Raw genomic sequence first — 57671 nt, 5'->3', positions numbered from 1 at the left:
AAAAAGCGTTAACTTGTCTTTAGCGACTTTAAAATTCTTCACCTGTGAAAGCAAATTCACAATTTGTCCTTCCGCATTTTCTCCTCCACAGGCCTTTTTTGTCATCGCTCCAGGGTCTAAGTTCAAAGAAGTCCCTTCTAATTGAAAACTTCCTGAAAAATTGTTACAACCAGCAAACCCGGATAGTTTTCCTCCATCCATAAAATTCAAAAATGGAAGTCCTGAAGCGAATTTATTAGCATCCAAACCACCCCCTAGCAAAGAGGATAGTACCCAATTATTCCCTGTAAGTAAACTCAGAGGATTCAATTTACTTACAGAATCACAAGAAGAAAAAGTCAAAAAGACTAGAATGAATGATAGGTTTATTAATTTTTTCATAATCAATGAGCTAAAGTTGAACATGAACAAATTTAACAGATAATTTTAAAAATAGAAAGCTGCCTTGACTTTTATGACATAAATTTCAAAATAAAAAGATAAAATTCAACTTTGTTAATAATTAATTGTTAAGTTTCAAACTTTAGATAAATCGAAATTGAGTTGAAAACATCCCTGATTTTAGAATAATTATAAAAATATGGCTCGCTTTTCAGAATAATAAATTGAAATCAAATGATATTTAATCAATAAATCTTTAAATAATTTATAAATTCAATAATAAATAAAGCTTTTAATTAAAAAAACAACAAAAAATTTTTTGGTTTTTGAAAAAATGTAAGTAGAATTGTGAAGTCAAAAATAACTCATGCAATTATCCGCTAAAAATATCTTAACTCCAAAACAAACCGCAGAGCATGCAGTATGTGTCGGGTTTTTTGGCATGGGGACAGCTTCTTTTTCAACTACCATTACGGGGTAATCCCGTGACTTCTACTATACAGCCCTTTAGATTAAGATCCAGGTTTTGGATCAAAAATTCATTATATACATCCCATTCAAACATAACTAATTTTTATGAAAGTCTTAAAGTTCGGAGGTTCATCAATCGCCAATCATGAAAATATCAAAAAAGTTTTTGAGATTATTAAGGAAAGTAAACATTCACAAGATATTGCGGTGGTATTTTCAGCTTTTGGAGGCGTCACGGAAATTTTGCTCCAAAGCGCCTTTGCCGCCAAAAATGGTGATAAATCTTATGTTCAGGAAATCAAGAAACTTGAAGATAGACATATTGAACTTGTCCGACAGCTATTTCCTATCCACCTTCAATCACCAGTTTTGACCTATGTCAAAGTGCGGTTCAATGAACTGGAAGATCTGTTTCATGGAATCTATTTGATCAAAGAATGCTCGCCAAGGACTTTGGATTATGTCGCTAGCTTTGGTGAAAGACTGTCTGCATTCATTTTAGCAGAAGCTTTGAAAGTTTCCGGATTGTCGGCTAAATATCTCGATGCGAGAGATGTGATCAGAACAAATGACCGCTTTGGTAATGCAAAAGTTGACTTTCCTATCACAAATGATCTCATCCAGGATTATTTCCACAACCACCAAGAAATTCAAGTCATAACAGGTTTTGTCGCCTCCACTTCAAAAGGGGAAACAACCACTTTGGGAAGAAGTGGCTCTGACTACACCGCATCAATATTTGCCTCAGCGCTTCACGCTGATAGTTTAGAAATTTGGACAGATGTATCAGGTGTAATGACCTCAGACCCTCGATTGGTATATTCTGCTTTCACCATTCCTCAATTGAGTTATAGCGAAGCGATGGAGCTATCTCACTTTGGCGCTAAAGTGATCTTCCCTTCTACAATGATGCCTGCGATGAAAAAGGGAATTCCCATTTACATCAAGAATACTTTTGAGCCATCAAATCCAGGTACCTTAATCAATGGTGATGCCCCTGCTGGAAAGCTAATTAAAGGAATTTCGTCCATGTCTGACATCGCTGTGCTTAATATTCAGGGAGCAGGAATCTTGGATGTCATTGATGTGAACAGAAGGATTTTCACAGCCTTAGCTAGTGCAAATGTAAATGTCCTTCTGATTTCTCAAGCATCTTCGGAGCAAATCACTTGTCTCGCCATAAAAGCAAACGAGATTTCCCTTGCCAAAGAAGCAATTGAAAAAGAATTTTTCCATGAAATTAGAAATGGAGAAATCGACGTAGTTCATGTTATTTCTGATTTGGCCATTGTAGCGGTTGTGGGTGAAAATATGAAGCAAAATCCTGGAGCAAGTGGAAGGATGTTTCAAGCTTTAGGTAGAAACAATGTAAACGTTTATGCCATAGCACAAGGAAGCTCCGAGTTGAACATTTCCGCTGTCGTATCGAAAACCGACCTTCAGAAAGCGCTCAATGCCTTGCACGAGGCTTTCTTCTTATCCGATAACAAAGTGTTGCACGTTTTCTTAGTCGGCGTAGGTTTGATCGGACAGGCATTGATCAAGATGATTGCGAATCAGCAAGAAAAGTTGCAAAAAGAAAACTTACTTGATATTCAAATCCACGGTATCGCCAATTCGAGATTTATGGCATTTCATGAAGACGGCTTTGAGCTAAAAAACTGTCCGCTTCCTGAAAATGCAGAAGGAGCTTTGCCAATGAATCTAGACCAATTTATCTCTCAAATGGAATCCATGAACTTCTCCAACTCTGTTTTTGTGGATTGCACGGCAAGCCAAGATGTGGCTGACTTTTATGAAAGAGTATTGGATGCTAAAGTGGCCATCGTCACTCCAAACAAAAAAGCGAACTCGGGTTCTTTAGAAAAATACAAAAACCTGAAAAAACTCGCAGGTAAACGAAGCGTCAAATTTCTCTATGAAACCAATGTTGCAGCAGGACTTCCAGTTATCAATACCTTACAGGATTTGATGCTGAGTGGAGACAAAGTGATCAAAATAGAAGCTGTTCTTAGTGGATCCATGAATTATATTTTCAGTGAATTGGAAAAAGGAGCTCCATTTAGTGATGTAGTCAAACTAGCTAAGGAAAAAGGCTACACTGAACCTGATCCAAGAGATGATTTGAGCGGAATGGATGTGGCTAGGAAAATTCTAATTTTGGGTAGAGAAGCGGAGCAAGACTTACATTTCGAAGATATCAGCATTCAAAGCATGGTTCCCGAAGATTGTGTAGATCCAAAAACGGTTGATGAATTTTTCGGAAAACTGAAAGGTCATGACCAAGAGTTTGCAAAACTTCTTTTTGAAGCATCAGACAGAGGAGAAAAGCTTCGCTTTATGGCAACGCTTGAAAATGGAAAAGCAAAAGTTGGACTGAAATCACTTGATAATTCACATCCGTTCAGCACCTTGAAGGGAAGTGACAATATGATCTTGTTTACAACAGAAAGATACCATGATTTTCCTATGATTATCAGAGGACCTGGAGCGGGGGCGGATGTGACTGCGGCAGGTGTTTTTGCGGATGTTATTCGTCTTGGAAATTATACAAGATCATGAAGAAAACTATAAGAGCATTTGCCCCAGCTACTGTAGCCAACGTGTCATGTGGCTTTGACATCTTAGGTTTTGCCATAGATGAATTGGGTGATCAGGTGGAGGTAAGCTTGAGCGAAACTCCCGGACTCAAAGTCGTAAAAATAGAAGGTGATGGAGGAAGATTGCCTTATGAAGCAGAGAAAAACACGTGCACAGTAGCAATTCAAGCGATGTTGGATCACCTTGGATTTACTAAGGGGATGGAGATCTCTTTGTACAAAGGGCTTCCTTTAGGTTCTGGAATGGGCTCCTCTGCCGCAAGTGCAGCTGCTGCATTAGTTGCTGCAAATGCTTTGCTTGGATATCCATTTGACAAAAAACAACTTGTGAATTTCGCTATAGAAGCTGAAAGGATCGCTTGTGGCGCTGCCCATGCTGATAATGTAGCCCCTTCCCTACTTGGTGGATTCGTTTTGATCAGAGATTATGAACCATTAGATGTAATCAAGCTTCCAGTTCCAAAAGGACTTTATTGTACACTATTGCATCCTCATTTAGAGCTAAATACTTCTGATTCAAGATCAGTTTTGAGAACACAGATATCTTTGAAAGATTCTACTATTCAGTCTGGAAATATTGCAGGATTAATTGCGGGTTTATTTCAAGAGGATTATAATTTGATCAGCAGGTCTTTGAAAGATGTCATAGCCGAACCAACAAGAGCACTATTGATCCCAGGGTTCTACGAATTGCGTGAAGCTATTCAAACGATTGGCGCATTAGGGTCGGGGATTTCGGGTTCTGGCCCTACCATATTTACCTTGTCTCCATCGCAAGCCATCGCAAAAGAAGTGGGGTCTGCGGGAAAAGAAGTCTTCAAAAAAATCGGTCTTGACGTTGATGTCTATATATCTGAAGTCAATGACAGAGGCGCTTATGTGATTTAAAGCGTTGTGTTTATACGCTATGATCTCAGAAAGTAAACACCTGAATTATTTATCATCAGTCCTCTGTCGATTGTCAACAGCTGATTAAAGAAACTTTAAACACTGTTATAAGTGAAAAAATAATGAAGAGGTGATTTTATATAATATTTTATACTAAGTTATAATTCTTATGAACTTTTATAGTACCAATAATCCAAAACATTCGGTCAGTCTCAAAGAGGCTGTGATCAGAGGTCTTGCGCCTGATCAAGGTTTATACATGCCTGAAAAAATCCCAGTTTTATCTAAAGACTTTATTCAAGATTTACCAAACTTAAGTTTCCTTGAGATTGGTTACCATGTAATTACCGAACTTTTTGGTGAGGATTTGACAAAAGAGCAAATCAAAGAGCTTGTAGATCATACGTTGACTTTTGATGCACCTTTGGTCAAGGTTGAAGAGGATGTTTATAGCCTTGAACTTTTTCATGGACCAACATTGGCTTTCAAGGATTTTGGTGCTCGTTTTTGCTCCAAATTGATGTCGATCTTGATGAAAGGCGAAGAAAGAAATGTTCGTGTGCTTGTAGCAACTTCAGGAGACACAGGAAGTGCTGTAGCGAATGGGTTTTATAAAGTTCCAAACGTAGAAGTGATCATTCTTTACCCAAAAGGAAAAGTCAGTGAGCTTCAAGAAAAGCAATTCACCACATTAGGAGAGAATATTACCACGCTTGAAGTAGATGGAGTTTTTGACGATTGTCAAAAAATGGTTAAAGAAGCATTTTTGGATAAAGAACTCAATGAAAAAATGCTTCTAACGTCTGCGAATTCCATAAATATTGCGCGATGGATTCCACAATGTTTGTACTATTTCTATGCCTATTCAAGACTACCTCAAACAGATAAAAAAATAGCTGTATCTGTTCCTAGTGGAAATTTTGGAAATCTAGGAGCAGGAATTTTGGCAGAAAGAATGGGCTTACCCATTGATGTATTCATAGCCTCTACCAATGTTAACAAAGTCGTTCCAAATTACTTGGCTGGAAATCCATTTATCACAAAATCTTCAATGCAAACCATCAGCAACAGCATGGACGTGGGAAATCCAAGTAATTTTTTCAGACTCCTCGCCTTGTATGACAATGATGAAAAGCTATTTAGAGAAAAGGTGAAAGGCTTCTACTTTGAAGATCAAGATACCAAATATGGAATGTTGAAAGTCAAAGAAAACAGCAACTATATCATGGATCCCCATGGTGCGGTGGGCTATTTGGGTTTAAGGAACTTTAGAAAGCAGAATCCTGATCAATTTGTGGGTATATTTTTAGAAACTGCCCACCCTGGAAAGTTTAGAAATGTGGTAGAAGAAACCTTAGGGCTGAAGCTTGAACTTCCCGAGAGATTAGAAAAATTTATGAAAGGAGAAAAGAAAACTACTCCATTGAAAAATGATTTTCAAGAGTTTAAAAAGTATTTGCTTATCAGTATATAAGGTCTCACGAAATTTAAACACTAAGGGACAATACGGTTTCACGAAGGTAAATAGGGACGTATCTAGTAGTGAATTTTAAGAAGTAGTTAGCAAAACCCTTGTGCTCTGTGTATGATTTGTGATGCTTTTGATTTTATTCTTTAAACTGGACCCAATAAAAGGTTAATCCAAATTTTCTTGAAGCGAAGTCCAATCATCTGTACTGAACTTTTGAGATTTGTCCGATTTTAAGAGAATTAACTCGTCCGATACATCAAATAATCCGTCAGTAATCAAGAATCTTTTAGTATCAAATAAAATGGGAATGTCTAATTGGGAAAGATGTGGGTTGCTGAGATAGGTCTTAGAACTAGGACTGATAATAAGTAAAGCACCTCTACTTAAATTTGCTTCATAAATTTGGCTGAACAAATTGTCCAAACATCCTTTACATGCTGATGGATTTATCACCAAAACCCAATCTACCGATTCAGGAATATCGAATTGCGTATGGATGAAATCGTAATCATTGCTTCCTTGCTTACAACCTAACAAAAAAAATAGGATCATACCCAACAATGCCATTGCATTAGTCTTCATAATTTAATCCTTCAAATCTGATAATATCATAAATCAAATAATTCTCATTAAAATTCTGATTGTATTGATGGTTAGAAGAAATATATAAGCCCTTCTTTCCAAAAAATATTTCATTTGGATTTGCGGCAAAACCTTTGAATAAAATTTCACCTTGATAGTCAAAATTAGAATCCAAAAGAAAAATTTTAAATTCAGGCCTGTTCGTATATAACTGCAATAAACTTAATGAATACAACTCTGGATTTATAGGTAGCTCATAGATTACGTAGTAAACATCTCTAAAATTATCATACAGTGCCCCTTTTATAACTCCATTTTCTAACTCCTTTATTACTCCTTCATCTCCGTAAGGTCTATCTTTGAATTTGGCAAATTCTATTCTATTGGGTGTTTTCAGCTCTTTAGTATCTATAATTTTATTTTGAGATTTAGAAAAAACATTTAATCTCAAATCTCTACTAAAAAAAGTAATTATAGAATCTCCTTTCGATACATAACTAAATTCAGGAGAAAAAATTCCTTGATCCCAAAAACCTTCTGGTAAAGAATAATTTAACCACTTTATATCGGATTTCTCTAGGTTATACTTAAATAAATGTTTGAATTTAGAAACATCTTTCAAAGCCGTTTCCCAATGTTTGGTGATAAATGGATAGGCACCATAAAAACTTTTTTGCTCTATAATCAATGGCCTATAATTCTTAGATGAAATGGTTTGCACATATTGATCTGTCCCTTCTATTTTTATATCCTTTGATTTCTTACCATTTATATCAAAAATTGATATAGTCGCAGGAACTGATGTGATAAATATGGAGTCGTTACTGTGAAAATGAAAGCCATTGGATACACCAACCTTGTCAATCCCATCTGATGAAAGATAAATTTGATGAATTTTACTTTTTGTTTCAAGATTATAAAAGTTTATTCCAAAAGGAAACCTACCCATTGTGGCCAACACTCTTCCTGAGTCTGTTTCTAACAGTTGTACCCGATAGTTCAGGGGACTTGAAATGCTATCTAAAAGAATTTCTATACGCTCTTCGACGGTGTATTTTAAATCGATTACGCTTATTTCAGATCGAATACTACAAGATGTAATTAAGAATACAGTAAAAATAAAAATTACTTTTTTTGACATTATTTTTTTCTAAATATTTTTTTTCGACGAAATCGTAAGGGTATTGATAAATAATGGATTCAGAAACGTAAAAATATATCATCATAAAACATATTTATTTTATAAATAAATATATAAATAATGGTAGATAATTTATACCCACCATTATTTATTTTAATGATTGATTTCACAACTTGATTTCTCTTTCTTTAATTTATTATCACAGTTTCATCTTCGCATGGACAAGTTGTTACAGTCGAAGGTTCTTCACAAGGTCCTGTCTCAGAATAGTTGCAAACTGGATAAGAACTTTGCGCATCTGCTGTTTGGCTACCCATAAAGGTAAATCCAACAATTAAAATCCCAAATAAGGATGTTGCTACTGTAAATAATTTCAATTTTTTCATCTTTTCAAAAATTTTAGGTTAAAATAATATTTATAAAAGCAATATATATATATATATATACTTAAAGCAAATTTTTCTAGACAAAAATTTAAAATAGCCCTCTGAAATGAAGGTTTTTAGGTAAAAAAGTTAAATCTAAAACACAAAAACCCTTTAAGATAAATCTCAAAGGGTTTCTTAATTTTATATTTATTTCCGTCTATGGTGTAGACAGAACTTTTAGAAGATATTAGAGAAATATAGATTTTCTTTCTCCAGCGTCCTCTGCACCTTTGCTACCTTAGCGAGATGCCTCCCACTGCTAAATATGCAATGCCCTATTATCCGTAGCAGCCAAACAAGCTTCTTTGAAAGCTTCCGTGTAAGTTGGATGTGCATGTGACATTCTAGCGATGTCTTCAGCAGATGCACGGAATTCCATGGCAACAACCGCTTCAGCAATCATATCAGCTGTTCTTGGACCGATCATGTGAACTCCTAAGATCTCATCTGTCTCGGCATCAGCAAGTACCTTCACCAAACCATCTGTATCCATTGATGCCCTTGCTCTACCTGATGCCATGAATGGGAACTTGCCAGCTTTGTATTTGATCCCTTTCTCCTTCAATTGCTCTTCAGTATATCCTACTGCCGCTACTTCCGGCCAAGTGTAAACTACTCCAGGAATCAGCAGATAATTGATATGCGGCTTTTGACCTGCAATCACTTCTGCTACGAAAGTTCCTTCTTCCTCAGCCTTGTGCGCAAGCATTGCGCCTTTGACTACATCACCGATAGCGTAGATGTTTGGCACATTTGTTCTCAAATGATTATCTACTTCTACTTGTCCACGATCGGTGATTTTTACTCCAGCAGCTTCAGCATTCAATCCCTCAGTGTAAGGTTTTCTGCCAATAGATACCAGCACATAATCACCTTTCAATTCTACGGTTTCTCCTTTAGAATTCTCAGCTTTTACTGTTACCTCTTTACCTTTGCTTTCTACTGCTACCACTTTATGTTTCAAGAAAAACTCAAAGCCCAATTTTTTCAAAGACTTTTGCAATTCCTTGCCCATCGTTCTGTCCATAGTTGGAATTAAAGAATCCATGTACTCAACAACAGAAACTTTCGCTCCCATTCTACCATAAACAGAACCCAATTCCATTCCGATCACACCACCACCGATTACGATCAGGTGCTTAGGAATTTCTTTCATTTTCAAGGCTTCCGTAGAAGTAATCACTCGGTCTTTATCTAGTTTGATAAAAGGAAGTGACGCAGGCTTTGAACCTGTGGCGATGATGATGTTTTTGCCTTGGATATTTTCTGAAGAACCGTCATCCTTGGTCACCTTCACAGTTGTTTTATCGACAAAAGAACCCAAACCTTGATGAACATCAATTTTATTTTTCTTCATCAAGTAATCAATTCCATCCACATTCTGCTTGACAACATCATCTTTTCTAGCGATCATCTGCTTCAAATCAACTTTCAAGCTGCTCAAGTTGATCCCATGCGTTTTGAAAGTGTGAGCAGCATTGTGGTAATGTTCAGATGAATCCAAAAGTGCCTTTGAAGGAATACAGCCAACATTCAAGCATGTTCCGCCAAGTGTTGGATATTTTTCAATGATGGCAGTTTTCATTCCCAATTGAGCTGCTCTGATAGCTGCCACATACCCTCCAGGTCCGGAGCCAATTACGATTACGTCGTACATATTTTTTTATTTGTACCAAGTACCATGTACAATGTACAAAGCACCTAGTTGGTTATTGAAGATTCAAACTCATCTTCAGCTTGGTTATCATATTCTGAAGATGTTCTAATTCATTTTCTAAATACTCAAAATCTTGCTGTTTAATGTACTCCAACCTATTTGAAATAATTACCTGAGTGTCCAACTCAAAGGAAGACCCCAAGGCAATTCCCAGAAAATTGTTAAAATCTTTTTCTAAATTTCTACCTGCTCCTTTAGCAATATTGGATGGAATAGAAACAGCCGATCTATTCATTTGACTAATTAAGCCATACCTCTCCTCTTTAGGAAGTTTTTCAGTAATTCTGTAAACTTCTACAGCCAAATCTATGGCCTTTTGCCATACTCGTAGTTCTTTGTATCTATGCATATTAGATAGGTTTAAGTGTAAAGAAATTAAACTATAATTTAAAACTTTACAGATAAACCTATCTGATTTTAGCTGTAATTAAACGATTATAAGGGTTTAAAATGCTTTCCAGCAGCTGTGATGCCAATCATTGTACATCGTACTTGGTACTTTGTACTAAGGACATTAGACTCCAAACAACAGCCTCGTCGGGTCTTCAAGAAGCTGCTTCACTCGTACCAGGAAGCTTACGGATTCTCTGCCGTCAATGATTCTGTGGTCATAAGAAAGTGCCAAGTACATCATTGGAAGGATTTTTACTTCTCCGTTAACTGCCATTGGTCTTTCTACAATATTGTGCATTCCAAGAATCGCTGACTGAGGGGCGTTGATGATCGGAGTTGACATCATGGAACCGAAGATTCCACCATTAGTCAAAGTGAATGTACCACCTGTCATTTCCTCAATAGACAATTTATTGTCTCTCGCTTTGGTAGCCAATCTCACTACTTCTTTTTCGATTTCTTCAAAGCTCATGGCCTCAGCATTTCTGATGACAGGAACTACAAGTCCTTTTGGCGCAGAAACAGCAATAGAAATATCACAGAAATCATTATAAACGATTTCGTTTCCATCAATTTGAGCATTCACAGCAGGCCATTCTTGCAATGCCACGCATACTGCTTTGGTGAAGAAAGACATGAAACCAAGGTTCACACCATGCTTCTCCTTGAATTGATCTTTGAATTTCTTTCTCATTTCCATGATTGGACCCATGTTCACTTCATTGAACGTGGTCAACATGGCTGTTTCGTTTTTCACAGAAACCAATCTTCTGGAAACAGTTTTTCGAAGAGAAGTCATTTTCTCTCTTCTACTATCTCTTGATCCAGCTACCTTTGGAGCAGCTTCAGATTTTTCTTCTTTTTTGGATTCAGCTGGTTTTGATGCTGCTGGTTTAGGAGCAGATTTTTCAGCTTTTTCAGCATCTTCTTTCGTGATTCTACCATCCTTGCCAGTTCCTTTCACGTCATTGGCACTGATTCCTTTTTCTGCAAGAATCTTCGTAGCTGCGGGAGAAGCATGACCTGTGGCATAAGTTTCTTTATCAGATGTAGATGTACCTGAAGATTTATCAGAGACCTCTTCCTTAGAATCGTCTGATGCTGGTGCTCCACCTTCCATCACTTCAATCTTACAGATCAATCCTCCGATTTCTAACGTATCGCCTTCCTGTGCAACATGTCTCAAAATTCCATTTGCCTCCGCAGGAAGTTCAAAAGTTGCTTTGTCAGAATCTACTTCAGCGATGATTTCGTCCAATTCCACATAATCTCCATCAGCTTTTAGCCAGTTGGCCAAAGTAACTTCAGTGATCGACTCACCTACTGTTGGAACGATCATATCTTTCACCTCGCCAGTTTTTCCTCCTGCAGATGAAGAAGAAGATTCAGCAGGTTTTTCTGATTTTTCAATTTTTCCTCCAGCTTGACCATCAGTATTGATTTCACAGATCACAGCACCGATTTCTAAGATATCTCCTTCAGCTGCCATGGTTTTCAAAATACCTGCAGCCTCTGCTGCCAATTCAAAAGTTGCTTTATCGGATTCCAATTCACAGATCACTTCATCCATTTCTACGAAGTCGCCGTCTTTTTTGAACCACTGTCCAATGGTCACTTCACTGATAGATTCCCCTACGGTAGGGACTTTGATTTCTAGGCTCATTGTTTTTTCTTTTTTACCCCCAAATTCATTTGCAGAATCTAAGGTTAATTTAACATGAATAAATTTAAATTAAACCTAAGCCAGCTATTTAGTAAAAGCTGGCTAGGGGTTTTTATGAAAGTTTTAATGCTTTTTTAACAATATTTAATTGCTCTTCTACATGGACTTTGTTGTAGCCTGTAGCTGGGGAAGCACTCATTTTTCGTGCAATAACATCCATTGGAAGCTCTTTATATAGCATCCTTAAAATGTAATTCCAATATCCCATATTTTCTGGCTCTTCCTGAACCCATACGATCTCGGCATCTTTGTAAGCTTTCAAGGCTTCGGTCATTTGCTTTTTAGGAAGCGGATGGAGTTGCTCAATTCTAATGATGGCTACGTCTTTTACTTTTTCCTTTTCTCTCATTTCTTCAAGATCATAGTAGATTTTCCCAGAACAAAGAAGGACGCGCCTCACATCTTTAGCCTTGACAGTATTGTCTAAAATTATTTCTCTAAAACTACCTGAGGTGAATTCTTCAATTGGAGAAACAACCTTCGGATGTCTCAAAAGTGATTTTGGTGACATCACGATACATGGCTTTCTAAATTCCCATGCCATTTGTCTTCTCAATAAGTGGAAGAAATTGGAAGGCTCGGTAATGTTTGCTACAACCATATTATACTCCGCAGAAAGCTGCAAAAATCTCTCCGGGCGAGCATTAGAGTGTTCCGGTCCTTGACCTTCGTATCCGTGAGGAAGAAGCATGACCAAACCATTCATTTTTTGCCACTTAGATTCTCCAGAAGAGATAAACTGATCAATCATAGTCTGTGCACCATTAGCGAAATCTCCAAATTGCGCTTCCCATATCGCTAGCGAATTTGGGCTTGCCATTGCATAGCCATATTCGAATCCTAATACTGCATATTCTGATAGGAGTGAATTGTAGATGGAAAATTGACCCTTGCTATCCTTCATTTCCTTGAGGAAATTGTAAGGCTTGTTGGTCGTAGAGTCATGTACTACTGCATGTCTGTGAGAAAATGTACCTCTCTGAACATCCTGACCAGTCAACCTAACAGTCTTCCCTTCCAAAAGCAAAGAACCATAAGCCAGTAACTCAGCAGAAGCCCAGTTCAATGATTTAGCATTGAAAAACATGTCTTTTCTTTGTTTCAGCTGAATATCAATTTGCTTGATAGGCTTGAAACCTTTTGGGACGTGTGTGATCGCATCAGCTACTTTTTCGATAAAATCTTGAGAAATGGAAGTGTCCGGAGATTGCTCAAAATCCTCAGGTGTTGATCTTCTAAGTGATTGCCACTCCTTCTCAAACTTGGTAAATTGATACGGAAGAGGTTTTTCCTTCACCATATTCAATCTATCCTGAAGCAATTGCCTAAACTCAGCATCCATCTGCTTGGCAATTTTTGCATCAAGATCCCCTCTTTCAGAAAGTCTCTTTACATAAATCTCTCTTGGGTTTGAATGCTTAGAAATGATATTATAAAGCTCTGGCTGCGTAAATTTCGGTTCGTCAGATTCATTATGACCATGACGACGGTAGCAGACCATGTCAATAAAAATATCCTTTCTGAATTTTTGACGGAATTCTGCTGCCAATCTTGCTGCAAAAACTACTGCTTCTGCATCATCTCCATTCACGTGAATCACAGGTGCGTCAATGATTTTGGCTACATCTGTACAGTAAATGGATGATCTGGCATCATCAAAATCAGTCGTAAAACCAACTTGGTTGTTGATCACAAAATGAATAGTCCCACCAGTATTGTAGCCTTTCAAGCCTGCCATTTGGGTAACTTCATATACTATCCCTTGACCGGCAACAGCCGCATCACCATGAATAAGAATTGGAAGTGCTTTGGTAGAATCTCCTTGATGTTGGGAATCAATTTTTGCTCTTATAAAACCTTCTACAACAGGATTAACCGCCTCTAAGTGAGACGGGTTTGGAGCTAGCTTTAAGTTGACCTTCTTATCATCTTGGGTGGTGATATCACTAGAATAGCCCATGTGATACTTCACATCACCATCACCCATGGTCAGGTCAGGCTTCGCCGTTCCTTCAAATTCTGAGAAAATTTGTTCGTATGTTTTTCCCATGATGTTGGCAAGGACATTTAATCTTCCTCTGTGTGCCATACCAATCATGACTTCCTCTACTCCTAATTGGGCACCTTTATTGATGACTGCATCCAAAAATGGAATTGTGCTTTCACCACCTTCAAGGGAAAATCTTTTCTGTCCAAGATATTTGGTATGTAAGAAGTTTTCGAAAACAACTGCTTCGTTGAGTTTAGAAAGTATTCTTTTCTTTTCTTCTGTTGGAGGATTGAAAGAAAGTGCTTCTTTTTCAATTTTAGTCTTCAACCAATCCAACATCTCAGGATCTCTGATATAGAGATACTCAAATCCCATTGGGCCTTCATAGATCGTTTTAAGAGATTCAATGATTTTAGAAAGCTTAGCTGCCCCTATTCCAATCTCATTTCCTGCCTGAAATTCCGTGTTCAAATCATTTTGATCCAAACCAAAATCTTCCAAATCAATCAATGCTTTCCTATCTCTTCTTTCCCTTACAGGGTTTGTTTTTGAACGAAGATGGGCTCTAGATCTGTGAGCGTGAATCAAGGCCCTTACTTTGATTTCCTTCGGCAGTTGCTCCATATCCATGATGGTACCGCGTGTAGCAAGTGAGCCATTGGCTGCAGGTTGGCTGCTCGAAATATTGGTAACTTGCGCTCCACCGTTTTCATCCTCTCCATATTGAGTGATGGCAAATTCAAAACCATCAAAAAATGTCTTCCAACTTGGATCAACAGACTCGGGATTGTTCTTGTATTCTGCATATAGCTCATCTATGTAGGCTACATGTGCATTGGCGATATAGGAATATTTATCCATGATTGAGTTTTTGCTAATGACACAAATGTACTGAGGATTGTTTTTAATTGAAAACTGTTTATTCGTTTATCCAAATATTATTGATTATCTTATCAATAGACACTCAAAACATGATTCAGAATTTTCTCGAGAATCAAATAAACAGTATGCCGATAAGTAAAATTTTCTATGGATTGGTAGGATAAAACAAATTAAAATAAGGAAAAAGAGTAACTATAATGATTAGCGAGATATAGCTCATTGTGTGAATGAAAAATAAAAAAGGCGCCGATTGGCGCCTTTTTAAAGTGTAAAATCAAAGATTAGTATCCATCATTTTGGACAAGGTTATCATTCACCTCAATCTCTTGAAGTGGTATTGGCCAAATCACTCTAAATTGTTCATTGGCAGGGAAAAGGTTCCCTATGATGCCAAATCTTTGCATATCAGTGTATCTATGACCTTCAAAAGCAAACTCAAGTCTTCTTTGCTGAAGAATTTCAGTCAAAGCTGCTTCATTCGTCAATAAATCAGTAAGCAAAAGACTGGATAGACCTGCTCTATTTCTGATGACATTAATATCGTCTATGATCTGCGTGTTGGTCAACAAGCCAGTACCAGCAGCTCTAGCATTTGCTTCCGCTCTGATCATAAACATCTCTGCAAGTCTGATCAAAGGAACATTGTCATCATTGGTAGCCGATCGGAAGTATTTTACTACTCTCAATCTATTACTAGCGGATAATACAGAAGCTGCAAATCTTACATCTCCATTATTGCCTGAAGCTTGGAAAAGGCTGAAGAAATCAGGTCTTAAATAAAACTTCTGTCCACCAGTAGCTGGATCTGAAGAAATAGCCAAAGTATTTTGATCTCCTGATACATTGGTGAAATTCAACTCAAGGATCATTTCATTGTTTCCCTTGATTCTGAAGATGTCTGCGTAAGAAGACTGTAGCGTGTATACACCTGAGTTGATAACCTCAGAAGCCTTCTGAGCTGCCAAAGCATTGTTGCCTTGCTGTAAATATACTCTTGCTAGCAAAGCTGTAGCTGCGAATCTTCTTGCTCTAAATGGGGCACTAGGTGTATTACCTATATTTTGCTCTGCAAATGTCAAATCATCAATGATAAACTGATACATTTCTTGAGAAGAAGCTCTTGGAGCAAAATTCAAGCTTTCTGTATCTGCTATGAAATCCTCAACGATAGGAACACCACCGAATACTCTAAGCATATCAAAGTAAACAAAAGCTCTTAAGAATCTTGCTTCAGCGATAATTGCTAACCTTTGTGCATCAGTGATATTTTCAATATTCGGTGCAGAGAAGATTACAAAATTTGCATTTCTTATCGCACCATACATGGTTTGCCAAGTACTTCTCATTTGTAAGTTTGAAGGGTTAATTCTCTTATTACTTACTTCTTGATCGGTGGGGAATGTACCTGCATGTTCAAGATTATCTGTGTATACATCCTGATAATACAAGTATCTTAAACCATAGTAGTTTCCACTTTGCATGGCATTGTAAATACCTGCTAAAGCCAATTGCGCATTTCTATTGGTGGTGATTGCACCATCAACATCAATTTGGTTTACAGGCTCCTGTTCTAGTGTATCACAAGACACACCGACTAACAGCAGCAGGACAACCAAGTAGTTATATATATTAAATCTTTTCATATTGATTAAAATCCTATGTTAACACCAAATGTATAAGTTCTAGGCTGCGGGAAAGTGTAGAAATCTACACCAATCGTTGTATTTGAAGTACCAGCGAAGTTTACTTCAGGGTCAAATCCAGAGTAGTTGGTGAAAGTCAATAGGTTTTGAGCTTGTGCATAGAACCTAACACTTCTTAACTTCACTCTCTCCAATACATCCGCAGGAAGTCTATAACCGATAACAAGGTTTTTAACCCTTAGGTACGATCCATCCTCAATAAATCTAGATGTATTTGATTGATTGTTTCTATTTGCAGATACATCATAAGCTGCTCTTGGCATAGATCCATTTCCAGGCTGCTCCTCTGATCTCCATCTTCCTTCTACTGTAGCTTTGTTGTTGTCATCGAAGAAATTAGCAAACATACCCTCTTGGAATGATCCTGCTGCATTCCAGATATCATTTCCATAAGAAAACTGCATGAATACTTGAGCATCGAAGCCTTTATAACTAATACTATTGGTAAATCCTCCGAAAAATTTCGGCTGGGCATTACCAATTACCGTAAAGTCATCATCAGTGATTATCCCATCACCGTTGATATCTCTATAGTTCATATCCCCTGCTCTAATTCCAAACTCTTGTCTTGATTCTGGAACATCCGCTTGGGTAGCAAAAACTCCGTCAGATATAAATCCATAGAATGTACCTATAGGCTGACCTTCTCTCAAGACGATAGAATTGCCTCCAAACCCATAAAATACATCTTCACCATTGTATAGTTCTAGAATTTTATTTCTATTGAAAGTCAAATTAAGATCTGTTCTCCAATTCAACCCATTTGGTCTATCAATATTAACCGTGGATACAGTAAATTCCCAACCTTTGTTCTCTACAGATCCTACGTTTGATTGGAACGAACCATAACCATTTTGGGTAGGAATAGGTCTTGCAAAAAGCAAATCAGTAGTCTTTTTGTAATAATAATCAGCTACCAAAGTCAAACGTCCGTTGAATAAACCAACATCCAATCCAATATCAGTCTGAGCAGTGTTTTCCCACTTCAAATCAGGATTACCTAGCTGAACTGGTACAATAGAAGGTGAACCCAAATAATTTCCTGATCCTACTAGACCTCTCCAAGAAAAGTTACCAATCTCTTGATTTCCTGTCAAACCAAAGCTACCTCTAATTTTCAAGTCTGAAAACACATCCAAGTCTTGCATAAAGGCTTCCTCATTGATTCTCCAGCCTGCTGAAACCGATGGGAAATACCCCCATCTATTATTAGGACCAAATCTCGAAGATGCATCTGCTCTAAATGAAGAGCTGAATAAGTATCTTTCTTTGTAGCTGTAATTAACTCGACCAAAGTATGACTCTAATCCCCAGCCAACAAAATTATTGGAACCTTCATTTACCAAAGCAGCTGCTCCAATATATCTAAATCTATCTCCTGGAAACTGAATTCCTCTTACAGATGAAGATGATATCAAGTTTTCCTCTCTGTTGTGACCTACTACTAAATTTAAGCTATGACCACCGTCAAAAACTTTCGAATAGTCCACAAATGCTTCAGCTACCCATTTGATAGGATTGAAAGTAGAGAAAGAACCAGATCCTCCTTCTGCTGTAGAAGAAGATCCTGGATAGTTATCAGGTGTATATCTTCTCTCAGAAAAGTTTAAAACATCAGCACCAACTCTAACATTGAAATTCAAACCTTCATTTACTTTATATTTTGCCAAAGCATTAGTGAAAATTCTGATGGATTGATTTTCATCATCATTTTCGGTTCCCACAGCTACTGGATTTGAATAGAAGAATTGTGGTCTTGTATATGAACCATCTTCTTCAAATACTGGCCACAATGGTGAGGCGGCAAGTGAGTTTGCAAAAGGACCATTCAAAGTATTATCTGAAACGATCCTGTTTTGAACCGCTCTACTGATACCCGAGTTGAATGAAATTTCAAATCTGTCATTGATTTTATGATCTAGGTTGAACCTAGTTGACATCCTAGAATAACTTGAATTGATCACTGTACCTTGTTGATCGAAGTAGTTACCCGAAATGTAGTACTTTGTCTTTTCATTACCTCCACTGATACTCAATTCATAGTTTTGAATAGGAGCTGACCTGGTTACTTCTCTCACCCAATTGGTATTGACATCATCTCCATAAGGCAAGCCTCCATAATAGAAATCTAAGATCTCTTCATCAGAAATTTCAGAAGAAGGAACACCGAAGAAATCCTCTGCAAAGGCATCTTTGAACAAATCCAAGTAACCATTTCTATCCAAGAATCTTGGCTCATTCCACAATTGTTGTGTACCGCCATATACATTCAAGTTTACCTGTGTTTTCTGATCTGCACCTCTCTTGGTAGTAATCAAAACCACACCATTGGCAGCTCTTGAGCCATAGATCGCAGCAGCAGCAGCATCTTTCAATACTTCCATAGACTCGATGTCATTTGGATTCAAGTCAGCTAAAGCATTCGATGACTGTCCACCAAAACCAAGTTGAGAAGGATCTCCCGTGGTCATTGGTACGCCATCTATTACAAATAAAGGCTGATTGGAAGCAGAAATAGAAGATGAACCTCTCACCCTAACAGAAATACCAGCACCTGGAGTACCAGCATTTTGAGTAATCTGTACACCTGCTATACGACCTTGCAAAGCTTGATCTACACCGAGTGCAGGGACGTCCTTAATAATAGCGGCATTTAACTGACCAACAGATCCTGTTAATTCTTTTTTCTCCACACTTCCATAACCAACAACGACTACTTCACTCAAGGTTTTAGAGTCTAATTGTAGCGTGATGTCTATAGTAGACCTATTTCCTACAGCTGCTTCTTGAGAAAGAAATCCCACAAAGGAATAGACCAATGTCTCGTTCTCAGAAGCTTGGATGGAATACTTTCCATCGATATCCGTAATCGCACCTCTCGTGGTACCTTTGATACGAATATTCACTCCCGGCAAGGGAAGGTTATCTTCTGCCGAGATTACTGTACCTGTTACCTGTCGCTGCTGCGCCCAAACCTCCCCATGGAAGGAAAAAGCGAAAAGCGACAAAATGATTAGTAATACTTTTCTCATACAATAGTTGATTTATTTTTTTTAGCCTTCAAATATTGGAAAAATAGTTTACAATTCAAAAAAAAAATGATAAACGTTATATTATTATAGTGGATGGACTGAATTATAAAATTTAATTATGCAAATTTTACTTATAATAAAATAAAAAAAGAGGCCTGTCTGTAACAAGCCTCTTCTCTTATTGTTTCAATTTATTTTAATTACCCTCCATACCCTTGGTTCTGTACCAAATTCGGATTGGCATCCATCTCTCTCTGTGGAATCGGGAATACCATCCTAGGATCATTAAATTGATAAGTGGTATTTCCTTCTGTCACCGAACCACGAGTCCTTTTCACATCATGAATCGCATGACCTTCGTGTGCCAACTCAAGCTTTCTTTCTCTCAAAATATCCGCTACAGTAACACTAAGTAATGGAAGTAAATCAACTCTAGTTCTAATTCTATTCACATCTTCAAGTGGAGTAGCACCAATAGCAGTCCCTTCTCTCAGATTTGCCTCTGCTCGAGTCAAGTACAATTCTGCCAAGCGAATTACTTTCACATTCTTAAATTGATCTCTCCACTTTGCAGTTCTTTCCTCACCTGCATCAAAGAAGAATTGATCCAATCTGTCATCGTCAGCCTCGTATTGTGCTATATGCTGAGAAAGTATCGCTACATCTCCACCTCTTGCACCAAACTGAGGCAAGGAGTAGAACAAGAACATGTCATTAGCAGGATCCTGGGTATTGACTTGAATAGTAAACAAATCTTCCTGAGAGTCATTGTCAGTGTTGAAAGCATTCATAAATACCGGCACCAAGCTTTTCCCATTCGTAGTAGCAGTATTGATCGCTCTATTAGCGGCATCTCTAGCATCTGCGAAACTTTCCATTTGAAGATAAACTCTTGAAAGCTGTGCCGCAGCAACATAATTTCGTGCTAGAAAGCTATTTACAGGAGGTAGAAGTGATTCTGCTCTATTCAAATCATCTAGGATTTGCTGATAAACTTCTGCTACAGTATTTCTAGAAACAAAATTCTCTTCTGTGATCGCTCTGGTAGGAGTTAAAATCAATGGAACGCCAAGATTGGTTGTTGTATTGCCACTTGTAAATGGCTGAGCATAAAGCTTGATCAACTCAAAATACATGGAGCCTCTAATAAAAAGGGCTTCGCCTTCAATTCGTGCTCTATCTGCTTCATTCACTACATCGAGTGCAGAAAGTACGTTATTTGAAATATTAATTGCTCTATAAGCTGCTGCCCATGTGCCTTCTACAAAAGAGTTGTTTACAAAGATTTGTTTGTTGAACATTTCTCTTGGCTGATTGAAAGTACCTTCCCATCTCACTTCGCTATTTGCGCCGAGCATTTCAGAAAAAAGCTGTAACCTTCCTCCATAAAGCGACACGCCTCTCATCTCTCCATATGCACCTATCAAAACACTTTTGACATTTGCATCACTATTCAATGCCAAATTTTGATCTATACTTTGAAAAGGCGTCTGAAAGAGTTGATCATCACAACTACTGAAAATTGCTGTCAAACTAATTAGTCCTGTTATTATATATTTTTTCATCTTCTTTCTTAATTAAAATCCAACATTAATACCAAGAGAGAATGTTTTTGCCTGAGGCGCTGAATAGAAATCATTGCCTTGGAACACGTTACTGGCTAGGTAATCAGCATTTACTTCTGGATCCCATCCTTTATACTTGGTGAACGTCAGTAAGTTTTGTCCTGTAAAGAATACTCTCATTGAGCTCAATTTGAACCTTTCCAAAGAAGTTTTTGGGATGGAATATCCAAGTGTCAAAGTTCTTAACCTTACATAGCTACCGTCAGATATATATCTGCTTGAAGCATTACAACCATTACACTCTCCAAGCCTTGCTTGTGGTATATCAGTTATATCACCTGGATTTTGCCATCTGTTCAACTGATCTTTTGTGGAATTGTCGAACCAATCACCATTGGCAGCGAAGAAACCTCCACCTCCATCATAGATATCATTCCCAAATACCCCTTGAAATAAAATACTCAAATCAAAGTCGCCAAAAGTCATGTTATTGGTCAATCCACCAAAAAATCTCGGATTAGGATCACCTACAAACATTCTCTCAGCATCATTGTAATTATTGGTAGTTTCTGTTTTTTCAGCATTAGAATAGTATAATGCATCTCCATTTGCAGGATCTACTCCTGCATAAGCTGGGCCATAGAATACACCAATGGATTGTCCAATAAATACTCCATTTAAGAATCTTGAAGAAGAAGGTGGAATCGATTCCTGACCAGGTGCTAATTCTCTCACTCTATTGATATTTCTAGCAAAGTTGAAAGATGTATTCCAAGTAAAATTCTGCTTAGCAACATTGACAGAATTTAAAACTACTTCAAAACCATAGTTCTGCATTCTACCAATATTCTGTCTTTGGATGTTGAATCCAGAAGTAGCAGGTACAGGCACATTCAAAAGAAGGTCAGTGGTGTTTTTGTCATAGAAATCCAATTCCCCCGTAATTCTATCATTGAATAAGGCGAATTCAATTCCCAAATCTAGTTGAGCAGTTTTTTCCCAAGTCAAATTAGGATTTGGAATCTGAGAAGGTATCAAACCTGGAATCAATGCATACGAAGAAGAACCAAAAAGTCCCAAATGATCAAAGTTTCCAATTTCAGCATTACCCGTTAGACCATATGAACCTCTTACTTTCAAGAGACTCAACTTACTATTTCCTTTTAAGAAACTTTCTTCTGACACCAACCAGCCAACGGATGCCGCAGGGAAGAAACCATATTTGTTGTTCTCCCCAAATCTCGAAGATCCATCCACTCTCGCACTTAAAGTAGCCAAATACTTATCAGCATACTTATAGTTGATCCTAGAAAAATAAGATAAGAAAGTGAAATTAGTAACTGTGGAAGAGCCTCCGATAATTTCAGCTGCCGAAGCCAAGGTTCTTAATTCATCCAAAGGAAATTCTTGTCCTTCTACAAAAGTAAAATACTGATCAGATTTCTGGAATGACATCCCAGCCACTGCTTCAAAATCATGTTTCTCAGCAAATACTTTGGTATAAGTAAAATAGTTGTTCGTATTGTAGTTGAAAATCCTAGTCCATCTAGATCGACCAAAGCCATTCGTAGAAAGTCCCAAGTTAGTTCTTGAACCGAAAAACTGCTCTTCATTTTGATTGAAAATGTCAACACCAAATTCTGATCTAAATTTTAAATCTTCTCTCAACTTATATTCCCCAAAAATATTGGTGATATTTCTAAATGAAGTATTCAACCAACTTGCATTTTCTGAATCGATCAAGTTATTATAATACGTCGCTGTTGGTCTATCATAAAGCTGCCCATCCAAATCTCTAATCGGTGTAATCGGTGCTAATGCAACCAATTGAATTGGGTTGTTAAATTGGTTATCATCAGACAACCTATTATTTTGAGTTCTACTCAATCCAAAATTCGCACCCAAAGTAAATCTTTCAGTCACTTTATGATCAAGATTCAATCTACCTGAAGTTCTCTCGAAGTCATTTCTGATTAGAATTCCAGTTTGATTATCATAAGCTCCACTAAAGTAGAATCTTGTTTTTTCATCACCCCCAGCAGCTGAGAAATTCACATTTGTAGTTCCTGCATCGGGATTGAAAGCTTGCTTTTGCCAATCAGTGTCTGTTTCATTGGTTCTCCAATCAGACCAGCCTGAATATCTATCAAGTCTTGATTCAACAAGTTCCAAATCATCAACATTACTTCCAGATTCTCTCATTAACTCCACAAATTCTTCTGCATTGAGGAATTCTCTTAATCAAGTCGGAGAAGATACCCCTCTTTGAATGCCTACGTTGAACTTAGTTTTTCCTTTAGTACCAGATTTTGTTGTAATCAAAACAACCCCATTGGCTGCTCGAGCACCATAAATGGCTGCTGCAGAAGCATCCTTCAATACTTCAAATGACTCTACATCATTAAAGTTGATATCTGAGAGTGGATTATATAAACCAATACCTCCCGATGAAGTCATTGGTAAACCATCGATGACGTAAAGAGGGTCATTACCACCAGAAATAGAAGTAGTACCTCTCACTCTGATTTTCACCCCTTCACCCAATTTACCACTGGAAGATTCAACAAAAACACCTGCCATTCTACCATGAAGTGCTTCTTGGAAATTCGGAACAGGGATAGTTGCCAAATCTGCTCCTTTTACTGAAGCAATATTTCCCGTTAGGTCGCCTTTCATCTGACTATCATAGCCTACCTGAACCTCAATTTCTTTATCAATTGTTTCTAATATTACCTCAATATTTGAGTTTTTTCCAACAATAAATTCTTTGGAAACAAAACCAACAAATGAAAACACTAAAGTTTCACTTGCGTCTGCTTGAATAGAATATCTTCCATCCAAATCCGAAATCACTCCCCGGGTTGTTCCTTTTATTGAAATACTTGCACCATAAATAGGCAAAAAATCTTGATTTGATTTTACAAAGCCTTCAACTTTCTGTTGTTGTGAAAAAACTTCAGCATAATTAGTTAACAAAAGTAATATAACAAGTAGTAATTGCTTTTTCATTTTGAAATTAATGGTTGTACCTTGTAAATATTGCTTAATTTAATGAAATTACAAATAATCAATTGGGGGTTAGATCGACTCAAAAAATAGATTAATCATTAAAAAGAAGCTGTTAAACAAAAAAAATAATGCACGATTCATTTTTCATAATTCAAATGAATATCTTTTTATTTAGAATTTTTTGAAAATATTTTCTTTTTTGAAAAAGCAGAAGTCTTTTAAAGCAACGTTTAATAAAAAAAGCCATAGAATTAATTCTACGGCTTTTGACAATTGCAATATTTTAAATTTTAGAAAGTGAATCTTATTGATAAGGCTACTTCATCACCCCACCAACCATTATAACCTGAGAAATTGAAAGCAGGCTTATAATCTAAGGATAAGTTCACTGGAGCATCTTGAAATTTGTAATCCAAACCAATAATTGCATCTAGCCCGAATACGGTATAACTTCTATTTGGTTCACCCCAAGGTGTATTACCTCTATTGGCATTCCAAGTACCCAAATGAGCTCCACCACCATAAAACCACTGAAGCCCTTGAACTTCGCGAATATCATTGTGAACTTCATATAGTCCACCAACGATTAATCCTCTCCAACGGGTATAAAGGATACCTTCTAATGCAGCCTTTTGGCTTATAAAATGCTTCACAGTAAGACCGTTACCAGAACCTGCTCTAAGACCTATTCCGGTATTATAACCTTGCGCTAAAGCCTCATTTCCTAATGACAAAAAGGCAAATAGGATTAGTGTGTAAATAACTTTTTTCATTTCGTGTGTTGTTTTGAATAAATATATCAAATAATCAGAATAAAAACACCTCTGAGGGCGTGATACATACATCCAAGAGAATATCGTGCCATTCTGATTCAATTTGATCGATTGGATTAAAAAAATTTAAACCTACTTTCAAAACATCTGACTGCAGGGTACTTAAAAATCCATCATAATAACCCTTCCCATAACCAATTCTATTGCCATTTTTGTCACATGCCAATAAGGGTATCAAAACCAATTGTATTGGATCTGTAGAAACCACTTGTTTTTGACGTGGAATAGGAATGCCCCAGGAATCATGATCTAAATCCTGAATGTCGGTTAGGCAAACTGTTTCCAAAACTCCTGATTTTGTATCCAAAATCGACGTATATAATTCGTATCCTCCTAGAAGAAGTTCATCTATCAAAGGAAATATATTGACTTCTTTTAATTTCAAAATAGGCAAAAAAAGATGGATATGACAAAGTTGCTTTCTGTCATTTAAAAAATCACGGACTCTTTGTCGAATCTGAGTAGATAGGCTTTCGATCTCTTCCTCCTTAAGCTGTTTTCGCTTTTCTTTAAATAGTATTCGAATTTCTTCTTTAGTCATTTTCAGGCTTCAAAATCATAAAGTTAAAATCAAACGGATCAAATAATGCAAACAATTCCTCAATGAAATTCGGGTTTTCGAGATAGAATTTCATGAAATTCTCAACCCTTTCCTGAGGACTACCATTTGGATTGATATTTGCTTTTATCGCATCCATTCTGCCAATTTCAATCCTTAATCTTCTTTCTTCAGCTTTTCTCACTTTTCCGGAAAGATGGTCCATAATTTTACTTACTCGGACTTTTGCAGCTTCATAGGCAGATTTCAAGCTTTGATCAACCTCTGAAGCCTCGCTTCCTGCTGCTTCAAAAATTTGTGAAAGCTTTTCTTTTTCTTCTTTTAGAAAAATATCCAAACTTGATTTTTCTGCAACAAAATTTTTCTTCCAGGTTATATAATCACAGAATAAATCTTCATTCTTAAGATTCAAAGAATCCATTTTTTTGACAGTCAATGAATCTAAAACTAAAGCAAAGTTTCTTGGCATCACCGCTGGAAATACTTCTCCAAAATGATCAAATACACCCTTAAGTTGTAGCCAATAAATCACCTCAGCAGGTCCTCCCAAATAGGCAAGGTTGGGCAAAATCATTTCCTGATACAATGGTCTCAACACCACATTGGGACTAAACTTCTCTGGGCTGTTTTGAATCAAAGTTTTAATCTCTTCCTCCTCAAACTCCAACTCCGTATCTAACACATAATACCTATTATCCCGCTTCTCAATTCTTTCTCGGATTCCTTTTTCCATGTAGAAAAAATTGATTTCTCTTGGGAAAATCTGACTTTTGTAGCCCAAAGCTTCCAGTTTATCTGTTTGCTTCTGAGCTTTCTCGTTAGCCACGCCCGTTAAAATGTCTTGTTCTATGACAGGAATAAAAAGTTTTTTCAGTTCTGCATCATTTCCATCAACGATTACAAGCCCTTTTTCACCAAATAGATGATGAACATATTTTCTTACAGCCTCAGCCAGCGTTTTTGAACTTGAATATGCTTCTTTGAAAAAATCCGGAGCAAAACTCACCGACTTCATAAATTCCACAAAAGTTTTGTCTAACTCAAAATCTCCTACTGCGCCACTTTGATCCGAATTCCATTGATACTTTTTCCCATCAAGTTTGAAATAATTGATCTCGTCAAAATCATGATCTTCTGTTGCCATCCAATAAACTGGTACAAAATGATGCTTAGGGTATTTGTCTCCCAGCTGTTTGGCCAAATTGATCGTAGATACAATCTTATAAATAAAATATAGTGGCCCAGTAAATAAATTGAGCTGATGCCCTGTGGTAACTGTGAATGTATTCTCCTTCCCAAGACTTTCGATCTGTTTTGCAAAATCATCTGAGAGGTCTATTTTTTGATATTGGCTTTTCAGTGATTGAACCAGAATTTCTCTTTTTTCAGCAGTGAATCTTTTATTTTCTATCAACTTCCCGAAATTTTCAATTCTAGGGTATTGATTGTAAAAATCTCTTAATTCTGGTTTTTCTTGGATATAATCTAAAAATAATTGTGAGAATTGGCCTGTACAAGCTGGGTCTACTGTTGCCTTGATCATGGAAATATCGGGTTGAAAATGATGTTTATCAGTACAAGTTCAATAAACTTGTTTACAAAATATAAAGTTCGTGATTTTTTTTCTATTACAAGAGCGGTCGTTTCCCGTTTATTAAAATCAAAAATTATATAAGTCTGGCAATTCTACGCATTCTACCTTTGAGTATCAAAGCATAAAAAAATGAAAAAGAAAGAAATCCCTGTAGATGGAATGAGCTGTGCAGCATGTGCCATTTCCATTGAAAATACATTAAAGAATACCCCTGGAGTCAAAGTTGCCAATGTTAATTATGCCAACCACTCAGCAACTTTGGAATGGGAAGAAAAAGAAGTAAGCTTAGAAGATTTACAAAATCATGTACGATCAACTGGCTATGATCTTCTTATTGCGGATATCACGCAGGAAGAACTCGATGAAAAGCAAAAAGAAGCTTATCTTAAAGTCAAAAAGAAAACGCTGTACGCCGGGATTCTGGCATTGCCTGTCTTTCTGATTGGGATGTTTTGGATGCATATGCCTTATGGAAATTACATCATGTGGGCATTGACTACACCAATATTATTGGTTTTTGGCAATCAATTTTTCAAAAACGCCTGGAATCAGGCCAAGAATCTGACTGCAAATATGGACACCCTAGTTGCTATCAGTACAGGAATAGCCTATATATACAGTAGTTTCAATACATTTTTCCCAGAATACCTAAGTCAAAAGGGAATCGAACCACATGTCTATTTTGAAGCTGCTGCTGTCATTTTATTTTTTATTCTCTTGGGAAAAACCTTGGAAGCAGGCGCCAAAGCTGGAACAGGTGAAGCTCTCAGAAAATTGATGGGGCTTCAGCCAAATGATTTGACATTGCTGGAAAATGGCAATGAAATTATCAAGAAAACAGACGAAGTAAAACTAGGAGAAAAGGTTTTAATAAAACCTGGTCAAAAAATCCCCTTAGATGGTAAAATCATTGAAGGTGAATCTTATGTCAATGAAAATATGCTTACAGGAGAACCTATTCCTGTCTTGAAAGCTCTAGATTCCAAAGTTTTTGCAGGCACCATCAATCAATCTGGAAGCTTTGTCTTTGAGGTTGAAAAAATAAGTGCTAACACCTTATTATCTCAAATCATCAGTCGGGTGAAAGAAGCCCAAGGTTCCAAAGCGCCAGTTCAAAAACTGGTCGATAAAATCGCCTCTATTTTCGTCCCAGTAGTTTTGTTGATTGGATTGATTACGCTTTTGGTCTGGGGATTTAGCGGTGTGGAAGAACCTTGGCTTAGAGGTATGTTGGCTATGGTGACAGTATTTGTAATCGCTTGTCCATGCGCACTTGGACTTGCTACACCAACTGCCATCATTACTGCGATGGGACGAGGTGCCGAGATGGGCTTTTTGATCAAAGATGCCGAAAGCCTGGAAAAAGGAGTTAAAATAGACACCATCATCTTAGATAAAACAGGCACTATCACAGAAGGGAAGCCGAAAGTTTCCACCTTCCGACAAACTCAATATTATGATTCCTCTGACGCAAAAGCACTCTACAGTTTGGAAAAGAAAAGCGAACATCCGCTCGCCAGCGCAATATCAGCCTATTTGAATGAAGATTTGGTCATGATACAAAACTTCAAAAGCATCACGGGAAATGGTGTGACGGGAGATTTTGAAGGTCAATCGTACAAAATAGGAAATCTAAAATGGCTAAAAAATGAAGGACTTGAGATTGACGAAAGTCTAGAAGCTGAATCAAATCAAGCTTTGGAAGAAGGCGCTATTGTCGTCTTCGCTGCCAAAAACGAACAGATACTCGGCTTCTTCAAAATTGCTGATCAGATCAAAGAAAATTCCAAGCAAGCCATCAGCCGATTGCAAGAGATGGGCATAGAAGTTCACATGGTCACAGGCGATCAGCAAAAGACTGCTTCCTACATTGCATCACAAGTTGGCATAGACCAAGTGGCTGCAAGCATGCTTCCGCAAGACAAATCACAATACATCAAAACACTTCAAGCCAAAGGTAAAAAAGTCGCAATGGTTGGAGATGGAATCAATGATAGTGAAGCATTGAGTGTGGCAGACTTGAGCATCGCGATGGGACAGGGAACTGACATTGCCATGGATATTGCAGAAATCACATTGGTTCATTCTGATCTGAATCATATTCCTCAAGCACTCGGATTGACCAAAAAAACAGTGAAAATCATCCGACAGAATCTCTTTTGGGCATTTATCTATAATGTAATTGGAATTCCTTTGGCCGCGGGTGTGTTATTTCCTGCATTCGGATTCCTTCTCAATCCAATGATTGCTGGCGCTGCGATGGCTTTATCATCGGTTTCCGTCGTGACAAATAGTTTAAGATTAAGAAAATAATTGACTAAAAAATCAAAAAAATATGAAAACGCAACAATTCAAAACAAACGTAAAATGTGGAGCTTGTGTCGCTACGATCACTCCTGAAATGGAAAAAATAAATGACGCAACTTGGAAAGTGGATCTATCACATCCTGATCGCATTTTGACTGTAGAGGGAGATGTGGCAACCGAAACAATCATCGAAGCCATTGAAAAATCGGGATACAAAGCGGAAAGCTTTTAATCAAACAATTTTCAGTCATTTTACATTAATTGTTTAGCTTTGCTCAAAATAAGAATATGATTAACTACCAACAATTCGTATTGGATAATGGCTTGCAAGTGCTGGTTCATGAAGACCACAGCACCAAAATTGCTGTAGTCAACATCCTGTATAAAGTTGGCTCTAGAAACGAAATCGCTGGCAAAACTGGTCTTGCTCATTACTTCGAACACTTAATGTTTGGAGGCACGAAGCATGTTCCGGTATTTGATACAGCTTTGGAGAAAGTTGGCGGTTCTTGCAATGCATTCACAAATACTGACATCACCAATTATTACATCACTTTACCCGCAGTGAATATAGAAACTGCTTTTTGGCTGGAGTCTGAGAGAATGTTGCACTTAAGTTTGAGTGAAAAGACCATCGAAACACAAAGGAAAGTGGTTATTGAGGAATTCAAGCAGCGCTATCTCAACCAACCTTATGGAGATGTATTTCATCACCTCAGAGATTTGGCTTACGATAGACATCCTTATCAGTGGCCGACGATCGGAAAAGACATTGAAGATATCGTCAATTATAAAAAAGAGTTTGTAGAAGAGTTTTACTTCACCCACTACCGTCCTGACAATGCTGTCATGGTAGTTGCTGGAGATGTCACGCTAGACCAAATCAAAAAACTATCAGATAAGTGGTTTACTGATATCCCTTCTGGACAGATTCCTAAGAAAACCATCACAGAGGAACTCCCTCAAGTAAGTAAAAAAGCCATCACCATAGAAGCAGATGTCCCAACTGATGCACTTTACAAAGTATATCACATGCCGGGAAAATTGCAAGAAGGGTATTTGGAAGCTGATTTGATTACTGACATCCTAGGATTCGGCAGATCTTCGACACTCGAGCAACAACTTGTCAAAAACGGAAATATCTTCGCTTCAGTTGGCGGCTATATATTGGGCACAGTGGATCCGGGATTGATGGTATTTTCAGGAAAGATGGAAAAAGGTCAAAGTGCAGAGGCTGCTGAGAAAGCCTTGGACGAGGTGGTGGAAGAATTCAAAAAGAACACCATATCAGACAGCATCCTCCACAAAATAAGAAACCAAGCAGAAGCGATGAAAACTTATGAATCAATTCAGCTTTTGAACAGAGCGATGAGTTTGGCATATTATGCTCATTTGGGTAATCCTGATCTTCATGAATTGGATTATCAGAGAAAAATTCAAATCCCCTCAGAAAAGATATTAAAATGGGCAAATACAATTCTAAGAGAAGAAAACTCTTCTGTCATCTATTATAAGAGTAAAGCTTCGAGTTGAGGTTGAGGTGAGAAGTGAGACACAAGACATAAGACGTAAGATACAAGAAACATGCATTTTAGGTTCTGAAAAACCCCGAATGGGGTTGAACCTCTTGGAGAGAAAGAAAAAAGTATTAACTAATTTGGCTTAACAGAGAATTGTGAATCAAATCCTAACTCAAATAACATTGGAATAAAGAAGAAAAAATCACACGAATTAATAATTTTGAATAAAAATGGGAAAAATTAGAGTTGGATTCGGATATGATGTGCATCAGCTGAAAGAAGGCTACGACTTTTGGTTGGGCGGAATTCAAGTGCCGCATGAAAAAGGTGCTGTTGGTCATTCTGACGCAGATGTGCTAATCCATGTGATCTGTGATGCACTTTTAGGAGCAGCAAATATGAGAGACATTGGCTTCCATTTTTCAGATACAGACCCACAATACAAAGGAATAGACAGCAAAATCCTCTTAAAAGATGTCATGCTCTTGATTCGTGAGCAAGGTTATGAAGTGGGAAATATCGACACTACAATCTGCTTACAACTTCCTAAAGTCAATCCACATATTCCTGAAATGAAAAAATGTCTCGCAGAAGTAATGGGAATTGATGAAAATGATATTTCTATCAAGGCAACTACAACAGAAAAACTCGGTTTTGTAGGAAGGCAAGAGGGAGTTTCTGCCTACTGTGCAGTATTGATCGAAAAGAAATAAATATGGCAAAAGAAGTCAAAATCATCACAACCGAAGACGGTTCTCACTCCTTATTTCTACCTGAGATCAATGAAGCGTACCATTCTTTCCATGGTGCCTATCGGGAATCCGTACACGTCTTCATGCTATATGGATTAGAAAGTTGGTTTGCTCGAAACCAAGGAATTCAGCCGATCAGAATCTTCGAAGTGGGATTTGGAACAGGACTGAATGCTTGGCTTTCCCTTGTTTGGGCGGAGCAAAACAAAGTCCCTGTATTGTATCATAGCATCGAACCCTTCCCTTTGGAAGAGAAAATATACAGTCAGCTAAACTATACCAAGATCGATGAAACGATCATGCATTATGAGCCATTTTTCCAGATTATTCATCAAGAACCTTGGAATGAAGGAGGTGTAGTGACGGAATATTTCAACATGAAAAAAGACATTGTTGGGTTAGAAGAAACGCAACTTTACCCAACTGATGTTGTGTTTTTTGATGCTTTCGCACCCAATAAGCAACCTGAGTTATGGACAAAGGAAATCCTATCTAAAGTCGTCGATGCCATGAATCCAGGTGGAGTATTTGTCACCTATTCTGCAAAAGGCCAACTTAAAAGAGATTTACAAGAATTAGGTTTAACAGTAGAAACGCTGCCAGGACCTCCAGGAAAAAAAGAGATGACTAGGGCAATTAAAATCTGATTTATGGAGAGTAAACTCTTATTTAAATCTACCAAATATCAGCAAAGGAAGTGAAATAAGCTGGAAATACTGTAGAAATATGCCTTCGGCGAAATATGTAATTCGCTTGGATTTAAATATTTAAATTAAGCTTATTTCATCTTATCAAATCCTTCGACAAAAATACTTTCTATTTTTTCAATAGTCTTTTGAATTCCGTTTTCCTTATCTAATTCCAACTTAAGTTGAATGGCTTTTTCATACCTTTCTTCATTTGTCAAAAGGTCTTTGACTGATTCTAAGAAGCTTCTTTCTGTCATTTTGCCCAAAGGAACAGGCTTCACTGCCAACCCGATTTCGCAGGATACTTTTCCCCAAAATGCTTGGTCACCGATGGGATAAAGTATGGGACAAATCATAAAAGGCTTACCCGCACGAAGGCATTCCGATGTTGTACCTATACCTCCATGATGTATAATCGCTTTTACTCTCGGAAACAATTTTTCATAAGGAGCACTGTCAATTATTTTTATGTCGAAATTATTTTCAAGATTTTCCGTGGAGTCAAAACCCCAACCTTTGACTATAACAAACCTTACATTTAATTGAGTGGACAGCTTTAAGATCGCTTCTTGCAAATCAAATTTACATTTGAAAGGCATACTTCCGAAAGTAACAAGAAGTGGAGAATCTCCCTTCTCAAGAAACTCTTGTAGATCATCAGAAAGCTCCTCTTCTGTTTTTTCAAACCAAAATCCTGAGAATTGAGAAGAGTCGGGATAATCTTTTGGCCTTTGTAAAAATAACTCACTCAAATTATAAATATTCTTGACCTCAGGAACTTGGTATTTCTTCGGTAAATTGAAATTTGCCCTGAATTCTCCGATTGGCTTAGAAAGTAATTTGATACTTGCGTTTGCTAGTTTAAAGCTCAACCTATTCATGAATTTTGGAATGGGAATTCCGCTCAGTGCTGGATTTGCAAATTCTTTTGTGGGCTCTACAATAGGCAACAAAGATGCTCGAATCATCTTTTCAGGAAACTGATCTGCAAAAGCATCTGCCAAAGTTTTGACATGGTAAAGTACAATATCACTGTCTTTTGCCAAAGTGTAGAATATACTCAGTGAGTTTTTAATCAAGGGGTAAACCCATTTTTTCAGATTCCTTTTGATGGCGAACAGATTGGCTTTCATCATTTTCTTCCCTTCATCGGAAGCCAATACTTCTTGAAAGTCTGCTTCTACAGGTTGAAATCCAATTCCGTAAGAATTGACTAGGGATTCGAAGTTTTTTGCTGTGGATATAGTTACTTCATGACCTCTTGATTGGAGAGCCTTTCCTAAAACTGCATAAGGTTGAACATCTCCACGTGTACCCATTGTCAATATCGCAATCTTCATTTCTAGATATTTTAACTCATTAAAGACTCGATGACAAAATCAAAAAAACAAGCTACTTTTCATCCTCTTTTCTTTTTAAAATTGGCAGCTTCTTTGGTGGCTTTGCTTGTCCTAAACCAAGACTTCCTTTTAGTCCAGATAAAGTAGTTTTCCACCAATAATTGAAAATAAACTTTTCTGTATTCCGAGGTTCATAAATTGATCCTCGCACCGTATTTCTTGGAAATTTCCTTGGGTTGTTACTTTTCACAGCGAAGACATTTAATACAAATGTCAATATTTTCTTTCTTCCTAAACCTCTCTCAAGTGTTCTTTCATCTAGCAATTCGACATTAAGATCATTGTAAAGTAAAAGCATATTCCCTTGAGCTTCTTTATTATTCGCTGTAAATGACCATTCTCCACTTTGAACACTACCCTCCCTTATCCGAGCAAAAGCATTCGGTATCAAAATTGAGTTGATAGATTTCAAATCGAATTCCCCTATCTGAGCATTGATTTTCATAGGATAAGGATTGGCATAAGACATTTGTCCTTGAAGGTTGATTTGTGCTATACCATTCAGCTTAGCCATGGCAAGAAGATGTGCGTTTTTCAATTCATAGTCTGCGGGATTTTTTCCTAAATGAAAAGGGTAAAACGCTGCGTAGAGTTCTGAAAAATAAATTTTTCCAGGAACAAGACCTTTTTCAGGAAATTCCACGTAGCTTATTTTTCCATTTATCAGCTGCAATGTGTCTATTTTTGCCACTACACCAACTTGTTTCATCAATTCCTGAGGCATGAATTTATAAACCCCTTTCTGTTCAGGAAAACGTTTGTCTCTGTAAATCGTGGCTTCCAGATCCAAAACTTCCAGCAAAACTGCACTTAGCTCTTGATTTTCAATTAAAAGCAGTAAATCAGGACGGTGAATGATTACCTCAGGAACAAAAAGTTCTATCACATCCACTTCATGACCAATTTGCCTCGTATATGAAAACCTCCCCATTCTTGGTTTCATGATGACATTCTGAAGTGAGATTTTTTCATTTGAAATGGTCGCTAATCCAATTTCTATAACATTCAAACTGTCTTTGGTATAAAGCTTATAATTCGGAAGTTTCAATAAAAAAGACTTATCAAGGAGGTCTAACTTATCAAAACCCGACATCTCTGAAAGGTTAAATCTAAGTTCATCAAGGGTAATATCGAGGTTCTTAAAATGCTGTGGATTCTTTGAAGCATTTTTATCAAAAAAAGCCAAATTCCCTTCCACAATCTCAAACTCATCAATTCTGATCGTTTCTAAGACGGATTTTAATTCCTCTTCTGGATCTTTATTGGTTTTTTCATTCTTAATCTCATCTAAAAAAATCTCAATATCCGGCCTGAACAATCTCAATTCACTTATCCATAAATCTTTCCGCATTTGAATATCCGCAAGTGCAGAAGTCTTTATCAAAGCTGTTGGGATATGTCCAGAGACTACAGGAACTCCTGGCTTACCTGAAAGAGAATTTGGAATGATCCTTAAATTATTGAGCAAAATCCCTTCATATCTGGTATCCAACTCTACTTTAGAAAAGGTCACTCTATGTACACTATCTGAAAGTGTCAGCCAAAATTCATCTATATCTAATGCAAGCCCTCCAAAAAATCCAGACACATCACCCTTTGCCAAGACCGTAGAGTCCAACATAAAATCAAAAATTGAAAGATTTATACCTGTATTGACCAATTCACTACGATTTCCTTGTTCTTGATATGATAGACTGAAATTGGCATTTTCAGCAGAAACTGTATCGATATCAATGATGTTGATGGTTTTAGGCAAAACGCGCTCTCTGTTTTTATTTCGAGCATCATTCTCTTCATTCTCAAAATCTCTATCTACAAGAATATTTACAGAAGAACCAGAGAATTTCACCTTACTCAAACTTAGGTTATTCTCAAAAAGAAAAGATTCCAAATCAACTCCAGTAAAAGACAAGGCCGGAATTTCGGCTGAAATTTGAGTTTTAAAATCTGCTCCTAAACTCGGCGTCAACCTCACGTTTGATGTGATGATTTCTTCTCTTGAGGTATTGAAATTTATCCTATCCGCTACAATATTGTAGCGTCCATTTGCGATGCTGAACACATAGTTGTTCAAACTCAAATCTACTTCTTCAGAAAAAAATGATCTAAAATCATTCGAATCAGTATTTTGGTCTATAAAGAAGTTTTTGACAGCAATACTTACATTATCTTCAGCAAATGTTCTTAGCCTATCTCTTATGTAATTTTCATAGTTTAGGCTTCCTTTTATCAAAATCAAAGAATCTACAGACACTTCTGTGAAATAATTCTCTAATAAATTCAAAAGCTCTTCCTTCTCAACTTTTTCATCATTTTCTTCATCTTTTGATCGATAAGTATAAATATTGATTTTAGGAGAGGGAATGCGAATTTCGTCAATGTTCAACTTTTTATTGAAATAAGCCTCAGAAATATCGACTCCATTTGCAGTAAATTTGGGCACATAAATATCCAAAGCGGTGTGCTTATCATATCTATCCAATGAAGATTGAATTTGATTTGGTGTAAATGGACGAATAGAAAACCCATCTATTTGAACTTGGGCGGATTTGGTATCTAAGAAAAGTCTATCAGCTTTGAAAACATGGAGATTATCCGCCAATTTCAAAGCATAATCTATCAGCTCAATTTGTAATTCCTCCGCAAAAAATATGTTGCTCCTTTCAAAATTATCAACTGCATCATCTAGCGCAAATTTCTCCAGAACGAAACTAACTTTCCCAAAAGAAAGACTGTCTTGTCTGATTCTTAAATTATTATCTACTACCAATGACCCTTCATTCACTTCAAATCGATCAATATATATCGCTTTGAGAAAGTCCTCTGTCAAATCCTGTAGATCAAAAGGTTTGCTTGGCTGTTCATTTCCTTGAATATCCCTCAGAATTATTTCTGGCTGATTGATGAATACCTCTTGAATATCAATTATTCCTTCATTATAAATTTTCCTTAGATCCGCGTCATTCAATTGCAATTCTGGAATATTGATTTCAAATAAAGTAAGATCCTCATCCAAAGAATCATTTTCTACAGGCCGAATATTAACACCTGTGATTTCGATTCCATCAGTAAAGGATGACAATGAGACAAATTCACTTTTGATCATGTGAACCTTATCACCTAGTGCCACCTCCACATCTCGAAGCTCTAAAGCCGCATCTTGTGCATAAAAAAATTGATTGATTTTCCGCTTTTCATTTGGCCCCACATAGACATCCTGCATCATAAAATCTATCTGATTAGCCTTAATTCTATGATTTGACTGATCTTTATAGTCTCTCTGAATAAATTTCCCTTCTATAATTTGAAGATCTTTGATTTCAATCGAACCTAAGATTCCTTCGATCAATTCATATAAATCAAAAATGCCTTTGTCAGATTTCTGCTGCACTCCAGCTGAGTAAAGGCTAAACTCAGGTTTAAAAAGCATCAACTCTCCAACATCTACCTCAGAAGTATAAAACACCTTATTGATGTCTGCTTCGGTAAGATTCAGGTCTTCCAATTTTACCTCAAAATAATTTGTCGATTTTTGGCTCAAATCCGGTACAATATCAAACTTTTGTACTTTGATAAATTGCTCTAAAGATGAAATATGAACTTCAGAAGCTCGAACAGTGTGTACAGAATCTGCCAATAAGATTTCGAAATTTTCTAGGTCCAAAGCAAATCCTTCAGCATTGAAAGGTGTCTCAGGGTCACGTTTTTTTAAAAGCTGAATATCTTTTACATGAACATGGGCATTATCTACCTGAATCGCTCGCTGGGAAATGAAATTTTTTAAAAGTAAATCGGCATCGTCAACATAAAGATTTTTAACTCGAATTTCTTCCAAGCCCATATCCCCAAAAGTCTTCTTAATTTCTTCTTCAAGGAGCTTCAGAGCAGAAGTCTCACCTTCTTTAAACATTTCTTCCAACTCATCTTCAAGTCTAAATTCGATAGAAGGGCTTGTCAAATTGATCGCCCCAAGTTGAAGCTCTTTCTTTCTGAAAAGATAATTGAGTCGAGTAATGGAGATTTCTGGAGCTGAAATTTTGTAATAAGGGATGTCTGTCAATTCTGCAAAAGCTTCTTCTACAGGAATTAGGGAGAAACCTTTTAAAATCACCCCTCGCTGAAAAAGTGAGATGTAGAATTTATCAAAACCAATTTCGTACTTCTCTCCGGAAGCTTCACTGACTTTTTGCTTCAAATAGCTCCGAAGAAAAAAGTCGGAAGTGAAATAAATGACCACTTGCAAAAACAACAAAATAGACAAACCAATCACAAGCGGCTTGAGAAATCTCAACCTTTCCCTCTTTGATCTTTTTGCTTCTTTTTTTGCTTGACTCATAGTACTCTCTACTAAAGTAAAAGTAATACAAATCATGTGCAAAAGAAGAATTTGCTCGATTTATCGACGTCGAATACTGCTAATTTTTCATAAAAAAAGCTATGAAATATAATTCCATAGCTTAGTCAATTAACAATAAACCCAAAATAACCTGCTGATTGATAAGGATTCGAACCTCTTTCTAAAATTTAAGAACTGTGACCGACTCACTTCAAACAGTAGAAAGAATCTTTTTTTCTTTCTTATTACTCTACAAAGATACGCACCAAATTTTATTCTTGAAAATATTACAACTTATTAGCTAAAAATTTACATTAAATTTAATTTTAAAGCTCTATTTATGAATGATCAATAATTATAACGATTGCGAAAATTCAATTATTGAAAACTTGATAACGTAAATCTAGTTTCCTATTGATGATATAAGAATATTTTCCTAATTTTTTATAAATATTAAAATAAATCGCTCAAATTTTATTAATTATTAAAATTCAGACACTAATAAGGGAGATTTCACCTTCTAAAGTAAAAATGTTTGGTTTTTTATCAATTTTCATAGATTACGTACTGTTCCCATTTCTCTAAGACTGTTCTAAAATCCTCTGGAAGTGGCGCTTCAAAATACATTCTTTCCTTGGTGATCGGATGTACAAAGCCAAGTGATTTTGCATGTAGTGCTTGTCTAGGAATTATTTTGAAACAGTTATCAATAAAGGATTTGTACTTTGAAAACTGTGTCCCCTTTCTGATTTTATCTCCTCCGTACATGGCATCATTGAAAAGTGGATGTCCAATATGCTTCATATGTGCACGGATTTGATGTGTCCTTCCTGTTTCCAAATTACATTGGATCAACGACACATAGCGCAATCTTTTAATCACTGCATAATGGGTAATTGCATGTTTCCCTTCACTTCCATCAGGAAATGCAGCCATCACTTTTCTATCTTTTGCACTGCGGCCTACGTGGGCATTGATTGTACCTTCGTCTTCCTGAGGTTCTCCCCAAACCAAGGCAATGTAAGTTCTGTCTATAGTGTGATGAAAAAATTGATTTGCCAAATCAGTCATCGCTACTTCTGATTTAGCAATGACAAGCAATCCCGACGTGTCTTTATCTATTCTATGAACCAAGCCCGGCCTACCGCTATTTCCTGGCAGTTCTGGCAATTGATTGAAATAATGTACAAGTCCATTTACCAAAGTACCTGTCCAGTTGCCATGGGCAGGATGAACGACCATTCCAGCAGGCTTATTGATGATCAAAAGGTATTCATCCTCAAAAATAATATCCAAAGGAATTTCTTCTGGTATTACTTCGGAATGCATTACTGGCTTTTCAAGATAGACTTTGATTTCATCCAAAGGCTTGATTTTATAATTAGACTTGACGGTTTTCCCATTAACCAAAACATGCCCATTATCTATAGCTACCTGAACCTTGTTCCTAGTGGAATTAGCAATCCGATCTGTCAAAAACTTATCTATCCTCAGTAAAGACTGCTTTTTGTCAATATTGAAACTGTAATGCTCAAAAAGCTCAACTTCCTCTTCATCGAAGTTTTCTAATTCAAATTCCTCTGCCATGGCGCAAAAGTAAGGCTTGTTTCACAAAGTTTCGGATATTTACTCATATAAAAACCTTTGCCATGCTCACACCACAATCAATCAGCAATCAAAAAATCAATTACCCACTCTGGGAAGATAGAGGTATAGAAGTTTGGATCAAGCGCTTAGATCAGGTTCATCCACTAGCCTCAGGTAACAAATTTTTCAAACTTAAATACAATCTTGAAAGAGCGATTTCCGAGAATCATGACACCATATTAACGTTTGGAGGCGCATATTCCAATCATATTTATGCCACCGCTGCAGCAGCAAAATCTTTAGGTTTGCATAGCATTGGGATCATTCGAGGAGAAGAAACTTTACCTCTCAACCCAACGCTCGCATCTGCCAAAGAAAATGGGATGAGGGTCGATTATGTTGATAGAGAAGCATATCGAAGAAAAACTGAACCGGAATTTCTTCAAGCACTCCAAGAAAAATTTGGCAATTTCTATCTTATTCCAGAAGGAGGAAATAATGCTGAAGCCATCAAAGGAACGAGTGAGATTTTGGAAGAAAAAGACTCCGAATTCACACACATAACATGCTCCATCGGCACAGGAGGAACTTTTACAGGGCTTGTCAATTCTATCGAAGAGCAGCAGACATTGTTGGGTTTTTCTTCTTTGAAGGGAGATTTTATCCATGAAGAAATCAAAAATCTACTTAAAAGTCATCAAGTAGTTTCGAAAGGGAAATACCAGATTTTGGATCAATTTCACTTTGGTGGCTATGGAAAAGTCAATGCGGATTTAATTGAATTTGTAAAATGGTTTTACAAAGAATTTGAGATTGTACTAGAGCCTATTTATACTGGGAAAATGATTTATGGTTTGTTTGAAATGATCAAAAATAAAACAATAGAAAGTAATTCTAAAATTTTGATCATTCACACAGGAGGGCTCCAGGGTTTGGCCGGATTCAACCATCGTTTTGGCACTTCCTTGCCACTTTGATCAAGATTTCAATATATAATAATCTTCAATCTCTTGTGGTACGATTTGAATGACATTGGCGAGCACTAATCTTACCAATGTTTTTGAAGCAAGAAACTTGGGTAATTTGGCTAAAAATGCAAATTCTTTTACTGTAATTTTTCCTTTTTCTGCCAAAGCTTGCATTAGGATAGTTTCTTTTTGACCGTAGGTAAAAACAATATCCTTGGGATTCTTGCCTCTTCGCAAGATCTCCCAAACCTCTTTACTTGCTTGCACGGTTTTATCTTTTACACGAATAAAAGCCTTTTTCTTTTCTCCTTCTTTGATGTAATGTGGTCTTAAGATGGATTTGGGAATTTGAAAGACTGCTACGCCTTTCTTTGGGTTCATTTTGAAAAATTTGACTTCATACTCTAATTCAGGGAGAATCAATTCCTTGATCGCTTTTTCCATCACAAAAATCTCCTCTTCGATAAATCGCTGACCACTCACCGTTCCATCGTCATCAACTCCAAGCAATAAAACCCCACCTTCTGTATTTGCCAAAGCAACAATTTCACGCACAATTTTTTCAGGATAGGCAGCTTTCTTCTTGAACTCGATCCTCAAGCCCTCGCCCTGCTGTGCATATCTCTGAATTTCTTGCAATGTCATATTGAATTTATTTTTGGAAAAAAGATGGATGCAAAGAAAATAGATTGTCTATAAATTCAGGAAGTAAAATCCATGGCAATTGAAGATTTAACCACCTCCTCGGACAATCTCCAGTCTCATTCGCCACAGCGGGCAAGTCGTCTCATATCTAGTTTCTCTTCTCTAGTTTTTCCTCTTGTCTCTTGCTTCTTGTCTCTTACTTTTCACTTCTTCACTCCCCTCTCCATATCGGCAAGTCTATTTTTCATTCCTTGCCATTCGTCTCTTAGGCGTGCAGCTTCCATAAAGTTCAACTCTTTTGCTGCTTTTTCCATTTGCTTTTGAGTGGAAGCAATAAGTTTTTCAAGTTTCTCTTTACTCAGATATTGTACCAATGGGTCAGCTGCTACCATTGCTTCGAGTTCAAGGTTTTCTTGGTAAAGCTTCGCATTTTTCTTGCTGTCAGCAACCTTGGTTTGTCCCATGATTTTTTCACGAGATTTAAGGATTGTTTTTGGTACTATTCCATGCTTTTCATTGTATTCCATCTGAACGCCTCGACGCCTTTTTGTTTCATCGATTGCCAACTTCATAGAATCAGTAACTTTATCTGCATACATGATTACACGGCCATTTTCGTTTCTTGCTGCACGACCTATGGTCTGAACCAAACTCCTTTCATTTCTCAAAAAGCCCTCTTTGTCCGCATCCAAAATAGCCACTAAAGAAACCTCCGGCAAATCCAACCCTTCTCTCAACAAGTTCACCCCTACCAATACATCAAAAATTCCCAAACGAAGCTCCCTTAAAATCTCCACCCTATCTAAAGGCTTCACTTCTGAATGGATATATCTGCTTTTTACACCCGTTCGTTCAAGATATTTTTGGAGTTCCTCTGCCATTCTTTTGGTTAACGTAGTCACTAAAACCCTAGCATCAGTCTTGATGGTTTGGTCAATTTCTTCCAACAAATCATCAATCTGATTCGCACTTGGCCTCACCTCAATCAATGGATCAAGCAAGCCTGTTGGTCGAATAATTTGTTCAACCACTATTCCTTCGCTTTGGGCCAATTCATAATCAGCTGGCGTAGCACTTACATAGATGACTTGATTGGTCAAACTTTCAAATTCATCAAACTTCAATGGTCTATTATCCAAGGCCGACGGCAATCTAAAACCGTAATCTACCAAGTTCACTTTTCTAGATCTATCACCTCCCCACATTGCACGAACTTGCGGCACAGTAACGTGACTTTCATCGATCACCAACAAGAAATCATCAGGAAAATAATCCAACAAACAGAAAGGACGTGTTCCCGGCATTCTTCGATCAAAATATCGCGAATAGTTCTCCACTCCCGAACAGTATCCAAGCTCTCTGATCATTTCCAAGTCAAACTCTGTCCGTTCTTTTAATCGCTTGGCCTCTATCAATTTCATGTCCTTTTCAAAAAATGAAACCTGAGCCATCATGTCATCCTGAATTTCATTGATGGCAGTATCGATGACATCTCTGCCTGTTACGAAAAGGTTGGCTGGAAAAATAGAGATAATTTTTTCATCAGAAATCTTCTTTCCAGTTGCAGGGTCAACTCTCTGTATAGCCTCAATTTCATCACCCCAAAAGAAAATTCTGTAAGCAAAATCAGCATAGGCAACAAAAATGTCAACAGTATCCCCTTTCACTCTGAATGTACCATGGGTGAGGTCATTATTGGTTCGGCTGTACAGAATATCGACCAATTTAAAGAGCAATTGATTCCTTGGAATTCTATCTCCTTCCTGAAGTCGGATAACATTTTTGGCAAACTCTTCTGGATTTCCAATACCATAAATACAAGAAACAGATGCCACTACAATCACGTCTCGTCTCCCGGATAATAATGCTGAAGTAGCACTTAATCGCAGTTTTTCAATTTCTTCATTGATCGAAAGATCCTTTTCAATATAGGTTCCACTCGTCGGAATAAAAGCTTCTGGCTGATAATAATCGTAATACGAAATAAAGTATTCGACAGAATTCTCTGGAAAAAATTGCTTGAACTCTCCGTACAATTGCGCTGCAAGTGTCTTGTTATGACTCAAAACCAAAGTGGGTTTTTGGACTTGCTGAATCACATTGGCTATGGTGAAGGTTTTGCCAGAACCTGTCACACCTAAAAGAACCTGAGCTGGATCGCCCTCATTTACTCCATGAACCAATTGTTCAATGGCAACAGGCTGATCTCCGGTAGGTTTGTACTCTGATTGTAAGTTAAAATCCATGTTGTCTTTGCGCTATCAATGCTTAACAAGGAAAGCCACTCAAATAGTTTGAAAAATTCTATTTTCCCATATTCAGCTTGTGGTTTTTGAATTTTTCAAAATTGTAGTAAAGGAAATTTGTTCTGAGAATGATCACCAATAAAATAGGGATTAAACTAGGGTGAAAAGACTGCCATCCCAAAATCCAAAAGACCACAGCAGCATCAGCCATGATCAAAGCAAACATCAAATATTTCCTGACCCAAACAGCAGCTTCCTTTTTCAACAAGCCATAAACCAACCCCAAATGCAGAGGAAAAGCCCAGAGCAGATTCCAATTCCATTTGGTTTGAGAGTGGAAAGTCAAAAACCAAAGCACCACTACCAACAGGCCTACAAGACCCAAAACAGTAAACAATGCCGCATCAAACCCAATGTACAATCTTTTCTTTTTATAGCCCAAATAGGTGATTACCATAAATACAATTGCAATCAACCACATGATCAAATAAGGATTAAACAGACTTCCACCTGTATTTTGCTCAGGAAACTCTAGGATAGTTCTTTGTGATAATACCAAAGGTCGAGAAGGTCCATCGCCTTCGATGATTGCTCTTTGGAAAGCAGCTTCCATATAATCCGGCAGAAATTGCTTATCCCTTTCACTTGCCCTTGCGTCGATCACCGACCCTAAGGCCAAATCAATCCCCAAATCATACCAAGGTAGCGGGTAAACATATTCATCAATCAATTCCCTAAAAGACTTTTCTTCGGCATTTGGCTGTTCATTCCACTGAAGCTGATTACCAAGCACGGTTTCGAAAAGATCTCGAATTCTTGTTGCGCAATTGTCATAAAAGAAGTCGTAGCGATAGAACTTGTTTTCAGGAAGGGTATTTACCCTGAGAAAATTGATAATTTCTTGGGTTTGCTCAGGATTAAGATCTAGCACTTGCTCTCTTACATCTCTTTGAAAATATTGGTATTCATAAATAAAACGGTCAAAAGTGGTCACACTGAGCATATAATCTAATGTTCTTTGCGTGAATTTCACCACAAAATAGGGAGCATTAAAATCAAAAGTCCCGTAATTAAAGACCAAATCTTCGCCAGTTTCTTGATTGATGATTCTGATGGCGCTGTGTCCAAATACAGAATAAATCTGATCTCCAGGATCACAAGTCAAAAGGCTCACCTGATAAGACTCTGCTTGAGCAAAAAAGCTAAACGTATAAATAAACGTATATGTAAGGAAAAGCTTTTTGAAAATATATTTCATAAAACTAAATTTATAACCCTGACCAATTTTTTTTTATTATGACTTTTTGGATTTACTTCTATCAATCTAAAGCTATTCGTAATTCGACACGAATTTACAGGATTATCTTGTTTTTTTTGGTTTATCTTTTTTTTGCTGCTACTTCATTCTCACAGATCATTTTAGAAAATGGAGATTACCGAACCATTGCAACGGGAGACTTTGATAATCCGGCGATTTGGGAAGTTTGGAATGGTACTGCTTGGGTAGCTGCCATAGAGAAGCCTACAGCTACGAATAATATCTTTCTCCAACGAGGTCACGAGGTGAGGCTAATGGGAAATGAAGAGGCAAATAACGTCTATTTATATAGCGCTGCTAGCCCTGGTAGAAAATTGAATTTACAAACATTTGAACTTAGAGTTAACGGGGCGCTTAGAGGGCTTCGCTTAGAATCAGGAGAATTTGAAATTAATACCGTGACAAACGCCACAACAGACTGGATTTATCCAGAGACTGGAAGCATTGTTTTTGTTGGTGAAAGTAGAGTTGTTGTAGATCGTGCATCTTGGAGTGCTAGTAATAATAACAGTAGATATCGGGTTATTTTCAGACCAAACGCGGGACAAACCCTAACGGTCAATTCTGCATTCAAAGCAAATGCATTCATTATCGAGTCTGGAACTGTTCGGCAAACTTTAAATACCTCAGGAATTCCAGCCTGTTCTACTTTTTCATACAACATACAAGCAGCCTTTAATGGAACAGGACCCTACGGAGATTTTATCATAGAATCTGGAGCTACCTTGATTTCAGAGTGTCCAGGTCCTCCACAAGAACAGATTATCAGAAGAACAGCAACTATTCCAGGAGCATTATTCCATCTCAAACCTGGAGGAAATCTGGTTTTGCTTGAAAACAATCCTCAAATGGATGTCGCGGATTTTCGCTTTGAAGGAAATGTCTATTACCGATCGAATACAGGAACCCAGAGCTTAATTCAAACAACCTTTGCCAATTCAGGAAATCCAAAACATTACCATAATCTCCTTTTCGAAAATGCAGCGTTGAAAGTATTGCCTGACTCTATTTTCTTGACTGGAGATATTGGAAGATTGACAGGTCCTGAACCGAGTGATGGGCCTACTTTCTTGAGTTTTCAAGGGACGGGAGAACAACAGATTGTCAACTGGGATATCGATGTTTCTCAGATTGAAGTTGATAAACCAACAGGGAGGATCTTTTCCAACAATGATATTCGAAGTAAAGGAAACTTCTTTATGACCTCTGGTCAGATTGATTTCAATGGCTATGACCTTTATGTAAATACAATTGGAAGTGGGGCATATTTCTATTCAGGTGGAACTTGGAGAAATATTCAGAACTTTTTTTACCAAAATCTTCCTACATCTCTTGATGGAAAAAATTCAAGCTTTCCATTTGAAGATGTCTATCAAGATGGAATCAGAAGAATGCGGCTAACTGGGAATTCTCCCGGAGGCAATTTGAATATTAGGTACATAGAAATCCCAGGATCAAATGATGAGCCTGATTATAACGATACAGACGGAACACCAATTTTGTATCAATTGAATTCATATTTTGAGCTAAGTGGGCTTTCTGCTGGAACAGATCCAATTAGAATGGAATTGGCAGCAGAAAATTTAATTGTAGATGCAGTTGATGACCTCAGAATTGTAAGCAATGGACTTGCCGCTCCTGGCATTCATGTTCCCGGTGCGGATGCTGATACCTTATGGGCAAGAAGAGATTTGCTATTTGACGAGCTCAATAATCAATCCTTCACCATTGGAAGTTACAGGTACCTTTCCATACTTCCCGTCACCTATCTGGAGCAAAAAGCAGTTTGGAATCAAGGAAAAGTTCGAATAACATGGACAACTGCCGAAGAAAAAGACAATCAATATTTTGAGGTTGAAAAAGCGATCGAGTCGATGGATAATTTTCAAGTAATCACCAAAATACCTAGTCATTCTAAAGCCGAAAATACTTATACTTACGAATTTGATTGGAAGGAACCAATCAAAAACACTTATTTCAGAATTAAGCAAACGGATTTTAATGGAACAAGCACTTACAGCAAAGTTTTCCGATTAGAAGGAGGTTGGAAAGAATTGGATGTGCCAAGAATTTATCCAAATCCACTAGTCTCGGAACCACTACATTTGATTTTGCCCTCACATTATAAACAAGATGAGACAATCATTCAAATCGTTGGCATAAACGGAATTACACATTTTTCTGATTCTTTTCGATTCTTCAAAGAATCTTTTGATAGCTCAATATTGGATCCTGGGATCTATATTTTCATTATTCATGATAGGACATATCGTCACCATATCAAGTTTATCAAAAAGTGATTTAATACTTTATCAAAGTTACAGCTTTAGGCTCCAGCGTTTTTTTTATATCTTTTGCTTTCATTACAGTAAATCTTATTGATTCATTCTCAAAAATTAGAATTCATGCAAAACCCAGAAGCAAACCTTGAAGCCTTAGGTCTAATTTTACCGCCTCCTCCCAAACCAATTGGTGTGTATCGGCCGTTTTTAATAGATGGAAAACATCTTTATTTATCAGGACATGGCTCCTTCAATGAAGATGGAAGTTTGATTATCGGAAAAATTGGTGATGATATGGATATTCTAACTGGTAAAATGGCTGCTAAACAAGTTGGTCTTGCCATGTTAGCTACGATCAAATCTAATCTCGGCTCATTGAACAGAGTCAAAAGAGTGATCAAAGTTCTCGGAATGGTGAATTGTACACCTGATTTTGAAAAACACCCCTACATCATCAATGGTTGTAGTGAACTTTTTGCTGCAGTTTGGGGGCCTGAAAATGGCATTGGTGTAAGAAGTGCAGTCGGTTTCAATTCCCTTCCAGACAACATCCCCGTGGAGATAGAAGCCATGTTTGAATTAGTATAAGTGATTAGTTAAATGGTTGAACAGTGAATTGAGTTCTTAGAGTTACTCTACAAAAATAGACCTGTCAGGTTTTAAAAACCTGACAGGTCTTTCTACTTCAGTTCTTCCAATCTTTAATCGAACATCTCCTCAATTAAATTAGTGTAGAAATCTTTCACATCCATTCCAATTGCTCTGACTTGTTGAGAAATCAAGCTGGTTTCAGTTTGTCCTGGAACTGTATTGATCTCGATGAAATAGAATTTTCCTGTTTCATTTTCTAGAAAATAGTCTACTCTTACAGCACCTTTACAATTCAGTTTCAGGTATATTTTTTCACAAATTCTTTTTACTCTAGAAACTTCTTCCTCACTCATCCTTCCTGGCGTAATTTCTTCTGCGATTCCAGGAGAATACTTTGCTTCAAAATCAAAAAACTCTTTGCTGCTCACAATTTCTGTGGCAGGTAGAACTGTTGTTATTCCTTTAGCACAATAAATTCCAATAGAGAATTCTCTTCCGGAAACAAACTCCTCTACCAATACTTGAGCATCTTCCGCAAAAGCTCTTGCCAATGCTTCTTCCAATTCACTTGGGTCTTTGACTTTGGTCATTCCAATGCTACTCCCTCCATTATTTGGTTTCACAAATAAGGGAAGTCTTAAATCATGAAGAATTTCTTTCCTTCTTTCTTCCGTGTTTTTGAAAAGATGAAAAGAACGGGCAACAAACAATTCGGGGATATCATGGACGATCGCTTTTGTGTAGCCTTTATTCATGGTAATAGCTGAGGTCATCGCATCGCAGGTAGTGTATGGAATCTTGAGCATGTCAAAATAGCCTGCCAACTTCCCGTCTTCGCCAGGAGAGCCATGAAGGATGTTGAAAACACCATCAAAAGTAATTTTTTGATTATCTAAAACTATTGAAAAATCATTCAAATCAACTTTGATTTTTTCACCGGATTTGGTTTCATGATACCAATTACCTGGATAGATTAAAATTTTAAAGACCTCATACCTTTCCTGGTCCAAGTGTTTCTCTACTACTGCCGCACTTTTAAGTGAAATTACAGATTCACCTGTAAAACCTCCGGTAACTAAGGCAATTCTTTTCTTCATGGGTATAAAATTAATAAATCAAAATGTGAATTATGAAAAAATATCATTCTATTAATAATTCAAGTAAAAATATCCAACACATCTCCATTTATTTAAACATATGGCCTTTCAAATAATATTAGTACTTAAAATAAGTGATTACTACTGATACTAAATATTTTAGTTATAATTTAAAATTGAATATTTTCACAATTAATTATATTATTATGAGACAAATTAAACGTTTTATTATGCTGATTGCATATAGCGGTCAAAGTGACCCCCTATCAGCGCTGCAAAGTGACCCCCCGGAGTTAAGTAATTTTTTTGGTCAGGAATAGTGGACTTACATCGCGTTAAAGTTATTGTTTTTCGGGATTAATATTACGTTTTCTTCTCAGGGATTCTCCCTTTAGTTCTATCCGGTGAGCATCGTGCACAATTCTATCCAAAATAGCATCTGCAAGAGTTTGATCTCCGATTATTTCATACCATGCACTGACCGGTAACTGCGAAGTGATGATGGTGGACTTTTTACCATGTCGGTCCTCTATAATCTCCATCAGCAACATTCTGCTCTGAACATCCAGGGGTTGTATCCCAAAGTCATCGAGTATCAACACATCAAGTTTTTCGAGTTTGAGCATCTCTTTGATAGAAGATCCATCAGCCTTAGCCATTTTCAGTTGGGTAAGCAACTTAGTCGTATTCGCATAAAGGACTTTGTGTCCCTTGCTACAAGCCTGATTGCCCAAGGCACAGGCAAGATAACTCTTACCTGTGCCTGTACTTCCTGTCATCAGAATGTTTTCTCCTTTGTGGATGTATGCTCCGTCTGCGAGTCTCAATAGTTGATTTTTGTCCAGTTCACGCCCGGGACGAAAATCCAGTTCCTCGACAGTGGCTTTGTATCGGAAACGTGCACCACGAAGGCTTCGATCCATCCTGCGGTTTTGACGGTCATCCCATTCGTTTTCCACGAGCAGACTAATCAGTTCATCCGGTGTAAGGGATGACAGAGAGCCGGATTCTGTGGCATGACTGAAGCTTCGTGACATGCCGTAAAGCTTCATTTTTCTCATTTTTTCAATTGTTTCTTGTATCATTGGAATTGGTGTTTGTTAACTGAAGTATCTGTTGCCACGGATGTTGTGGTGTTTGGGCATCTGGGAAGACTCATCCAGCTGTTCATCGGAAAAACTGATTGCGTCTAAATTTTTGGAAAGGATCTGTTCAATCATAGGATAGGTGTAAACACCATACTCTGACGCTCTTTTGCAGGCTCCAGTGATCCGCTGTGAACCCACTTTACGGGCAAGATGAAGGATTCCGGAGCAGGATCTATAACCTTGCTCCGGATGGGGAATAGATTCCATCAGGCTGGATAGGAATTTCCCTACCTCCTTGCTGATCTTATTGCCTTCACTTACAAAGAATTCATAACTCCAATCGGATACATACTTCTGGTTTCCGGCCAGATGATCCCTTAGTGTCGTGTACTTATGCTTCCTTTTATCGCGTTTGTGTTTGGCTATAGGATGATACTTGTAAAAGATCTCTACCTGGTCATCATTGAAAAGGACTTTGACTTTCTTTCCCATATACTGATGGGGAACACTGTAGTAGTGTTTATCCTCCCCAAGACATATGTGGGTGTTTTTCATTACAGTGCACACTTTGACACTCATCAGCTGATAAGGAAGTTCGGGAAGTGCCAGCAGACTGTTCCGCTCAAGTGTCTCAAACTGTTCCCTGCGACTTTCCTCACCTCTGAGTGCATAGTCATTGTAGTTGGATACCAAAGGAACAAGTGCTTCATTAAGGCTTTCTAAGGATAAAAACACCTTTCCCTGAAGAGCTACATAAATCCGCTGATATACCAGTCTTACAGCACCTTCGACCAGAGACTTTTCTCTTGGCTGACGCGGTCTTGCCGGAATGATAGTGGTGTTGTAATGCTCAGCAAAGGTTTCAAAGGTCTCGTTCAGGACTGGAGAGTATTTGCTGCCTTTGGTAACTGCAGACCGGAGGTTGTCAGGCACGATTACCCTTGGAACCCCGCCGAAGAACTCCAGCATCCTTGTGCAGCTTCCGATGAAGTCGGGTTTCTTCTGGGTGTAAGTGGCTTCCACATAAGTGTATTGAGTACAGCCCAGCGTAGCCACAAATACCTCTACAGGAAAATGCTCCCCTGTATCGGGATCAGTGACATAGAGCTTTTTACCCGCATAGTCGATGAATACTTTATCTCCGGCTAGGTGCTCAAAATGCATCGTTAGCCCCTGCTTACCCACGTATTGCCGAATATGTTTGCGGAACTGGCTGGCCTGAAAACCGTCAGGATGCTTCTGTCGGTATTCTTCCCAGAGACGCTGACGTGTCATGCCTTTTATTCGCAACTTCTTAACGATCCCAGGCAATAAAGGAAGTAATACTTCCAGCCTGTCACTTTGCTGCACAGGGGCTGGTGGACCTAATATTAATTCAGCTAAACCTTCATCGGAAAGCTGATTAACCTCTTCAAAGGAAAGGCCTGTTTGTTGAAATCTTTTAAGATAGGACTTGACAGTATTGCGGGAGACTCCCGTCAATTTGCTGAGCTGCTTGGAGCCATGGCCTTCAAAATGGCCTCGTAAAATTTGTTTGATCTTGTTCATGGTAAGAGTGCGATTGGCCATGGGAATGCTTAATTGTTTGCACTCCTAACAGGACTTAAAAGCCTCTTATTCCATTCCAGAAAAATAACTTTTGACGGGGGTCAATTTACATCACCAGCCGGGGGTCAATTTGAATCACCAGCTGGGGGTCAATTTAAATCGTCAGAAGGGGGTCAACTTCATCATTTTTTGCAGTATGTTTCACGGACAATGATTTTACGAATCAGTATGGTCACGGCATGTCGGCCAATCATCACATGATAGGAGGTAATAGCAACTGGACCTCATGGCAGCAGCACATGAGTGCGGAACACAACCCTGATGATGAGCATTACGGATATTTCGATATGAACTCTTCGACATTCAACTACACGTTTGATCTCATAGGTACTTCTGATGGCGGCACACAGTATTTCACTGGCAAAAGATAATTGGTGCCTTTGGCGACAATGGTGCTAGGCTCATTTGCTATTATCAGGCGTAATGATAGGGGTGGACCGGGCAGGCACTGACAGATTGCAACAAAGCTCCAGACAAGAAGTTACTAACAATTGTATTTTCCTTGGGCAGCTATCACTATATGACCTGCCTAAACCTGACATCAATCATTTTTTCAGCCAACTCAGGTCATATAATCCCAAAGTACGACCTCTTAGTTTTGACAGGTAATGTAATGATTTGCGAAAAGTAACTGCAAAAGATCATTAAATTGTAAGAGCACACCAATAGGTCATAAATTCCCTCTTAACACTTTCAAGTTGGGAATGGATTTTACCTGGCTGACGTAGGGCTGCTCGCTAAACTTTTGGTCACCTATGATTATCAGGAAATTACATAAAATACAAATGCAACTGGCTCTGAGCCTGCTCATCGCTTTTTCAGGGGTATTCGTGTGTAATTTTCTCTGTGACTTAGGCATTCTGGATATCCGCATATATTCTAGCAGGTCTGGGGGTATAGCCCATCGACACGACAGTAATCACCAACACGGCCATTCGGAAAATTCAGGCGATCATCACAATATCCATCCTGCCGGAGAAGTAGGACATCAGCATAAAGACAATCACACCACACATCATCAGCACAACAGCAATAGCGAGGATGAGTGCTGCGAAGAAGAGACCAATCAGCTACTGGCCAGTCTGGTCCAGTATGAACTGCCAAAATTCGAAACCGAAAAAATACCGGTCCTGCTCCACGCAGTACAATACGATATTGATTTCGTAAGCTTTCATATACATAAAAACACCGATCCTTACCAACTGAACAGTTCGCTTTCTCCACCTGTTGGTGGTAGTTTCCTGCGCATTCTGTATCAGTCTTTCCTATGCTAGACATGCAATATTGATCATTTGGGATCTCCTCCCAAGAAGAGGTTCTTATATCTCATTTTTTACACAAAATCAATATTGCAATGAAAACTATCACAATACAGATAAAAAACATGGTATGCCTCAGGTGCGTCCATGTGGTCAAGCAGATCCTGCATGACTTGAATATTTCTTTCACAGAAGTAGACCTGGGCTATGCCACTTTAAACATCGATCCGTTTCCGGATTTTGATCTCATCAATGAGAAGCTCGAAGTGCTGGACCTGGGGCTGATCTGTGATCAGAATGAATTACTGATTGCCGAAATCAATAAAGCCATCCATTGCTACATGGAAAATATAAGCTGGATAGGCCACCGGCAAAAGCTTTCAGATTATATCGCAAAGGAGGTGGCGAGAAACTATCACCAACTGAGCAAAGTATATAGCCGGTACTCGGGGATCACCATCGAGCAGTATTTTATTGACCTCAGAACAAATAAGGTCAAAGAGCTGATCAGGCAAGGTGACCTCAACCTGAGTCAGATCGCTATTACAGTTGGTTACAGCGGTATCCACTACCTGTCCGGGCAGTTCAAAAAATATACCGGAATGTCGCTATCTGACTACCGGAAGAGTTGGGAGGATGAAATTTGTAGGTCTTTTGAAAGGCAGGCATCCCTTAAAACCCAACCAGAGAAGTGTACTTGTGGGTGTGGCTGTGAGGACTGTCACTGTGCTGAAAGTCAAAACGGACAAGCGAAGCAAGACAACCCAGTGACACCCGTTCTGTTGAGCGCATGTACGTCACCTGCTGATAATGAAGATGTGGATGTACAAGCTGAGAAAGCTAATGTAGAAGAGGTCATCAAAGCCTACAAGGCAGGTATCGAGAGGCTAAGTGTAGAGGGACTGACCGGGCTTTTCATGAAAGACTCAGAAATATTTGAGTCAGGTGGAGAGGAAGGATCCTTTACCCACTATCTTGCCCATCACCTTGCTCCTGAACTGGAGGTGTTTGAGTCATTTGACTTTAATGACCATAAAATCAAGGTAAAAATTGACATGCCGTACGCTTTTACGACAGAGACCTATACTTACAAAATCGTCCTGAAATCGGATGGTAAATTGATCGAACGAAAAGGTGTGGCTACATCAATCCTTAAAAAAGAAAATGATCAGTGGAAGATCATGAAAACCCATACATCAGCACGTGCCATGAACAGTTGACACTGATCTTTGGTATTGAGTAACTGAAAACATATTAGCTCCATAATAGGTGAAAAGAAAATATATCGTTTAGGTCAAAACACTCCGGAAGCCCTCTTCATCCAAAAAGGATAGCGAAATTTGGGAATCGTATGTCAATGGTGATGAAGAAACTTTTGTGCACATCTATAATGAATATACCAAACGGCTGCTAACATTCGGCTTGCAATTTGCGTCCAGGGAAATAGTCCTGGACGCCATCCAGAATCTTTTCCTATATCTGAATCAGCGAAAAAAGAAAATGATTGCTGCATTTTGTGTCTACGGATCACCAGATCGGCTCCTTCCGCAATTATTCGGCCACCAAACAGCATCATGTAACTCAAAGACTTGCAAGCCAGGCCCTCTCACCACCCTGGGGCCGGAACACGGATGCAGCCCAAAAACCACGAAAATTTATTATCTTATCTACCAAACGGATAATAATCCGCTTGCGAGTAAATCCAGCTCAGCATCTGTCTGTCCCTTTCCGTGAGATTGATCTCAGTCAAATCGTGCCAATGCCCGTGGGCGGTCCCATTCATCACGTCATATCGGACATCAGAGTGAACAGGGCCCAATAAATGACCGAGCTCCTGAACGAGGGTTTCGCCTGCCGCACCCAGTCCACTGTACCTGCTCAGAGGGAGCATTCCGATAAGGTTTCGTCCCGGCATTGCCACGCCCAGTGCACCCTGTGGCACGCTTTGACCCGACCAATCCATTTTTATATCTGCGTTGTTTGGGTTATCGGTGAGCTCAAAAATGTTGGCATTCAAACCAATGCTCCTTCCGGCACTGTTCCACACATTCATTGCCTTTTGAACGACCGCCGAATATTCCATTGAATAACCAAAACGGGTATGGTTTGAATAAACTATTAGAGGAAAATCACTTTTATCCCATCTCATGGGCTTACCCGAGGACACCTCCTCATAGCCATAGCCAATGTATCCATACCCGTCTGGTTTTGAAAGCGGAGTGTTAAGACCGCTGCTACTTCTGGCGTGAAAATAGGCACTTGCCTTTAGTTCAAAATACCCGGTTCCACCATTTTGATAGGTCAAATCAAAACCCAATTGGTCATTGTAAACAACCGGGCTACCGCTTGATAGTTTGGCGATGACCCTCAACGTATATTGCCCGTCGGCGGGGATATTTATGGAAATATCATGGTCGGCATGATTTTCCGAGTCAACAAAATAGATAAAGGTTAGGTGATGGTGGATGTGGGCACGAATGCTCACAGTTCCGCCTGACTGGTTGATGAATGCCACATATTCAGAGTTTGTCCATTCCCCAAAATCGCCTTCCAGCAGTAAGGTCTGGTTGTCATAGTGGTAACGGTCAGCATTGAATGTCACCGATTGGGCAGTGACTGACAACCCAGTCACCAAGAGCAGAAAAAAGATGGCCATGCTTTTCATAGCAATAAGAGGTTATAGTTCCCTTCTGCCGGTAATGTCTAGGAGCTCATCTTCGAACCTGTCCATTTGTCGTTCAAGCGTTTCCAGGGTATGGTGTGCGTCTTCTCCGTGCACTCCTGCCAGCTCATGAAGTGTGTGTTCTATATCAGCCAAAGTCCTGCTCACCATTTTATATTGATCAGTGGGGGCTTTGATGAGCGCCTCCCTGAAAACTTTCATCAGGTTTTCATAAAAGGAAATCTCATTGGCCGCACAATCTTCACATACTGACGCAAGTGATAAGGCGATGGAGTTGACCCCCGATTTGAGTGTGGCAAAATATAGCCGTATCTCATTCTCGAGCATTTCCGCATTGGACATACAAGCATCTTCCCGGATGCTGACATTACGACCTGTAAAGTCACTAACCCTTCCGGTGAGGGCCTCCAGTTGCCCCACCACCTCTTTAAGCTTCGCCTTTGCCATGGCCTTATTGTGGGCTTGCAGTGCGTTGGACAGTACCGCACATCGAGAACTGTATTGAATCAGGCTGTCCAGGTAGGAGCTGGTCAGGTAGACGCTGCTTTTCATCAGCTTCATGCTTTCCTCCGCCATGCTTTTAGCCTGCCCTGAAACCCTGTCATGATCATGGCCCTCGGCCAGCTCATGAAGCTTCAGGGCGGTGTATTTCAGGTTTTCGGCAGGAGCCAGCAACGAATTTTTTAAAGTAGATGCGGGCAATTCTATTTCACATTTTGGCTTTTCGGGTTGCTCCACAGCTGGCTGGCTTTGCTCCTGGCTTTGATTTTGACTGGCCGATTGCCCACATCCTGAGAGCAGCCCTAGCATAATCCAAATGTAGAATGGGGTTTGAAGGCCGGTTTTAACTGAATATTTCATAGTTCTAAAGATTAGGTTTCAAATTTTGGCTTTTTGATTGACAAATTACCAAACAAGCAGTCTGCATGGTAAATCCCTATTAAATATACCGTTTATGATGAATATATCCACAGTAGGGTCAAATTGATGACAATGAATGACAGGCAAACCAACCATCTGGTCTTGGAAGGAGCGGCCCAGAGTGACCTTTATGACACCAAAGTAATGTATGGAGACCTGCACCCTGCCATCCACAAAATGATGAAGAAATTTCCGATCAAGATCACCGGGATGTAAAACGATCATTCTCCTAAGCGTGAATTATGCCCTAGCAATTTCCGCTTTCACCAGCCTGCAAAATATCGTAAACCATAGCCAAAATATGATAAACGAAGTGGAGGTCCTTATTCCTAATTATGATTATCCGCTACTTTGCCAGTAGGGTTGGATAGAAGCAATAATAAGTCGGTCAAAGAGTCTTTCTCCAAAGTATCTTCGGTTTAGTTTGTAGCAAAACTCGTCGATGTAGTTCTGAAGCCTTCTTTCTGATATCATTTTATACTTTCTAAGATCACTTTTGAGGTTACTGATTGCTGTATGAGCCCATTTAAGGTTGAATCTACCCTCTTTTGTTGAAGATAATTCGGTGACATGGACATCCACGAAGTCCTCAAATTTAGCGTAAGTGGTACTGTCATCGGTTTGAAGAACAGCATCTTTATTGATGAAGTCTTTAATCAGTTTCTCTGCCGTTTTAGCCTTTAAGTCCTCAATTTTCTTCATCTTGAAGTATCGGCAGCTTTTGGTTAACTTCTTTGTCTTAGGATCCTCAAGAATGGTTGATTCAGCCATCACAGCCACTGTGGACTTCTGCTGGGTTCCTCGGCCCCGATTGAGAGATTCTTCTTTTTCTGGGCTGAGGTTGACTTGGTGATGTAAGCTTCATCATATTCTACCATGTCTTCGAGCTTATATTGATCATCCCGCTTACCCATTATGACACGAATCTTATGGCATAAATCAAAGACGGTTTGGTAGCGAGTAAACCCCATTTGTCGCTGGAGTTCAAGAGCGGTAAACCCCTGCTTAGTGGCACTAAAGAAGGTCATGGCCATCAACCACTTACGAAGTGACAGATTGCTATTTTCCATCACAGTTCCACTTTTCAAACTGGTACGGAATCCGCAACTTTTGCATTGAAACATACTTTTACTGTGGAGCCAATAGTGCTCTTTTTCCTTGCACTTTTTGCAAACCACGCCTTCTTGTTCCCTTTTAACCTTGAAAAACCTGATACAGGATTCTTCATCTGGAAAGCGCTCTTCGAACTTCAAAATATTCATGGTCAGAACCTTTGTTTTGACCAAGTAACCTCACTTTAGCTTGATTACCAATCGATTGTCACCAACTGTCAGTATATAATTTGGCTACTGGCAGAATTCCGTATATTCATATTCCTAATTTCAAAAAGAATTAACTGTGACTTAATGCTG

At 38.2% G+C, this 57671-nt stretch carries 40 protein-coding genes and 2 pseudogenes (1 of these 42 cut by a window edge); 14 read left to right on the top strand and 28 right to left on the bottom strand.

Annotated elements, in window-relative coordinates; all coding sequences use genetic code 11:
* A protein-coding gene (locus BELBA_RS06645; RefSeq protein ID WP_041779557.1) for an META domain-containing protein crosses the window boundary here: on the bottom strand, positions 1-381 show its 5' portion. 45 nt of this gene lie to the left of the window's left edge; the window shows 381 of its 426 coding nt (coding positions 1-381); it begins with the start codon at positions 379-381; its stop codon lies beyond the left edge, outside the window.
* A 576-nt stretch (positions 382-957) separates the two neighbouring features.
* On the opposite strand from BELBA_RS06645, the gene thrA reads away from it, so the two are divergent.
* From thrA to thrC, 3 genes are all read left to right on the top strand, one after another.
* A complete protein-coding gene (gene thrA / locus BELBA_RS06640) occupies positions 958-3414 on the top strand; it encodes a bifunctional aspartate kinase/homoserine dehydrogenase I (RefSeq protein WP_014771970.1) in 2457 nt (818 codons plus the stop codon).
* On the top strand, positions 3411-4340 hold the full coding sequence (locus BELBA_RS06635; protein WP_014771969.1) for a homoserine kinase: 930 nt from the start codon (positions 3411-3413) through the stop codon (positions 4338-4340). Before thrA ends, BELBA_RS06635 begins: the two co-directional genes overlap by 4 nt.
* A 169-nt stretch (positions 4341-4509) precedes the next feature.
* Positions 4510-5814: a threonine synthase gene (gene thrC, locus BELBA_RS06630; protein WP_014771968.1), complete on the top strand. Its 1305-nt coding sequence runs from the start codon at positions 4510-4512 to the stop codon at positions 5812-5814.
* Positions 5815-5976: 162 nt separating this feature from the next.
* Here the strand turns inward: thrC and BELBA_RS06625 are convergent, their stop codons facing one another.
* The 15 genes and pseudogenes from BELBA_RS06625 to bshC all read right to left on the bottom strand — a co-directional run bounded on the left by BELBA_RS06625 (position 5977) and on the right by bshC (position 26911).
* The gene (locus tag BELBA_RS06625) at positions 5977-6393 is read right to left on the bottom strand and encodes a hypothetical protein (protein ID WP_014771967.1); all 417 of its coding nucleotides are present in this window, start codon (positions 6391-6393) and stop codon (positions 5977-5979) included.
* Positions 6383-7534 carry a DUF4221 family protein gene (locus BELBA_RS06620; protein WP_014771966.1) on the bottom strand — a complete coding sequence of 384 codons (1152 nt, stop codon included), beginning with the start codon at positions 7532-7534 and terminating at the stop codon, positions 6383-6385. The genes BELBA_RS06625 and BELBA_RS06620 overlap by 11 nt, the downstream gene beginning before the upstream one ends.
* 188 nt (positions 7535-7722) lie before the next feature.
* The gene (locus BELBA_RS06615; protein ID WP_014771964.1) at positions 7723-7920 is read right to left on the bottom strand and encodes a hypothetical protein; all 198 of its coding nucleotides are present in this window, start codon (positions 7918-7920) and stop codon (positions 7723-7725) included.
* A gap of 301 nt (positions 7921-8221) precedes the next feature.
* Positions 8222-9619, bottom strand: coding sequence for a dihydrolipoyl dehydrogenase (lpdA, locus tag BELBA_RS06610; RefSeq protein ID WP_014771963.1), 1398 nt, complete (start codon positions 9617-9619; stop codon positions 8222-8224).
* Positions 9620-9671: 52 nt separating this feature from the next.
* Complete coding sequence (locus tag BELBA_RS06605; protein WP_014771962.1) at positions 9672-10028, bottom strand: four helix bundle protein; 357 nt, start codon at positions 10026-10028, stop codon at positions 9672-9674.
* 165 nt (positions 10029-10193) lie between these two features.
* Complete coding sequence (odhB, locus tag BELBA_RS06600; protein ID WP_014771961.1) at positions 10194-11735, bottom strand: 2-oxoglutarate dehydrogenase complex dihydrolipoyllysine-residue succinyltransferase; 1542 nt, start codon at positions 11733-11735, stop codon at positions 10194-10196.
* Positions 11736-11847: 112 nt separating this feature from the next.
* On the bottom strand, positions 11848-14646 hold the full coding sequence (locus BELBA_RS06595; RefSeq protein ID WP_014771960.1) for a 2-oxoglutarate dehydrogenase E1 component: 2799 nt from the start codon (positions 14644-14646) through the stop codon (positions 11848-11850).
* A 302-nt stretch (positions 14647-14948) separates the two neighbouring features.
* Complete coding sequence (locus tag BELBA_RS06590; protein ID WP_014771959.1) at positions 14949-16310, bottom strand: RagB/SusD family nutrient uptake outer membrane protein; 1362 nt, start codon at positions 16308-16310, stop codon at positions 14949-14951.
* Between the two features lie 5 nt (positions 16311-16315).
* The gene (locus BELBA_RS06585) at positions 16316-19402 is read right to left on the bottom strand and encodes a SusC/RagA family TonB-linked outer membrane protein (RefSeq protein ID WP_014771958.1); all 3087 of its coding nucleotides are present in this window, start codon (positions 19400-19402) and stop codon (positions 16316-16318) included.
* 200 nt (positions 19403-19602) lie between these two features.
* Positions 19603-20967 (bottom strand): RagB/SusD family nutrient uptake outer membrane protein, encoded by a 1365-nt coding sequence (locus BELBA_RS06580; RefSeq protein WP_014771957.1) that lies wholly within the window; start codon positions 20965-20967, stop codon positions 19603-19605.
* 12 nt (positions 20968-20979) lie between these two features.
* Positions 20980-23193 (bottom strand): annotated as a pseudogene (locus BELBA_RS06575) (SusC/RagA family TonB-linked outer membrane protein); the annotation flags it as partial.
* Between the two features lie 15 nt (positions 23194-23208).
* Entirely contained in the window at positions 23209-23976 is a 768-nt protein-coding gene (locus BELBA_RS20390) for a TonB-dependent receptor plug domain-containing protein (protein ID WP_342626397.1), read from the bottom strand.
* A 290-nt stretch (positions 23977-24266) separates the two neighbouring features.
* On the bottom strand, positions 24267-24749 hold the full coding sequence (locus tag BELBA_RS06570) for a hypothetical protein (RefSeq protein ID WP_014771956.1): 483 nt from the start codon (positions 24747-24749) through the stop codon (positions 24267-24269).
* 34 nt (positions 24750-24783) lie between these two features.
* Positions 24784-25350, bottom strand: a complete 567-nt coding sequence (locus BELBA_RS06565; RefSeq protein ID WP_014771955.1) for a 5-formyltetrahydrofolate cyclo-ligase — start codon at positions 25348-25350, stop codon at positions 24784-24786.
* Complete coding sequence (bshC, locus tag BELBA_RS06560) at positions 25343-26911, bottom strand: bacillithiol biosynthesis cysteine-adding enzyme BshC (protein ID WP_014771954.1); 1569 nt, start codon at positions 26909-26911, stop codon at positions 25343-25345. The genes BELBA_RS06565 and bshC overlap by 8 nt, the downstream gene beginning before the upstream one ends.
* 180 nt (positions 26912-27091) lie before the next feature.
* On the opposite strand from bshC, the gene BELBA_RS06555 reads away from it, so the two are divergent.
* From BELBA_RS06555 to mnmC2, 5 genes are all read left to right on the top strand, one after another.
* Complete coding sequence (locus tag BELBA_RS06555; protein WP_014771953.1) at positions 27092-29275, top strand: heavy metal translocating P-type ATPase; 2184 nt, start codon at positions 27092-27094, stop codon at positions 29273-29275.
* Between the two features lie 22 nt (positions 29276-29297).
* Positions 29298-29501 carry a heavy-metal-associated domain-containing protein gene (locus tag BELBA_RS06550; RefSeq protein ID WP_014771952.1) on the top strand — a complete coding sequence of 68 codons (204 nt, stop codon included), beginning with the start codon at positions 29298-29300 and terminating at the stop codon, positions 29499-29501.
* 56 nt (positions 29502-29557) lie between these two features.
* Complete coding sequence (locus tag BELBA_RS06545; RefSeq protein WP_014771951.1) at positions 29558-30802, top strand: M16 family metallopeptidase; 1245 nt, start codon at positions 29558-29560, stop codon at positions 30800-30802.
* A 217-nt stretch (positions 30803-31019) separates the two neighbouring features.
* Entirely contained in the window at positions 31020-31502 is a 483-nt protein-coding gene (gene ispF / locus BELBA_RS06540; protein ID WP_014771950.1) for a 2-C-methyl-D-erythritol 2,4-cyclodiphosphate synthase, read from the top strand.
* Positions 31503-31504: 2 nt separating this feature from the next.
* Positions 31505-32188 (top strand): tRNA (5-methylaminomethyl-2-thiouridine)(34)-methyltransferase MnmC2, encoded by a 684-nt coding sequence (gene mnmC2 / locus BELBA_RS06535; protein WP_014771949.1) that lies wholly within the window; start codon positions 31505-31507, stop codon positions 32186-32188.
* Positions 32189-32319: 131 nt separating this feature from the next.
* Here the strand turns inward: mnmC2 and BELBA_RS06530 are convergent, their stop codons facing one another.
* The 3 genes from BELBA_RS06530 to BELBA_RS06520 form a co-directional block, all read right to left on the bottom strand.
* Entirely contained in the window at positions 32320-33570 is a 1251-nt protein-coding gene (locus BELBA_RS06530) for a glycosyltransferase (protein WP_014771948.1), read from the bottom strand.
* Positions 33571-33622: 52 nt separating this feature from the next.
* On the bottom strand, positions 33623-37966 hold the full coding sequence (locus BELBA_RS06525; protein ID WP_041779262.1) for an AsmA family protein: 4344 nt from the start codon (positions 37964-37966) through the stop codon (positions 33623-33625).
* Positions 37967-38512: 546 nt separating this feature from the next.
* On the bottom strand, positions 38513-39553 hold the full coding sequence (locus BELBA_RS06520; RefSeq protein ID WP_014771946.1) for an RluA family pseudouridine synthase: 1041 nt from the start codon (positions 39551-39553) through the stop codon (positions 38513-38515).
* A 62-nt stretch (positions 39554-39615) separates the two neighbouring features.
* On the opposite strand from BELBA_RS06520, the gene BELBA_RS06515 reads away from it, so the two are divergent.
* On the top strand, positions 39616-40530 hold the full coding sequence (locus BELBA_RS06515) for a 1-aminocyclopropane-1-carboxylate deaminase/D-cysteine desulfhydrase (protein ID WP_014771945.1): 915 nt from the start codon (positions 39616-39618) through the stop codon (positions 40528-40530).
* On the opposite strand, the gene BELBA_RS06510 is transcribed toward BELBA_RS06515, so the two are convergent.
* From BELBA_RS06510 to BELBA_RS06500, 3 genes are all read right to left on the bottom strand, one after another.
* The gene (locus BELBA_RS06510; RefSeq protein WP_014771944.1) at positions 40531-41166 is read right to left on the bottom strand and encodes an AlbA family DNA-binding domain-containing protein; all 636 of its coding nucleotides are present in this window, start codon (positions 41164-41166) and stop codon (positions 40531-40533) included.
* A 203-nt stretch (positions 41167-41369) separates the two neighbouring features.
* The gene (uvrB, locus tag BELBA_RS06505) at positions 41370-43412 is read right to left on the bottom strand and encodes an excinuclease ABC subunit UvrB (protein ID WP_014771943.1); all 2043 of its coding nucleotides are present in this window, start codon (positions 43410-43412) and stop codon (positions 41370-41372) included.
* A gap of 58 nt (positions 43413-43470) precedes the next feature.
* A complete protein-coding gene (locus BELBA_RS06500; protein WP_014771942.1) occupies positions 43471-44670 on the bottom strand; it encodes an Lnb N-terminal periplasmic domain-containing protein in 1200 nt (399 codons plus the stop codon).
* A 38-nt stretch (positions 44671-44708) separates the two neighbouring features.
* Here BELBA_RS06500 and BELBA_RS06495 point away from each other — a divergent pair, with 38 nt between their 5' ends.
* Complete coding sequence (locus BELBA_RS06495; RefSeq protein ID WP_014771941.1) at positions 44709-47030, top strand: T9SS type A sorting domain-containing protein; 2322 nt, start codon at positions 44709-44711, stop codon at positions 47028-47030.
* Between the two features lie 105 nt (positions 47031-47135).
* Complete coding sequence (locus BELBA_RS06490; RefSeq protein WP_014771940.1) at positions 47136-47600, top strand: RidA family protein; 465 nt, start codon at positions 47136-47138, stop codon at positions 47598-47600.
* Positions 47601-47713: 113 nt separating this feature from the next.
* Here BELBA_RS06490 and BELBA_RS06485 read toward each other — a convergent pair whose 3' ends face one another.
* The 3 genes from BELBA_RS06485 to istA all read right to left on the bottom strand — a co-directional run bounded on the left by BELBA_RS06485 (position 47714) and on the right by istA (position 51357).
* Entirely contained in the window at positions 47714-48700 is a 987-nt protein-coding gene (locus tag BELBA_RS06485; RefSeq protein WP_014771939.1) for a D-alanine--D-alanine ligase, read from the bottom strand.
* Positions 48701-49041: 341 nt separating this feature from the next.
* Positions 49042-49785, bottom strand: a complete 744-nt coding sequence (gene istB, locus BELBA_RS06480; RefSeq protein ID WP_014770947.1) for an IS21-like element helper ATPase IstB — start codon at positions 49783-49785, stop codon at positions 49042-49044.
* Between the two features lie 15 nt (positions 49786-49800).
* Positions 49801-51357, bottom strand: a complete 1557-nt coding sequence (gene istA / locus BELBA_RS06475; RefSeq protein ID WP_014771937.1) for an IS21 family transposase — start codon at positions 51355-51357, stop codon at positions 49801-49803.
* Between the two features lie 794 nt (positions 51358-52151).
* Between istA and BELBA_RS06465 the strand changes: the two genes are divergently transcribed.
* Positions 52152-52670: a hypothetical protein gene (locus BELBA_RS06465; RefSeq protein WP_041779260.1), complete on the top strand. Its 519-nt coding sequence runs from the start codon at positions 52152-52154 to the stop codon at positions 52668-52670.
* 80 nt (positions 52671-52750) lie between these two features.
* Positions 52751-53875, top strand: coding sequence for a helix-turn-helix domain-containing protein (locus BELBA_RS19850; protein ID WP_169315101.1), 1125 nt, complete (start codon positions 52751-52753; stop codon positions 53873-53875).
* A 443-nt stretch (positions 53876-54318) separates the two neighbouring features.
* Here BELBA_RS19850 and BELBA_RS06445 read toward each other — a convergent pair whose 3' ends face one another.
* Together BELBA_RS06445 and BELBA_RS06440 are read right to left on the bottom strand one after the other, a co-directional pair.
* Complete coding sequence (locus BELBA_RS06445) at positions 54319-55320, bottom strand: zinc metalloprotease (RefSeq protein WP_014771934.1); 1002 nt, start codon at positions 55318-55320, stop codon at positions 54319-54321.
* A gap of 12 nt (positions 55321-55332) precedes the next feature.
* Positions 55333-56199 (bottom strand): hypothetical protein, encoded by an 867-nt coding sequence (locus BELBA_RS06440; RefSeq protein ID WP_014771933.1) that lies wholly within the window; start codon positions 56197-56199, stop codon positions 55333-55335.
* A gap of 132 nt (positions 56200-56331) precedes the next feature.
* Here BELBA_RS06440 and BELBA_RS19625 point away from each other — a divergent pair, with 132 nt between their 5' ends.
* Positions 56332-56475: a hypothetical protein gene (locus tag BELBA_RS19625; protein ID WP_157466065.1), complete on the top strand. Its 144-nt coding sequence runs from the start codon at positions 56332-56334 to the stop codon at positions 56473-56475.
* 123 nt (positions 56476-56598) lie between these two features.
* Here BELBA_RS19625 and BELBA_RS06435 read toward each other — a convergent pair.
* Positions 56599-57521: pseudogene (locus BELBA_RS06435) on the bottom strand (IS1595 family transposase).
* Between the last annotated feature and the right edge of the window lie 150 nt (positions 57522-57671).

The sequence above is a fragment of the Belliella baltica DSM 15883 genome, from assembly GCF_000265405.1.
Lineage (GTDB): Bacteria > Bacteroidota > Bacteroidia > Cytophagales > Cyclobacteriaceae > Belliella > Belliella baltica.
Note: the sequence above shows the minus strand (reverse complement) of the source record. Positions and strands in the feature narration are given on the sequence as shown.

Excerpts from the sequence above, each read along its gene's own strand:
- thrA (WP_014771970.1), top strand. The coding sequence starts at position 958 with ATGAAAGTCTTAAAGTTCGGAGGTTCATCAATCGCCAATCATGAAAAT.
- BELBA_RS06635 (WP_014771969.1), top strand. The coding sequence starts at position 3,411 with ATGAAGAAAACTATAAGAGCATTTGCCCCAGCTACTGTAGCCAACGTG.
- thrC (WP_014771968.1), top strand. The coding sequence starts at position 4,510 with ATGAACTTTTATAGTACCAATAATCCAAAACATTCGGTCAGTCTCAAA.
- BELBA_RS06625 (WP_014771967.1), bottom strand. The coding sequence starts at position 6,393 with ATGAAGACTAATGCAATGGCATTGTTGGGTATGATCCTATTTTTTTTG.
- BELBA_RS06620 (WP_014771966.1), bottom strand. The coding sequence starts at position 7,534 with ATGTCAAAAAAAGTAATTTTTATTTTTACTGTATTCTTAATTACATCT.
- BELBA_RS06615 (WP_014771964.1), bottom strand. The coding sequence starts at position 7,920 with ATGAAAAAATTGAAATTATTTACAGTAGCAACATCCTTATTTGGGATT.
- lpdA (WP_014771963.1), bottom strand. The coding sequence starts at position 9,619 with ATGTACGACGTAATCGTAATTGGCTCCGGACCTGGAGGGTATGTGGCA.
- BELBA_RS06605 (WP_014771962.1), bottom strand. The coding sequence starts at position 10,028 with ATGCATAGATACAAAGAACTACGAGTATGGCAAAAGGCCATAGATTTG.
- odhB (WP_014771961.1), bottom strand. The coding sequence starts at position 11,735 with ATGAGCCTAGAAATCAAAGTCCCTACCGTAGGGGAATCTATCAGTGAA.
- BELBA_RS06595 (WP_014771960.1), bottom strand. The coding sequence starts at position 14,646 with ATGGATAAATATTCCTATATCGCCAATGCACATGTAGCCTACATAGAT.
- BELBA_RS06590 (WP_014771959.1), bottom strand. The coding sequence starts at position 16,310 with ATGAAAAGATTTAATATATATAACTACTTGGTTGTCCTGCTGCTGTTA.
- BELBA_RS06585 (WP_014771958.1), bottom strand. The coding sequence starts at position 19,402 with ATGAGAAAAGTATTACTAATCATTTTGTCGCTTTTCGCTTTTTCCTTC.
- BELBA_RS06580 (WP_014771957.1), bottom strand. The coding sequence starts at position 20,967 with ATGAAAAAATATATAATAACAGGACTAATTAGTTTGACAGCAATTTTC.
- BELBA_RS20390 (WP_342626397.1), bottom strand. The coding sequence starts at position 23,976 with ATGAAAAAGCAATTACTACTTGTTATATTACTTTTGTTAACTAATTAT.
- BELBA_RS06570 (WP_014771956.1), bottom strand. The coding sequence starts at position 24,749 with ATGAAAAAAGTTATTTACACACTAATCCTATTTGCCTTTTTGTCATTA.
- BELBA_RS06565 (WP_014771955.1), bottom strand. The coding sequence starts at position 25,350 with ATGACTAAAGAAGAAATTCGAATACTATTTAAAGAAAAGCGAAAACAG.
- bshC (WP_014771954.1), bottom strand. The coding sequence starts at position 26,911 with ATGATCAAGGCAACAGTAGACCCAGCTTGTACAGGCCAATTCTCACAA.
- BELBA_RS06555 (WP_014771953.1), top strand. The coding sequence starts at position 27,092 with ATGAAAAAGAAAGAAATCCCTGTAGATGGAATGAGCTGTGCAGCATGT.
- BELBA_RS06550 (WP_014771952.1), top strand. The coding sequence starts at position 29,298 with ATGAAAACGCAACAATTCAAAACAAACGTAAAATGTGGAGCTTGTGTC.
- BELBA_RS06545 (WP_014771951.1), top strand. The coding sequence starts at position 29,558 with ATGATTAACTACCAACAATTCGTATTGGATAATGGCTTGCAAGTGCTG.
- ispF (WP_014771950.1), top strand. The coding sequence starts at position 31,020 with ATGGGAAAAATTAGAGTTGGATTCGGATATGATGTGCATCAGCTGAAA.
- mnmC2 (WP_014771949.1), top strand. The coding sequence starts at position 31,505 with ATGGCAAAAGAAGTCAAAATCATCACAACCGAAGACGGTTCTCACTCC.
- BELBA_RS06530 (WP_014771948.1), bottom strand. The coding sequence starts at position 33,570 with ATGAAGATTGCGATATTGACAATGGGTACACGTGGAGATGTTCAACCT.
- BELBA_RS06525 (WP_041779262.1), bottom strand. The coding sequence starts at position 37,966 with ATGAGTCAAGCAAAAAAAGAAGCAAAAAGATCAAAGAGGGAAAGGTTG.
- BELBA_RS06520 (WP_014771946.1), bottom strand. The coding sequence starts at position 39,553 with ATGGCAGAGGAATTTGAATTAGAAAACTTCGATGAAGAGGAAGTTGAG.
- BELBA_RS06515 (WP_014771945.1), top strand. The coding sequence starts at position 39,616 with ATGCTCACACCACAATCAATCAGCAATCAAAAAATCAATTACCCACTC.
- BELBA_RS06510 (WP_014771944.1), bottom strand. The coding sequence starts at position 41,166 with ATGACATTGCAAGAAATTCAGAGATATGCACAGCAGGGCGAGGGCTTG.
- uvrB (WP_014771943.1), bottom strand. The coding sequence starts at position 43,412 with ATGGATTTTAACTTACAATCAGAGTACAAACCTACCGGAGATCAGCCT.
- BELBA_RS06500 (WP_014771942.1), bottom strand. The coding sequence starts at position 44,670 with ATGAAATATATTTTCAAAAAGCTTTTCCTTACATATACGTTTATTTAT.
- BELBA_RS06495 (WP_014771941.1), top strand. The coding sequence starts at position 44,709 with ATGACTTTTTGGATTTACTTCTATCAATCTAAAGCTATTCGTAATTCG.
- BELBA_RS06490 (WP_014771940.1), top strand. The coding sequence starts at position 47,136 with ATGCAAAACCCAGAAGCAAACCTTGAAGCCTTAGGTCTAATTTTACCG.
- BELBA_RS06485 (WP_014771939.1), bottom strand. The coding sequence starts at position 48,700 with ATGAAGAAAAGAATTGCCTTAGTTACCGGAGGTTTTACAGGTGAATCT.
- istB (WP_014770947.1), bottom strand. The coding sequence starts at position 49,785 with ATGATACAAGAAACAATTGAAAAAATGAGAAAAATGAAGCTTTACGGC.
- istA (WP_014771937.1), bottom strand. The coding sequence starts at position 51,357 with ATGGCCAATCGCACTCTTACCATGAACAAGATCAAACAAATTTTACGA.
- BELBA_RS06465 (WP_041779260.1), top strand. The coding sequence starts at position 52,152 with ATGATTATCAGGAAATTACATAAAATACAAATGCAACTGGCTCTGAGC.
- BELBA_RS19850 (WP_169315101.1), top strand. The coding sequence starts at position 52,751 with ATGAAAACTATCACAATACAGATAAAAAACATGGTATGCCTCAGGTGC.
- BELBA_RS06445 (WP_014771934.1), bottom strand. The coding sequence starts at position 55,320 with ATGAAAAGCATGGCCATCTTTTTTCTGCTCTTGGTGACTGGGTTGTCA.
- BELBA_RS06440 (WP_014771933.1), bottom strand. The coding sequence starts at position 56,199 with ATGAAATATTCAGTTAAAACCGGCCTTCAAACCCCATTCTACATTTGG.
- BELBA_RS19625 (WP_157466065.1), top strand. The coding sequence starts at position 56,332 with ATGAATGACAGGCAAACCAACCATCTGGTCTTGGAAGGAGCGGCCCAG.